The organism is Providencia sp. wls1922 (assembly GCF_009706505.1).
Taxonomy (GTDB): Bacteria; Pseudomonadota; Gammaproteobacteria; order Enterobacterales; family Enterobacteriaceae; genus Providencia; species Providencia lanzhouensis.
In genome coordinates this window covers 1-54,683 of sequence record NZ_WLUG01000115.1, presented here as the reverse complement: position 1 = coordinate 54,683, position 54,683 = coordinate 1, and the positions used below count along the sequence as shown (strand labels likewise).

General features: G+C 39.8%; 68 protein-coding genes, 1 tRNA gene, 1 other RNA gene and 4 pseudogenes (1 of these 74 running past the window's edge). 51 read left to right on the top strand and 23 right to left on the bottom strand.

All coding sequences use genetic code 11. From position 1 onward, the window contains the following. From GKR71_RS18005 to GKR71_RS17995, 4 genes are all read right to left on the bottom strand, one after another. A protein-coding gene (locus GKR71_RS18005) for a PD-(D/E)XK nuclease-like domain-containing protein (protein ID WP_154634656.1) crosses the window boundary here: on the bottom strand, positions 1–497 show its 5' portion. Its footprint begins 337 nt before the window's first position; the window shows 497 of its 834 coding nt (coding positions 1–497); it begins with the start codon at positions 495–497; the stop codon falls past the left edge of the window. Beyond that, complete coding sequence (locus tag GKR71_RS20455) at positions 494–661, bottom strand: hypothetical protein (RefSeq protein WP_195848987.1); 168 nt, start codon at positions 659–661, stop codon at positions 494–496. The genes GKR71_RS18005 and GKR71_RS20455 overlap by 4 nt, the downstream gene beginning before the upstream one ends. Positions 662–788: 127 nt before the next feature. Further along, the gene (locus GKR71_RS18000; protein WP_154600012.1) at positions 789–971 is read right to left on the bottom strand and encodes a hypothetical protein; all 183 of its coding nucleotides are present in this window, start codon (positions 969–971) and stop codon (positions 789–791) included. 106 nt (positions 972–1,077) lie between these two features. Further along, positions 1,078–1,302, bottom strand: a complete 225-nt coding sequence (locus GKR71_RS17995) for a hypothetical protein (RefSeq protein WP_154634655.1) — start codon at positions 1,300–1,302, stop codon at positions 1,078–1,080. Positions 1,303–1,441: 139 nt separating this feature from the next. Between GKR71_RS17995 and GKR71_RS17990 the strand changes: the two genes are divergently transcribed. Continuing rightward, complete coding sequence (locus GKR71_RS17990; protein WP_036951028.1) at positions 1,442–1,654, top strand: YccJ family protein; 213 nt, start codon at positions 1,442–1,444, stop codon at positions 1,652–1,654. Between the two features lie 71 nt (positions 1,655–1,725). Here GKR71_RS17990 and GKR71_RS17985 read toward each other — a convergent pair whose 3' ends face one another. The 4 genes from GKR71_RS17985 to GKR71_RS17970 form a co-directional block, all read right to left on the bottom strand. After that, on the bottom strand, positions 1,726–2,001 hold the full coding sequence (locus GKR71_RS17985; protein ID WP_036951026.1) for a hypothetical protein: 276 nt from the start codon (positions 1,999–2,001) through the stop codon (positions 1,726–1,728). Positions 2,002–2,381: 380 nt separating this feature from the next. Then, positions 2,382–2,615 carry a putative hemolysin gene (locus tag GKR71_RS17980; RefSeq protein WP_132494919.1) on the bottom strand — a complete coding sequence of 78 codons (234 nt, stop codon included), beginning with the start codon at positions 2,613–2,615 and terminating at the stop codon, positions 2,382–2,384. Between the two features lie 114 nt (positions 2,616–2,729). Continuing rightward, complete coding sequence (locus GKR71_RS17975; protein WP_006658129.1) at positions 2,730–3,071, bottom strand: DUF3024 domain-containing protein; 342 nt, start codon at positions 3,069–3,071, stop codon at positions 2,730–2,732. 9 nt (positions 3,072–3,080) lie between these two features. Next, positions 3,081–3,728 (bottom strand): LexA family protein, encoded by a 648-nt coding sequence (locus tag GKR71_RS17970; protein ID WP_112837176.1) that lies wholly within the window; start codon positions 3,726–3,728, stop codon positions 3,081–3,083. 119 nt (positions 3,729–3,847) lie between these two features. On the opposite strand from GKR71_RS17970, the gene GKR71_RS17965 reads away from it, so the two are divergent. The 5 genes from GKR71_RS17965 to GKR71_RS19950 all read left to right on the top strand — a co-directional run bounded on the left by GKR71_RS17965 (position 3,848) and on the right by GKR71_RS19950 (position 6,377). Continuing rightward, positions 3,848–4,057 carry a helix-turn-helix transcriptional regulator gene (locus tag GKR71_RS17965; protein WP_036951015.1) on the top strand — a complete coding sequence of 70 codons (210 nt, stop codon included), beginning with the start codon at positions 3,848–3,850 and terminating at the stop codon, positions 4,055–4,057. Between the two features lie 155 nt (positions 4,058–4,212). Next, the gene (locus GKR71_RS17960; protein WP_006658132.1) at positions 4,213–4,539 is read left to right on the top strand and encodes a hypothetical protein; all 327 of its coding nucleotides are present in this window, start codon (positions 4,213–4,215) and stop codon (positions 4,537–4,539) included. Between the two features lie 67 nt (positions 4,540–4,606). Further along, positions 4,607–5,506, top strand: a complete 900-nt coding sequence (locus GKR71_RS17955) for a replication protein (protein WP_154600009.1) — start codon at positions 4,607–4,609, stop codon at positions 5,504–5,506. Continuing rightward, positions 5,503–6,177, top strand: coding sequence for a replication protein P (locus GKR71_RS17950; protein WP_154634654.1), 675 nt, complete (start codon positions 5,503–5,505; stop codon positions 6,175–6,177). The genes GKR71_RS17955 and GKR71_RS17950 overlap by 4 nt, the downstream gene beginning before the upstream one ends. A gap of 26 nt (positions 6,178–6,203) precedes the next feature. Continuing rightward, complete coding sequence (locus tag GKR71_RS19950; RefSeq protein ID WP_187369821.1) at positions 6,204–6,377, top strand: hypothetical protein; 174 nt, start codon at positions 6,204–6,206, stop codon at positions 6,375–6,377. A gap of 269 nt (positions 6,378–6,646) precedes the next feature. Here the strand turns inward: GKR71_RS19950 and GKR71_RS17945 are convergent. Beyond that, a tRNA-Gly gene (locus GKR71_RS17945) sits at positions 6,647–6,721 on the bottom strand. 85 nt (positions 6,722–6,806) lie between these two features. Here GKR71_RS17945 and GKR71_RS17940 point away from each other — a divergent pair. The 12 genes and pseudogenes from GKR71_RS17940 (at position 6,807) to GKR71_RS17895 (ending at position 13,138) form a co-directional block, all read left to right on the top strand. After that, the gene (locus GKR71_RS17940; protein WP_036947874.1) at positions 6,807–7,256 is read left to right on the top strand and encodes a hypothetical protein; all 450 of its coding nucleotides are present in this window, start codon (positions 6,807–6,809) and stop codon (positions 7,254–7,256) included. Next, on the top strand, positions 7,253–7,468 hold the full coding sequence (locus tag GKR71_RS20530; RefSeq protein ID WP_036968324.1) for a DUF7740 domain-containing protein: 216 nt from the start codon (positions 7,253–7,255) through the stop codon (positions 7,466–7,468). Before GKR71_RS17940 ends, GKR71_RS20530 begins: the two co-directional genes overlap by 4 nt. Beyond that, the gene (locus tag GKR71_RS20450; protein WP_006661255.1) at positions 7,469–7,927 is read left to right on the top strand and encodes a hypothetical protein; all 459 of its coding nucleotides are present in this window, start codon (positions 7,469–7,471) and stop codon (positions 7,925–7,927) included. Continuing rightward, a complete protein-coding gene (locus GKR71_RS17925; protein WP_154634653.1) occupies positions 7,924–8,208 on the top strand; it encodes a hypothetical protein in 285 nt (94 codons plus the stop codon). Before GKR71_RS20450 ends, GKR71_RS17925 begins: the two co-directional genes overlap by 4 nt. Positions 8,209–8,211: 3 nt before the next feature. Continuing rightward, on the top strand, positions 8,212–8,592 hold the full coding sequence (locus tag GKR71_RS17920; RefSeq protein WP_036950157.1) for an antiterminator Q family protein: 381 nt from the start codon (positions 8,212–8,214) through the stop codon (positions 8,590–8,592). Positions 8,593–8,814: 222 nt separating this feature from the next. After that, on the top strand, positions 8,815–9,810 hold the full coding sequence (locus tag GKR71_RS17915; protein WP_132495154.1) for a YbgA family protein: 996 nt from the start codon (positions 8,815–8,817) through the stop codon (positions 9,808–9,810). Positions 9,811–10,327: 517 nt separating this feature from the next. Continuing rightward, entirely contained in the window at positions 10,328–10,540 is a 213-nt protein-coding gene (gene cspE / locus GKR71_RS17910; RefSeq protein WP_036952486.1) for a transcription antiterminator/RNA stability regulator CspE, read from the top strand. 12 nt (positions 10,541–10,552) lie between these two features. After that, positions 10,553–10,657, top strand: a pseudogene (gene ymcF, locus GKR71_RS20110) (cold shock small protein YmcF); the annotation flags it as partial. A gap of 899 nt (positions 10,658–11,556) precedes the next feature. Then, positions 11,557–11,715, top strand: a complete 159-nt coding sequence (locus GKR71_RS19945; RefSeq protein ID WP_036952480.1) for a hypothetical protein — start codon at positions 11,557–11,559, stop codon at positions 11,713–11,715. A gap of 137 nt (positions 11,716–11,852) precedes the next feature. Beyond that, entirely contained in the window at positions 11,853–12,053 is a 201-nt protein-coding gene (locus GKR71_RS17905; RefSeq protein ID WP_036952477.1) for a phage holin family protein, read from the top strand. Beyond that, the gene (locus GKR71_RS17900; RefSeq protein ID WP_196712413.1) at positions 12,034–12,606 is read left to right on the top strand and encodes a lysozyme; all 573 of its coding nucleotides are present in this window, start codon (positions 12,034–12,036) and stop codon (positions 12,604–12,606) included. The genes GKR71_RS17905 and GKR71_RS17900 overlap by 20 nt, the downstream gene beginning before the upstream one ends. A gap of 136 nt (positions 12,607–12,742) precedes the next feature. After that, positions 12,743–13,138, top strand: a complete 396-nt coding sequence (locus tag GKR71_RS17895) for a lysis protein (protein WP_413784996.1) — start codon at positions 12,743–12,745, stop codon at positions 13,136–13,138. Positions 13,139–14,037: 899 nt separating this feature from the next. On the opposite strand, the gene GKR71_RS17890 is transcribed toward GKR71_RS17895, so the two are convergent. Both GKR71_RS17890 and GKR71_RS17885 read right to left on the bottom strand, forming a co-directional pair. Continuing rightward, complete coding sequence (locus tag GKR71_RS17890) at positions 14,038–14,271, bottom strand: DUF1161 domain-containing protein (RefSeq protein WP_108479710.1); 234 nt, start codon at positions 14,269–14,271, stop codon at positions 14,038–14,040. A 185-nt stretch (positions 14,272–14,456) separates the two neighbouring features. After that, positions 14,457–14,588: an entericidin A/B family lipoprotein gene (locus GKR71_RS17885; RefSeq protein WP_036952467.1), complete on the bottom strand. Its 132-nt coding sequence runs from the start codon at positions 14,586–14,588 to the stop codon at positions 14,457–14,459. A 478-nt stretch (positions 14,589–15,066) separates the two neighbouring features. On the opposite strand from GKR71_RS17885, the gene GKR71_RS17880 reads away from it, so the two are divergent. Next, the gene (locus tag GKR71_RS17880) at positions 15,067–15,582 is read left to right on the top strand and encodes a lipocalin family protein (protein WP_036952464.1); all 516 of its coding nucleotides are present in this window, start codon (positions 15,067–15,069) and stop codon (positions 15,580–15,582) included. Between the two features lie 113 nt (positions 15,583–15,695). Here the strand turns inward: GKR71_RS17880 and GKR71_RS17875 are convergent, their stop codons facing one another. After that, on the bottom strand, positions 15,696–16,064 hold the full coding sequence (locus GKR71_RS17875) for a VOC family protein (RefSeq protein WP_108479711.1): 369 nt from the start codon (positions 16,062–16,064) through the stop codon (positions 15,696–15,698). A 406-nt stretch (positions 16,065–16,470) separates the two neighbouring features. On the opposite strand from GKR71_RS17875, the gene GKR71_RS17870 reads away from it, so the two are divergent. The 19 genes and pseudogenes from GKR71_RS17870 to GKR71_RS17785 all read left to right on the top strand — a co-directional run bounded on the left by GKR71_RS17870 (position 16,471) and on the right by GKR71_RS17785 (position 30,640). Beyond that, a complete protein-coding gene (locus tag GKR71_RS17870; RefSeq protein ID WP_006658160.1) occupies positions 16,471–17,073 on the top strand; it encodes a hypothetical protein in 603 nt (200 codons plus the stop codon). Positions 17,074–17,075: 2 nt separating this feature from the next. Continuing rightward, complete coding sequence (locus GKR71_RS17865; RefSeq protein ID WP_108479712.1) at positions 17,076–18,563, top strand: terminase; 1,488 nt, start codon at positions 17,076–17,078, stop codon at positions 18,561–18,563. Further along, complete coding sequence (locus tag GKR71_RS17860; RefSeq protein ID WP_154634652.1) at positions 18,563–19,933, top strand: DUF4055 domain-containing protein; 1,371 nt, start codon at positions 18,563–18,565, stop codon at positions 19,931–19,933. The genes GKR71_RS17865 and GKR71_RS17860 overlap by 1 nt, the downstream gene beginning before the upstream one ends. Further along, the gene (locus GKR71_RS17855) at positions 19,930–21,051 is read left to right on the top strand and encodes a hypothetical protein (protein ID WP_108479714.1); all 1,122 of its coding nucleotides are present in this window, start codon (positions 19,930–19,932) and stop codon (positions 21,049–21,051) included. The genes GKR71_RS17860 and GKR71_RS17855 overlap by 4 nt, the downstream gene beginning before the upstream one ends. 112 nt (positions 21,052–21,163) lie before the next feature. Next, positions 21,164–21,940, top strand: coding sequence for a hypothetical protein (locus GKR71_RS17850; RefSeq protein WP_036952450.1), 777 nt, complete (start codon positions 21,164–21,166; stop codon positions 21,938–21,940). A 13-nt stretch (positions 21,941–21,953) separates the two neighbouring features. Beyond that, positions 21,954–22,931, top strand: a complete 978-nt coding sequence (locus GKR71_RS17845) for a major capsid protein (RefSeq protein WP_108479715.1) — start codon at positions 21,954–21,956, stop codon at positions 22,929–22,931. Between the two features lie 71 nt (positions 22,932–23,002). Then, on the top strand, positions 23,003–23,485 hold the full coding sequence (locus tag GKR71_RS17840; protein ID WP_108479716.1) for a DnaT-like ssDNA-binding protein: 483 nt from the start codon (positions 23,003–23,005) through the stop codon (positions 23,483–23,485). Between the two features lie 2 nt (positions 23,486–23,487). Then, positions 23,488–23,838: a hypothetical protein gene (locus GKR71_RS17835; RefSeq protein WP_108479717.1), complete on the top strand. Its 351-nt coding sequence runs from the start codon at positions 23,488–23,490 to the stop codon at positions 23,836–23,838. Position 23,839: 1 nt separating this feature from the next. Next, the gene (locus GKR71_RS17830; RefSeq protein WP_036952441.1) at positions 23,840–24,418 is read left to right on the top strand and encodes a hypothetical protein; all 579 of its coding nucleotides are present in this window, start codon (positions 23,840–23,842) and stop codon (positions 24,416–24,418) included. Beyond that, positions 24,419–24,820, top strand: a complete 402-nt coding sequence (locus GKR71_RS17825) for a phage tail terminator-like protein (protein WP_036952438.1) — start codon at positions 24,419–24,421, stop codon at positions 24,818–24,820. A 48-nt stretch (positions 24,821–24,868) separates the two neighbouring features. Then, on the top strand, positions 24,869–25,522 hold the full coding sequence (locus GKR71_RS17820; RefSeq protein WP_036952436.1) for a phage tail tube protein: 654 nt from the start codon (positions 24,869–24,871) through the stop codon (positions 25,520–25,522). 34 nt (positions 25,523–25,556) lie between these two features. Beyond that, entirely contained in the window at positions 25,557–25,859 is a 303-nt protein-coding gene (locus GKR71_RS17815) for a phage tail assembly chaperone (RefSeq protein WP_036952433.1), read from the top strand. Between the two features lie 17 nt (positions 25,860–25,876). Then, a complete protein-coding gene (locus GKR71_RS17810; protein ID WP_117162450.1) occupies positions 25,877–26,158 on the top strand; it encodes a DUF1799 domain-containing protein in 282 nt (93 codons plus the stop codon). Between the two features lie 447 nt (positions 26,159–26,605). After that, positions 26,606–27,019 (top strand): translesion error-prone DNA polymerase V autoproteolytic subunit, encoded by a 414-nt coding sequence (gene umuD, locus GKR71_RS17805; protein ID WP_154600247.1) that lies wholly within the window; start codon positions 26,606–26,608, stop codon positions 27,017–27,019. Continuing rightward, positions 27,019–28,281 (top strand): annotated as a pseudogene (gene umuC / locus GKR71_RS17800) (translesion error-prone DNA polymerase V subunit UmuC). The gene umuD and the pseudogene umuC overlap by 1 nt, the downstream one beginning before the upstream one ends. 317 nt (positions 28,282–28,598) lie before the next feature. Continuing rightward, on the top strand, positions 28,599–29,123 hold the full coding sequence (locus tag GKR71_RS17795; protein ID WP_006659243.1) for a Dps family protein: 525 nt from the start codon (positions 28,599–28,601) through the stop codon (positions 29,121–29,123). A 79-nt stretch (positions 29,124–29,202) separates the two neighbouring features. Then, a pseudogene (locus GKR71_RS19940) lies at positions 29,203–29,385 on the top strand (hypothetical protein); the annotation flags it as partial. A gap of 127 nt (positions 29,386–29,512) precedes the next feature. After that, the gene (locus GKR71_RS17790; protein WP_154634651.1) at positions 29,513–29,974 is read left to right on the top strand and encodes a hypothetical protein; all 462 of its coding nucleotides are present in this window, start codon (positions 29,513–29,515) and stop codon (positions 29,972–29,974) included. 270 nt (positions 29,975–30,244) lie between these two features. Further along, positions 30,245–30,640, top strand: a complete 396-nt coding sequence (locus GKR71_RS17785) for a hypothetical protein (protein WP_051422677.1) — start codon at positions 30,245–30,247, stop codon at positions 30,638–30,640. Positions 30,641–30,736: 96 nt separating this feature from the next. On the opposite strand, the pseudogene ivy reads toward GKR71_RS17785, so the two are convergent. Beyond that, positions 30,737–31,183, bottom strand: a pseudogene (gene ivy / locus GKR71_RS17780) (Ivy family C-type lysozyme inhibitor). A 154-nt stretch (positions 31,184–31,337) separates the two neighbouring features. On the opposite strand from ivy, the gene GKR71_RS17775 reads away from it, so the two are divergent. The 7 genes from GKR71_RS17775 to gpJ all read left to right on the top strand — a co-directional run bounded on the left by GKR71_RS17775 (position 31,338) and on the right by gpJ (position 40,698). Continuing rightward, positions 31,338–34,274, top strand: a complete 2,937-nt coding sequence (locus GKR71_RS17775; RefSeq protein ID WP_154634650.1) for a phage tail tape measure protein — start codon at positions 31,338–31,340, stop codon at positions 34,272–34,274. 32 nt (positions 34,275–34,306) lie between these two features. Beyond that, positions 34,307–34,519 carry a hypothetical protein gene (locus GKR71_RS17770; protein WP_154634649.1) on the top strand — a complete coding sequence of 71 codons (213 nt, stop codon included), beginning with the start codon at positions 34,307–34,309 and terminating at the stop codon, positions 34,517–34,519. Positions 34,520–34,581: 62 nt separating this feature from the next. Continuing rightward, positions 34,582–34,926 (top strand): phage tail protein, encoded by a 345-nt coding sequence (locus GKR71_RS17765; protein WP_154634648.1) that lies wholly within the window; start codon positions 34,582–34,584, stop codon positions 34,924–34,926. Continuing rightward, a complete protein-coding gene (locus GKR71_RS17760) occupies positions 34,923–35,666 on the top strand; it encodes a phage minor tail protein L (protein ID WP_154601891.1) in 744 nt (247 codons plus the stop codon). The genes GKR71_RS17765 and GKR71_RS17760 overlap by 4 nt, the downstream gene beginning before the upstream one ends. Next, positions 35,663–36,373: a C40 family peptidase gene (locus GKR71_RS17755; protein WP_132494974.1), complete on the top strand. Its 711-nt coding sequence runs from the start codon at positions 35,663–35,665 to the stop codon at positions 36,371–36,373. Before GKR71_RS17760 ends, GKR71_RS17755 begins: the two co-directional genes overlap by 4 nt. Then, positions 36,370–36,975, top strand: coding sequence for a tail assembly protein (locus GKR71_RS17750; protein WP_154634647.1), 606 nt, complete (start codon positions 36,370–36,372; stop codon positions 36,973–36,975). Before GKR71_RS17755 ends, GKR71_RS17750 begins: the two co-directional genes overlap by 4 nt. 60 nt (positions 36,976–37,035) lie before the next feature. Beyond that, entirely contained in the window at positions 37,036–40,698 is a 3,663-nt protein-coding gene (gene gpJ, locus GKR71_RS17745; protein ID WP_154634646.1) for a TipJ family phage tail tip protein, read from the top strand. A 328-nt stretch (positions 40,699–41,026) separates the two neighbouring features. Here the strand turns inward: gpJ and GKR71_RS17740 are convergent, their stop codons facing one another. Further along, complete coding sequence (locus GKR71_RS17740; protein WP_006658701.1) at positions 41,027–41,326, bottom strand: HdeA/HdeB family chaperone; 300 nt, start codon at positions 41,324–41,326, stop codon at positions 41,027–41,029. A 233-nt stretch (positions 41,327–41,559) separates the two neighbouring features. Here GKR71_RS17740 and GKR71_RS17735 point away from each other — a divergent pair, with 233 nt between their 5' ends. Next, on the top strand, positions 41,560–41,799 hold the full coding sequence (locus GKR71_RS17735) for a helix-turn-helix domain-containing protein (protein WP_036952407.1): 240 nt from the start codon (positions 41,560–41,562) through the stop codon (positions 41,797–41,799). A gap of 66 nt (positions 41,800–41,865) precedes the next feature. On the opposite strand, the gene GKR71_RS17730 is transcribed toward GKR71_RS17735, so the two are convergent. From GKR71_RS17730 to smpB, 3 genes are all read right to left on the bottom strand, one after another. Continuing rightward, a complete protein-coding gene (locus tag GKR71_RS17730; protein WP_036952405.1) occupies positions 41,866–42,135 on the bottom strand; it encodes a hypothetical protein in 270 nt (89 codons plus the stop codon). A 573-nt stretch (positions 42,136–42,708) separates the two neighbouring features. Further along, positions 42,709–43,072: a transfer-messenger RNA gene (ssrA, locus tag GKR71_RS17725) on the bottom strand. Positions 43,073–43,119: 47 nt separating this feature from the next. Then, positions 43,120–43,602 carry an SsrA-binding protein SmpB gene (smpB, locus tag GKR71_RS17720; RefSeq protein ID WP_006814817.1) on the bottom strand — a complete coding sequence of 161 codons (483 nt, stop codon included), beginning with the start codon at positions 43,600–43,602 and terminating at the stop codon, positions 43,120–43,122. A gap of 153 nt (positions 43,603–43,755) precedes the next feature. On the opposite strand from smpB, the gene GKR71_RS17715 reads away from it, so the two are divergent. Further along, positions 43,756–44,190 (top strand): type II toxin-antitoxin system RatA family toxin, encoded by a 435-nt coding sequence (locus GKR71_RS17715; RefSeq protein WP_036949406.1) that lies wholly within the window; start codon positions 43,756–43,758, stop codon positions 44,188–44,190. Further along, positions 44,183–44,476 (top strand): RnfH family protein, encoded by a 294-nt coding sequence (locus tag GKR71_RS17710; RefSeq protein ID WP_108478517.1) that lies wholly within the window; start codon positions 44,183–44,185, stop codon positions 44,474–44,476. The genes GKR71_RS17715 and GKR71_RS17710 overlap by 8 nt, the downstream gene beginning before the upstream one ends. A gap of 266 nt (positions 44,477–44,742) precedes the next feature. On the opposite strand, the gene bamE is transcribed toward GKR71_RS17710, so the two are convergent. The 3 genes from bamE to nadK form a co-directional block, all read right to left on the bottom strand. Then, positions 44,743–45,135, bottom strand: coding sequence for an outer membrane protein assembly factor BamE (gene bamE / locus GKR71_RS17705; protein ID WP_036949409.1), 393 nt, complete (start codon positions 45,133–45,135; stop codon positions 44,743–44,745). Between the two features lie 112 nt (positions 45,136–45,247). Next, a complete protein-coding gene (gene recN, locus GKR71_RS17700) occupies positions 45,248–46,909 on the bottom strand; it encodes a DNA repair protein RecN (protein ID WP_154609899.1) in 1,662 nt (553 codons plus the stop codon). A gap of 85 nt (positions 46,910–46,994) precedes the next feature. After that, complete coding sequence (gene nadK / locus GKR71_RS17695) at positions 46,995–47,879, bottom strand: NAD(+) kinase (RefSeq protein ID WP_181478775.1); 885 nt, start codon at positions 47,877–47,879, stop codon at positions 46,995–46,997. 116 nt (positions 47,880–47,995) lie between these two features. On the opposite strand from nadK, the gene grpE reads away from it, so the two are divergent. Next, complete coding sequence (grpE, locus tag GKR71_RS17690) at positions 47,996–48,586, top strand: nucleotide exchange factor GrpE (protein WP_036949413.1); 591 nt, start codon at positions 47,996–47,998, stop codon at positions 48,584–48,586. Between the two features lie 119 nt (positions 48,587–48,705). On the opposite strand, the gene ung is transcribed toward grpE, so the two are convergent. Beyond that, entirely contained in the window at positions 48,706–49,386 is a 681-nt protein-coding gene (gene ung, locus GKR71_RS17685) for a uracil-DNA glycosylase (protein ID WP_036949415.1), read from the bottom strand. Positions 49,387–49,726: 340 nt separating this feature from the next. Between ung and grcA the strand changes: the two genes are divergently transcribed. Then, on the top strand, positions 49,727–50,110 hold the full coding sequence (gene grcA / locus GKR71_RS17680; RefSeq protein ID WP_108478520.1) for an autonomous glycyl radical cofactor GrcA: 384 nt from the start codon (positions 49,727–49,729) through the stop codon (positions 50,108–50,110). Between the two features lie 160 nt (positions 50,111–50,270). Beyond that, positions 50,271–51,725: an ankyrin repeat domain-containing protein gene (locus GKR71_RS17675; RefSeq protein ID WP_154634645.1), complete on the top strand. Its 1,455-nt coding sequence runs from the start codon at positions 50,271–50,273 to the stop codon at positions 51,723–51,725. 52 nt (positions 51,726–51,777) lie between these two features. Here GKR71_RS17675 and srmB read toward each other — a convergent pair whose 3' ends face one another. Together srmB and gltS are read right to left on the bottom strand one after the other, a co-directional pair. Further along, positions 51,778–53,133, bottom strand: coding sequence for an ATP-dependent RNA helicase SrmB (gene srmB / locus GKR71_RS17670; RefSeq protein WP_154609897.1), 1,356 nt, complete (start codon positions 53,131–53,133; stop codon positions 51,778–51,780). Positions 53,134–53,314: 181 nt separating this feature from the next. Beyond that, entirely contained in the window at positions 53,315–54,520 is a 1,206-nt protein-coding gene (gene gltS, locus GKR71_RS17665; RefSeq protein WP_036949418.1) for a sodium/glutamate symporter, read from the bottom strand. Positions 54,521–54,683 lie beyond the last annotated feature (163 nt).

Here is a 54,683-nt window from a genome sequence, read left to right as displayed (position 1 = left end):
ACATCAACTAGCCAGTGATGCTCTTCGATTAACTTGTCCGGTCTACAACGACAAAGAATGTCCGTATCCTTGTCTTTCCAATAGATGCTACTTTCAGCGACTCCTTTCGCCTCTAAGCACCATCGAGCTATTGGGTGAGCCATCGCACTATCTTTCATGAGTGATAGCTTCCTGCTATCTTCATGGGTAATTGGTGTGATATTTTCCTTTTCACACATTTCAAGAAATTCCTTTTCTTGTTCTTTTCCTGCATTGGTTCTACGATTTACTTCCGGTGCAACTCTAAATCTTTTTTGAAATTCATCAGGCTCTAGCAATAAGCAATGCAAAGCCGTACCAAAATCTAGAGCTTTTATTTTTTCGTTATCTACTGGCGCATCCCTATGCCATATAAAATCAGCCGGAGATTCATCTATCAGGTCAAGCTGTGACTTACTAATACCTAATCCATGGTGATAGTCTTCATTTGAAATGTCGTAATAAATACCTTCGTTCATTGAATAAGCCTCTCTTCCAATACATCCTGTATTTTCTTTAGAATCCTATCCTTGGTTGATTCCGATAGTTGCCGAAGTTCCTCTCCGTCAATCTCGTTATAAATATCAATAGCAATTTCTCCAATATCAAACTTAGGGTCAGGGCTATATATTTGAATTCTCATATCTCATCCTTACGTGAATGCGTATGACCCACGAGAGTTAACTTGCCGTAGGATTCGATTTGTCTTTTCGCATTGCTGTTTAAATTTCCAATCAGCAACTAATTCGTCTATTTGTTTATCAGTCATGTCAGACTCGCGCAGTAAGGCGAATATTTGCTGTTTTATGTATTTCTGCTTTGCATTCATGCTTGACTCCATATGCTGTTTTTAATGTTTCATTTGCTTCGATCCATCCGTTCTCATCCTTGAGATAGCGTGCAATTCCAGCTTGTGATTGAGCTAAACAAAGTTTGTATTTATCTATATTCATGCTTATCTCCGGATGTGCGAAATCCTCACTTATCTTGCGATAGCGATAGAAAGCCCCCTGATGTTGGTGATATTTATTCGATTAAATATGAAAGAGGTAAGTTTTTTTAATGAATAATGTCTCTGACTAGTGTTTTTAATGCGGCTGTTTTGAGAGCTGTTTTCACCGCTTCGTTACCGATTAGATTTTTCACAAATTCATCCAATAGCATTTGAATATTTGGCTCATTTTCAGATACAGATATTTCAGCCATACCTTTTACTTTTGGTTGCATTTCATCAGACAGAATGAGTTTCAAGTTAATATCTACTGATGCTTTAGCGTGTGGCATTTTGCCTCCTTATTAATCTTTTAGTGGGGTATTGTTGAGCGTGAACTTTTGTAATTGCAGTGCAGGTTAAGCTGCTTTTTTAAATTTCTGTATTCATGCTATTATTTCCCTTAGTACCAACTACTAAGGGATATAAAGCATGAAAGATCATCACATATCTGAGTGGGCGAAAGTCCGTGAAACTTCAATTGAGATTGCTCAAGCTATATTTGAGCTAGCTAAAAATGATGAAGTTTTAGCTGAGAAAATTTGGGAAGAAGGTTCTGATGAAGTGCTCCCTCTAGCTTTTTCTAAAACAACAGACGATAAGTTGTTTTGGGGTGAGCAGACAATCGAACGTAAAAACGTTTAGTCATTCAAAGCCCTTAATAGGGCTTTATCATATTTCTAATTCTTATCTATCACCCGCTCACCTAATGAGCTTTAAGCTCTCGCAGTCACTTCGCCACTTTGCGTAATTGGCTTGCGTAGCCGTGATTGCTTGTGTTGCACATCGGGTGTGTCTTTTATCCTGACAAGCAAGTTTGCCAGTACATCTGTTTCATCTACTGGTTTAAATATCGAGTCCCATATTTCTTCCACTGAGCGGCTTTTTTGTTTAGCTTTTAACTTGTTACGTTGCTTGTAGTACTCTCCGTTACGTTTATATCTGCGCATCTTTGAGTTTTCTTTTGCTGGTAAAAAAATAATAGCTGTCATATTTGCCTCCTAAGTGATCTTTGGTGATTGGGATAGTCACCTAATACCATATGTGCCGTAGTGCTTTTACTAATCCCAAAAACCACTCAGTGGTTGCTCTGAGAAGTTCCTCTGAGCGTTCCGCTATGCCGTACTGTATAAACCACACGTAATCGGCAAGATGTTAAAGAGCATTTATCTCAGGGTGTGTGCCTTCGATGTCCTTGAATGTATACTAATCGTAGATGCTTGTAAATACAAAATGTAGACCTTGTTTGTGTTTAATTGTCAACTATCTGTATTCTCAGGTAATTTATTTGAAAAATTATTTGTCTTGTAAGAGTGATTTAAAATAGGAGTGAAGTTGAGGATATAAAAAAAGCCCATTAGGGCTTTTATGCTTATTTGTGATCTCTTCTGTACAAAGACCACTCTTCAATTTTTTCACCAGAGGGGAGGGTGCAATATCCGACTTGTCCATCGTTGGTGTTAACTATGTCTAGTTTTCCACCTAATTTTGCACAATAAACAGAAGCAGGGTTAGCCATTCCTACTTGTGCAGGGGAGTTGTCATTTTTTCCTGAAGAGCAGGCAGTTAACGAAATTAGAGCTGATAAAATAATGATTTTTTTCATGTGGTTATCCGTTTGGGAGGCTGCGAATTTTACATACAAAAGCCCTCGTGGGGAGGACTGAGGTTATTTAAAGCTATTTACTGTTGTTTTGTCAGTAATACTCTGAATGTATCGTTAGCCAAAAAAGTAACCTTGTAAATCATCTTCTACAAGCTTAATAGCATCTGAAAAACTACCTAACATTTTTTCATCGTAATGATGCCAGTTACTGTCTTTATCCATCCATAGTAGTGACCAAGAGCCTGTGATTTTGTTATGTATTATTTTTGCTACAGGTTCTTCTACTCTTGAGTCACTCCATGTTAGCTGTCTAACCTCGAATATAACGACCGAGTCATCTTCAATACGATACTGTAAATCGAGCTCATCTCTGAGATGTTCTGCTGGGCGGCGTTTTTCTAAGAAAAATTCCATGCACTTTTCAATATTTGCTAGTTCAATATCATTGAATGCCATGCTTTCTCCTCAAAAGGTGTCATCAGACCATTGACACTTTATAACTTTACCTATGATTTCGCAGTTTTCATTTATTGGGATTAAATCAAATTTCGGGTTAAGAGGTTCAAGGAATGTTTGCCCTGATTCTCTAATTAATTTTTTAAATGTAAATTCGTTACCGTTTAGCCTAGCGATACAAAAATCACCAACATTCACAGGCTCTTTTGGGTCAATAAGTATCAACATTCCTTCAGGAAAGCTAGGTTTGCCTCCTTGTGCTGCTGTCATTGAGTGACCTTCAACCTCAAGCCAAAAAGCGCGATCACTTGCTTTCTTGGCTGTAGGTATCCATGCAATGGCATCTTTCTCTGTATAAGAGTTACTATTTTCGGTAAATGAACCTGCTTGTACTTTAGATAGTAAAGGGTATTCATAGATTGGCTCAGTTCTACTGATCGAATCTTCGTTAATGCTAATAGTACCATCTTGATTTATGGTTGGGTTATTGATGCCCACATATGCAAGTATTCTAGCTATTTCACTAAATGCTGGCTCTCTCTTTCCTGTCATCCAATGCCCAACGGCACCTTTCGATACCGAAAAATGCTCTGCCATATGATCGTATGTAATGCCCTTATCTTTCATAAGGGACTTGGCTAGTTCATACCATTTCATTTTCATAACCTAATAATACGATATGTATACATAAATGTAGACCGACAATGTGTATACTTTTTTGTTGAAATTACGGATACCTTACGTATACTTTTGTGATAAAGAATAAGGAGGTTTAGATGAATTACATAAGCCGATATAGAAAAAAACTTGGGCTTACTCAGACTGATTTAGCTAAAGAGCTTGGCTGCACAAAGGGAAACATTAGCCATTATGAAAATGGTCGGCGTAAAGCAGACCTTGAAGTATGCAGGCAGCTAGTAAGTTTTTTTAACAATAAGGGAATTAACGTCACTATCGATGACATTTTTCCTCCAAAAGCAGTATAGATTTACTCGTTCTTTAACATTTGAATATAGGTTTGTTTTCCCTAGTTAACTCTAGGGCGTCTATATTCTTTGGAATCGCTCAGAGGAACTTCTCAGAGCAGCACACCCACAGGATCGTGGGTAACGGATTAACTGTATATGAAGGAATATAAATTATGGAAAACGCAAATTCACGCAAATCGTTTAACCGATTTGTATCCAATCACTTGGTAGCAACCGCTTATCAAGTTATCAGAACAACATCTCAAACAGTCATCGCTAAATCATTAGGCGTTCATGACTCAACTATCACTCGTAGAACCGAAAAGATACCTGAGCTATGCGAGACATTAGCAGCGGCAGGGGTAATTGATTTTGTTTTGCCGGGTGAAAAGAAAATTAGTGAAGAGGAATACAGATTTTTGTGGAAGCAAATTGGCGAGCTTTCACGCTTGCTTACTCGAGAAAACGCCCCAGTTGTTGGAGCAACTGAGGCGCATTAATTATTTAATTTCACAAGGTAATTATAAATGAAAATGAGTTACATCACAAATCGATATGGAGGTCGCTATGAATACAGCGGAGGTATTTAAATTTCCCGTTAAGCCGGAGAAACCAAGAATGGCAGAGTTGGACAGTGGCTATACAAAGCTTGCCAACGAGTTACTTGAATCGCTGATGTGCTGCGACCTAACCGCAAGGCAATTTAGAGTCATGCTTGCGTTAATTCGTAAAACTTATGGTTTTGGAAAGAAAAGCGATCGAATATCTGACTCTCAATTAGCTGAGATGACCAAACTATCAAGGCAGAACGTTAATAAGGCAAAAAATGAATTACTTTCAATGAATTATATCATTCTTGATGGTAAAAAAATTGGTGTTAACAAAGAGGTTTCAGCATGGAAAAATCAATCTAGAGACAGTGTCTCTAACTTGAAGACAAAAAACGTCTCTAACTTAGAGACAAATGATGTCTCTAATCTGGAGACACACAAAAGAAATACTTTAAAGAAAAAAGAAATAAATAATATATCGTCAGAGAATTCTATCGAATCCCCTGACCAACCATCCGAAAAAATTTCAGTGGTTGATCCCAATGCTGTTGTTTGTTCCCCCAAAGGTAACAAGTGGGGAAATGCTGACGACTTGAAGGCCGCTCAATGGATTTACTCGCAAGTGTTGATAATCAGCCCTGCAACCAAAGAGCCAAACTGGTCATCATGGGCTAATGATATTCGCTTGATGCGCCAACTAGACGGGTATTCACACAAAGATATTTGCCGATTATTCCAATGGGCTAACCGCGATTCCTTCTGGTGTAGCGTCGTGTTATCTCCTGCAAAACTTCGCAAAAAATGGGCGACTTTAGTCATTCAAAGTCAGCAACCAAACCGAAACAAACGAGTTGTAGAGCAAGAGCCAACACAAAGCTGGAATACTCGTGAAGCATGGGAGAATGAATTTATATGAAACCTCATTTGGCAACTGCAATTGCTAATCGTGATGCAGGCGCACTGGCTAAAATTGCTCAAGACAGTACGCCGCAAAAAATAGTAAGCCCACAGGCTGAGCAACTTGTTGATGTGCTATTCCGAAACCTGAAACAAATCTTTCCTGCCGCAGTAAATACCATATTCAAAAATGAAAGCGACGAACTCGCAGCTAAACGCCAGTGGATTGCCGCTTTTGCTGAAAATGGAATTACTACCCGCGAGCAACTTCAAAACGGAATGAGACACGCGAGGGCTAGTGATTCGCCTTTTTTCCCCGCAGTCGGTCAATTCATCAAGTGGTGCAAACAGGAAGATTTTACTCAGCTCGGATTGCCCACGGAAACTGAACTATACGACGTGTTCAAAAAGTATTGCTCAGAGCGAGGTTGGCGTAGATTTAATTGGCAGTCGAACGCTTGTTACTGGATGGTCACTAAAATTTACTCAGAAATGCGAAGTCGAAACTTATCGGATTCAGAGGTTATAAAACTTTGCGCGTCTGAGCTTAAGACTATGGCTAATCGTATTAAATCTGGTGAGAAAATACCTGATCCAGTTTTGCAACTTGAAAGCGCAGTGATACCCACTAAGCGTGACAAAGCGTTATCAATCATTGCTGAGTGGAAAAGCAAATATGGATTCAAGTAACACATGGAATCATAAGGGGTTTTAAGATGAATGATGAAGCGGTATACAACATTACCGGTACATGGAATGGAAAGCCATTTGAAAAGCTAATGTTAGCGGAGTGTGCGTTGGATGCTGAGGCAACGATTGTCTTTTGGGCTGATTTAGGTAACGCTAGCCTTGATGACTTGAATGTTGAATATCACAGTGCTGTCGGCTAAGAGATTACAAAATGAGTATTTTATTTCATAAAGACCATAAGCTAGATGAAAAAAACAATTGTTATATCAATAGTAAGTTACTGTCATTAAAGAAAGGACATAAGCTCAATGGGATGAACTACTTAAATATTCAAAGTAAATTGAATCAAAAATTATTGAGATGCTTCCCTCGTGGAACAGCTTATATCAAAGTTTGGCAAAATGAGTTGATAGCTAAACTTAGCAATGGAGTTGAGAGTTAGTTGGGATAAAGTGGCTGATAAAACGATTGGAGCGGCCAGTGGGAATCGAACCCACATCATCAGCTTGGAAGGCTGAGGTAATAGCCATTATACGATGGCCGCTAGGTAAAAACTGATTAATTAACGAGTTAACGTTATTAGGCTACGCCTCAAAACTAATTTTCGCAAGGGTAAAATAGGAGGCTAATTGACAGATGATATCTGTCTCCACAAATCTAATCTCAAAGGCATTTTCAAAACTCTCTCAGAAGTAACAGAAACCGGTAAGCGATACCGAATCAGAATCACTGAATGGCGTGACCTCAGAACAATACCAATGAACAGAACATGGCGCATGTGGATAGAAACTACAGGCGATTGGCTGCGTGCGCGTGGTGTTGTCATTGATATTAAAAATGGAGCTGGTGAAGTAGTTCTATCAAAGCCAATCACTAATGAAGAAACGCATGAATATTTTGTCGGTCACTGGTTAGGTCGCGATGAAAATGGAGAGCGTGAGAAAACTAGCAAGATGGATAAAGCACGGATGCTCTACATGATGGAGAAACATGAGCAATGGTGTATTGAGAAAGGCATCCCAATCATCATCCCCAATAACTCGGAGTATATGAAACTTAAGGAGCAACAAGAGAGATGAGAAATGAGGCTGAAGTGTTTATGAGCGCACTTACTACCCTTAAATTATGCTGGGCTATTCATAAATCAAATGATGCGGTCAGGAAGTGTGCTGGAGTGTTAAAGCGCAAATTTATATTACCGCATGCCGTAGATGCTATGAGGACGATAGAGTTAAGCGAAAGCCCGATGGTTGTGATTGTAGTCGCTGAGTGGGGTATTCAGGAGAAATAAATGGCATTAAAACGCGACAAGCACGATATTGTGTTCTCGCAGTTGGTCCGGGAAAGAGCAAATTATGAATGCGACTACTGCGGAAGACAATTTAGACACGAACCTTCAAAACTCCACTGTTCACATTTCAAATCACGACGACACAAATCAACTCGATACCATCCCTTTAATGCTTTCGCTCACTGCGTAGGTTGCCATCGAAAACTCGGCGAAGACCCACATGAATTCAATGCTCACGCTGTTATCACTTACAGCGAAATGACGATTGACCGCGTAGCTCGTTTAGCAGGTACTTCAGTGAAGTTGAAACCGTGGCAAATGGATGAGTTGTATCAGCACATGAAGATTGAGCTTAAAAGAATTCAGGCGCTACGGGCTAGCGGTGTAATAGGTCGGATTGAGTTCACGTTACCTGATTGGTACCAGCAAGGGATCACTTATCAGATGGGGGATTTATGAAAGCTGAAATCACGACTATTCCAGAGTTGCTTATTAAGACATATGGAAACATGGCAGAGGTTTCTCGGTACCTAGGATGCTATCGCGCGACAGTAAAAAAATATTCTACCGATGTTAAGGCTGAAAATCATGCTGTGATAAATGGGCGATTAATGACTATGTACAAGACAAGAGAAAGAGGCACTTCAAATCTCGCCAAAGAATCAGATAGTGCCATTTCTATAGCTAAACGTCTTAACGCTGAATCCGACGGCAAAAGCTCGCAAATTAATACGAGGTAACGGATGCGTAATATTCAACAAGTACTAGAAATGTGGGGCGCATGGGCTGCGGATAACATCGAGTCAGTTCAATGGTATTCGACAGCGGCAGGATTTAGTCGCTTAATACCTAGTAAGGTGAAATCTCGACCTCAATGTTGTGAAGATGACGCCATGATTATCTCTAGCTGTATGGCTCAATTAAGTATAAAGAATAGAGAGATGCATGACCTGCTACTGGATTATTATTTATTTGGGAAAACATTCATGCAGCTAGCTAGAGAACATAAATGCTCAGATACCCATATAGGGAAAAAACTTCAAAAAGCGGAGGGGGTCATTGACGGAATGTTGATGATGTTAGACATAAAATTAGAATTAGATAGGTATGTAGAGAAGATTTAATAAAATACTTTACGATCGTAAAATAGCTGATATTGTGATAAGAATAACTACAACGTCAGCAGCTTATGAGCCTCACTTCAGTGGGGCTTTTTTGTTTGTTTTATTAGAGTGTGGAGTAGTGATTTATAAAGCTAGTAAATAAAGTGCAATGTTACTAATATGAATTCAATTATTACTATAAATCAATTTCGTATATAAGTGATTTCATATAAGGTGGCAATGATGGTTAATCTTCTTACCTCTAGTGATATGAGCAATACATCAGATAAAAAAATCACTGTAGGTATTAGCTCATGCTTATTGGGTGATAGCGTTAGATTTGATGGTGGTCATAAGCGCTTTCACTTTGCTGTAGATGAGTTATCAGATTATTTCGAATACCAACAAGCATGCCCGGAAATGGCGATTGGTTTACCAACACCTAGACCTGCATTGAGGCTAGTTAAATCTGACGAAAATAGCGTTAGACTCAAATTCAGCGATGGTCGTGAAGGCGATTTAACTGAAGAGATGCTTCAGTTTTCGACCACTTATTTGAGTGGGCTTTTAAATTTAAGTGGTTATATTGTATGTAAAAACTCACCTAGCTGTGGCTTGGAAAGGGTTCGAGTATATGATTCAGTTGGCAATGGTAATAAAAAGTCTGGAATTGGGCTTTTTACTGAACAATTACTCAAAGTAATGCCTTGGTTGCCTGTTGAGGAAGATGGCAGGTTAAGCGATCCTCATATTCGAGAAAATTTTATTATACGGGTATTTGCTCTTCATGAGCTAAATGAACTAAAGAAAAACTCCTTCAATCGGCACTCATTAATCGACTTTCATACTCGATATAAGCTCCTTTTATTGGCGCATTCACAGCCTCTTTATCGAGAACTTGGTCGTTTTGTTGCTAGTAACAATGAATGGGATTCAATCGATTCTTATTTTGATGAGTATCGAAATAAGTTTATGAATTTATTACAACACCAAGCGACTAGGCGCAATCACACTAATGTGCTTATGCATATCCAAGGTTACTTTAAACGCTATCTGACATCAAACCAAAGGCAAGCATTGAGTAAGTTAATCCTCGAATACCGCCAAGGAACACAGCCTTTATTGGCTCCATTAACATTAATTACGCACTATTTATCTGAGTATCCTGATAACTATTTGAATAATCAAAAATATTTCCATCCTTATCCTCAGTCATTAAGACTGCGATATGGGTTATGATATTAAAAATAATTCTCAGAATTTCAAAGTTATTCATATGATTGGTTCTTCCAGTCATATGAATATTGAACATAAAAGCTATGTTAGCGTATAACTGTCGGGATGAACGAAATCATTCATATTTACATAAGTCACCTAGCGAGGATTTTTCATATGTAACCTCAGTTAATCAAATCAATACTATTGCAAAAATAATTGGATTGATAATAAGTTGGCTATCAATATGATTTGTTTGGAAAAGTTATTGATGATGAATATGTGGTGTCTTAAGCAAAATCAACGCTTTTATGGTGAGAGTGAAAATTAAATTTGCTATCCCAGTGTTTGTATGGCTTAATCAAGTCATCGGTTTGGAAGTACAGGCCTATTTATGCTAGTCAGTTTAAAGTTGTTCACCATTTAGCGTTATCTAAGATATCCCTTCATTGCGAATTCCTTATAATTAATTCCCATAAGTAAAAATAAAAATCAAACCTCATCTATGCCTTATGGCAATCAAAAAATTAAAGGAAATTCTATGTCTAATACAATGACAGGTTTAGTAAAGTGGTTTAACGAATCTAAAGGTTTTGGTTTCATCTCTCCTGAAGATGGGAGCAAAGATGTATTTGTTCACTTCTCCGCGATTCAAAGCGATGATTTCAAAACATTATATGATGGACAAAAAGTCAGCTTTTCGGTAGAAAATGGCGCAAAAGGTCCAGCGGCTGCTAATGTGGTGGCACTTTAAGACAACATTAATATGAGATGCCCTTGTTGTAAGGGATCTCAATATAGACGCTATCACTTTGATGTATCAAAAAGCAATCCATATGGCGCTAAATGTATTTTTTGTAAATCTAATATGAAGCCAGCTTAAATAACATATAGATTATAAAACCCCGCAAAAGTGGGGTTTTTTGTTTTATATATCATTACAATCCCCTCAGTGAGAGAGTTCTGTGTTACAATAGCCATGTAATCATACCTCATTGCTATAAAAGCAAATCTTGCAGTTGCGAGTTTTTATTTTAAAAATAGATGCGGTATCCAAAGGATTTATTTCCTAAGGGATCACCTATGAACTTACCTACCTTTTATCAACGAATTTTATCACTAACGCAAAATGCTCTAACTATTTTAGGATTACTTTTAGCCTCGTTTGCATTGGTCTACTGGATGTAAAATCATTCCGCCATTAACTCAACTGGAAGAGTATTTAGTATTAGCAAAACTAAGAGTCGGGGTTCGATACCTCGATGGCGGCCCATAAGTTATAAATCTTTTGTACAATGTAAATACGGAGATGTATGAACTATTACATTCAGACGACGATGGGACCAAAAGGTAATTACAAAATACACAAAGTTGGCTGTAAACAAATGCCGATGACTTCAAATCGTTTCTACCTAGGTAACCTATTTAATGCTATACATGCAATAGCTGCGGCTAAAGCTTCAGGATATAGCCTTATTAAAATATGCGCATGTTGTACCAGTAAGAGTGCGAGGTAATACGTTGAAAATACCCTGTCTAGTGCGGTTTTTTGTTTGAGCTAGTCGTTCTAAGCCAAAGTTAATGAATCATAATTGCACTGTTTAGATTTAAGTCTGTTTTGGTGTACTAAATACGCGGCTACCTCGATATTTTAATGAACCTAAATCATTTGATGAATAGTTATTGTTCGCGGCGATCTCTATTCAAGATGTAAGCTAAATTAATCTTTATGTATAATAGCGTACTCGCATATACATGAATGAGGTATTTATGTTTTTTGGTATATTTATTGTCCTCGCGGGCATAATAACATTACTCGAAAATTATGGCGTCATCTCAGGAGATGTGAAGTGGGGATTACCTCTCGCCATTATTATTTATGGGTTAAGTGTTGTTTACGATGCTATAACAGGTAAGAAAAAAAATTAATTATCTAGAATTTACTAAGGTCACTTCGGTGACCTTTTTTATTGCCTAAATTTCAACTGACTTCATTAACACCTTCTAGTTTTTATAGCTGGTGGCTTTCTATTAACCAAATCTTGGACCACTCCGTTGGGGGTGATATGCGTATGAACGAAAAATACTCTAGCCCCTTTTCTTATGCTCTTGGAGTTATCACTACTACAGCTGGGGCGTTATCGCTAGACCAGTGGGCTGTGCTCATCGGGATTATCTGTACTGTCGCTACCTTCTTGGTGAATTGGTACTACAAACGGAAAGAATTCAAATTAAGAGAGGCTAACAGTGGCAAAGATACCAAATAAAATAAAAATAGCCGCTGTGACAGGTGGGCTGATGGCATTAACTGTTGTAATGGTGACTAATTTTGAGGGATATGAGCCCAAACCCTACCGTGATGTAGGTGGTGTTCTTACGGTGTGTTATGGGCATACAGGTTCTGACATTATTCCGACGAAAATCTATACAAAAGTCGAGTGTGACGAGTTACTGGAAAAAGACTTAGCAATCGTCGCTAAAGCAGTAAACCCCTTAATTAAAATCAATATTCCTGATTACACCAGGGCGGCACTTTATTCATTTACTTATAACGTGGGAATAGGTGCTTTCTCGCGCTCAACATTACTTAAAAAACTTAATGCTGGTGACCAAGCTGGCGCATGTAATGAACTAAAACGCTGGATATATGCAGGGGGGAAGGCGTGGAAAGGGCTAATGACGAGACGAGAGGTAGAAAAAACCGTGTGTCTTGGCGAGTTTGCTTATGCTTATCCTACTTTATTATCTGTCTACCCATCTACTTGGCAATTGGCGTATACACACTTCGAGACGACACTTGTGGTGGCACTGACAAGGTAAGTTTAGAGAAGCGTTGCCAAAAAGCTATCGAGCATTACAAAGGTCGGCAAGTTAATTTTTAAACGTCTTTATGGTAATCGCCATGAATAAAGTCAGCGTATTGTTATTTATTGTCGCATTGATAGCGATATGGGGAATGTGGAAACAACACGAGAGGATAGGTGAGTTAAATACCAAAAATGCCGGACTACTCGTTGAGTTGACAGAGCAGGTCAAAATTAATGAGGATTACCAAGAACGTGTCCAATCTCTCCATAAACTCGATACTAAACATATTCAGGAACTAGCCAATGCAAAAATTGAAATTGATGAGTTGCGTATTGCTGCTGAGCGTAATCCTGAGCGGGTGTACATCCGAGCCAGCTGCCAGAAAGTCGAAACCAATTCCACCTCCGGCGTGGATGATGGAACAACCGCCAGACCTACTGACTCCGCTATCGGAAATTATTGGCTACTCAGGCAGCGAATCGCAGAATCCAAGAATATGATACTTGGTTTGCAAGATTACATTAGAGCGGAGTGTTTACGTTAATACCAATCAGTAAATGCCCTTGCAAAAAAAATTAAATTTATGAAAGTCAGAGTGCTTAACAGGTAGATAGAGAATTTTAAAAAAAGTGTCGTTAAATTTGGTTGTTTTTTATCTTTAACAATAATCAATAGGATGCAGGCAAGAGTAGGGATAAATATTAGTAAGAGAGTAACGGGGTTATTATACATATATATATTGATACAGTTCTCTTATGTAATGAAAGTTTAATCCAATAGTATAAGTATATTTTCAATAGGAAAGCAATACGGAAAATTGAACAATAAAGAAATGCCCCAGATATCGAGGCTAAATGAGAATAACTACTTATGAATAAGCGTCACTATACGTTAATCGTGAATGGGGGCAACCTTAAAAAGGTAGTAATCTCAATAAGATATTACAAAACGGAGCCTCGAGAAATGGCGATTTTTTTGCAAAAAAGTAATCCGGAAAATTAAACAACAACAAACATAGAAATAAAGTAATTTTTAATTGAAAAGTGCCATGTTGATTCCGTAAATAAGTGAATAAGACTGTTCCTAAAAAATAAAAAACTCCCCTTCAGTTAAAGGGGAGTTTTTAAGATTAACTCATAATTATTGTAGGGCTAGTCATCCTTGACCAGCGAGAAAATAGTATCACTATTTATTTTCTAATCCAAATGGGATTATCACTCAACTTAGTAAGTTTGTATTAACATAGTAGAAAATTAAGCCATTATATGAATTTGTACACGAAGAAGAACAACAGCTTTATACAATTGAATTGACATTATTAGTGAAGGTGACGAAATTATATATGTAGGCTTGATCGCTCATTCAAGCTCTGAATAACATGGCGTTCTACAACTAGAATAAAAAGCGAGAGGGCTTCATTTAGAGCCCTCTGCATAGCATGAGTTATTTTTTTGTATAAATAATTTTCTGTGTTTCATTAGAGCAGTTACCTACAACAGTACCTTGTTGTGAGGCTGCTTCTTCATTTGAAACGACGGTAATGGTAAAGCTCTCTTCAGGCACGCCATTGTTAATAATTTTTTGCGTAATTTTTTCAACAACGCTTTCGCATGACGCACTCGCAATGGCTGGAATAAATAATGTCATTAATGTAGCAATAATTATTCTTCTTTTCATATGTAATATCTCTTATAAGTTAGAATCAGTTAATGAAAATTCACCCTAAAAATTATAATGATGAATCTGACGTCAAACATTCAATTTCATCAATTAATACGGGCTATGCTATTTTATTTCTTAAATATTATGGCTCAAGAGGATGTATTTATATCTAAGCTTTTAGGATTGGGCAAAGTTTAATTTTACTCAGCAGCTCTTTGTATGGCTTCTCCACTGGCTTCTATATCTTTACCTACACCTTTTGTCGTATTACAGGCAGTCAAGCTCGTAATAATAGCTAATGAGCATATGAGTAAACTGAATTTTTTAATCATACTTCCTTCCTTACATTGTGTGAGGTTACAGACTGCCAAAGTTCATTTTTCATTATAGCAGAATAATTTAATTGTTAATTGAATCGATATGGAACGTGAAAGCTGATTACTAGCAATAGCATTAGCTAAATACTTTAGTGAAACATGATATCTGACAAATTAAAAAGAGCTGCTATATTTTAGATGATACTATGCATTTTGATAATAAAATAACCTTAGCAGCAAGGAGTAAACTCTATGATATTCAAAGAGTTATTTATCCGTATGCTTCATGTATTTCAATACCTGTTAGTCGGTATTCTTTTAATATTATCATCAATCGGTTTACCACACTGGCTAGTGTAATCCAAGTTAGTGCGACAATGACTTTATCTAAATACGAGGGTTCTATAGTCACGAAATACTAAATCACTATAGTCGCTCTGTGCTCTTTTTTATGCGAAAGTATCTTCATAGATCAATTTTATGTGAGGTTGCAATGCAGATAAAGTCAGTTTTTATGTTTGTAAGTATGCTGTTACTTAATGGGTGTAGTGTGAAAGTGCCACATGACATAACACCAGTTAAACATTTTGAACTATCCCGTTATCTTGGCGAATGGTATGAAGTTGCTAGAATAGATAATCGATTTGAAAAGGGACTAAGTAAAGTTTCTGCAAACTATTCTCTACGCAATGATGGTGGTGTAAAGGTAGTCAACAGAGGATGGGATTCACAAGGGAAAAAATGGAAAGAGAGTATAGGAAAGGCTTATTTTGTTGAATCTTCGGATATAGGTGCCTTGAAAGTGTCGTTTTTCGGTCCTTTTTACGGCGGTTATAACATTATTAAGCTTGATGACGACTACCAGTATTCACTAGTTGTGGGCCCTAATAAAGATTACTTATGGGTGTTATCGCGTACACCAACTATGCCGCCAGAACTTTTAGATGAATACCTTAGCTTTGCTAGCGCTAATGGTTTTGATAGACAAAGAGTATTGATATTTCAATAGAATCAAAAGTGGATTATTTATAGCGACATTAATTTATTGAAAAGTAAAATGTAATTACTGCAAGAGACAACCCGCCTTGTGCGGGTTTTTTATTACCTAATTAACTATGATTTTTATATTTTGAAGTGCTCATATGTTGTTATTTCATACTTATTTTCGTATGGGTCGGTGAAATAGATGGATATAGACACATCATGGTCAACGATAGAAAATTGAATGTTGTTGATTCTCAGGTGTTCTATGAATTCCATCAGTGTAGTCTTATCTGTACCAAAAGCGATTGTGTTACCGATGCTTTGTGATGTCCTTTTAAATAAGGAAAGGTGGACATCATTATTGTTTATGACTAATGGACCACCCTGGTCAAACCAAAACTTGTATTTGGGTGTAACGGTAAAGAATAAAATATCTTTATACCATTTTACGGCTTCATTGAGGTCATCGACATATACATGCACATGGTCTATTGAAGTTAGTTTCATTTGACTCTCCTTTAAATATTTAAAATAACATACCTTCAATGTAAATATTTTCGCTAAAAATGGTTTTAATTTGTTATGAGAAACTCTTTAAGAAATGTTAATAGTTAAAGCATAAGTGTTTTCTTGCTGAAGGTTTTAGATTTTTGGTGAAACCAATCGACAGAAGAATTGCTGGCTAAGATGTAAAGATAAGAGTTTGTAGATAAAAAACCCCTTATTGCAATGAACACAATAAGGGGGATTGCAGCAATACTAAATATTGCATTTAGCAATGAAATTAACAATGAAAAACTAAAATACAACAATTTAATTGTTATTGTTCTGATTTAAATCAAATTAAAGATTTTTGTGAAAGATGCAGATCTTGTTTTTGTATTGGCTTTTTGATTTATCATGAGGGTGAATAATGTTCAAAAGACCAGATTGGGAGGCTATTGAGTCTGCTTACCGAGCTGGCGTAATGTCTATAAGAGAAATAGCCTCTCAATATGAGATAACCCATCAAGCGATAAGTAAACGCGCAAAGAAAGAAGGATGGGAACGAGATTTAAAAGCAAAGGTTAAGGCTAGAGCTGAAAACTTGGTTGCCAAAAGAGAGGTTGCCACTCTGGTTGCCGCTGAGAAGGCTATTTCTGAGCGGCAACTTATCGAAGCTAATGCTGAAGTCATTGCCAATGTTCGTATGGAACATAGGGGTGATATTCGTAGGGCTAGGGAGTTAACCAACAGTTTATTTGATGAGCTATCTGCTGAATGTACGGATGTACCTGCTTTAAGGAAGCTAGGTGAATTAATGTTTGAGCCTGATAGCAATGGGCGAGACAAACTCAATGAACTCTACAATTCAATCATCTCCCTCCCCGAACGTGTTAAATCTGCTAAAGCATTAAGCGAGACACTTAAAAACCTAATTGGACTTGAGCGCCAGGCATACGGGCTGGATGACGCGCAGCAGAATAAAGTATCCGACTCTATATCGTCACTGATGGACGACCTATCGAAGGAATAAGTATGAAGCCAGAATATCTTGCATTATTAAGAGATAAGCTCTGGCGATTGAATCACTTGTACTGGATCACCAACAAAGAAGGTAAGCCAGTTCGATTTAAAATGACGCCTGAGCAGCTTGAATACTTTGAAGGGATGCATACGCGAAACATTATCTTAAAGGCTCGTCAGCTGGGTTTCACGACTGAGGTTTGCATTATCCAATTAGATGCAGCGTTATTTGAGGCGGCTAAATGTGCATTGATTGCTCATACACTTAACGATGCTAAAAGGCTATTTAGAGAAAAGATAAAGTATGCCTATGAAAAGCTACCCGAAGAAATTAAAGCTGCAAATCCGGCGAGTAATGATGCGGCTGGTGAATTGGTTTTTAGCAAAGGCGGGTCACTTTATATCAGCACGTCATTTCGTGGTGGCACTCTTCGATACTTGCATGTATCTGAGTTCGGAAAGATATGTGCAAAGTACCCTGAAAAAGCTCGTGAGATAGTTACTGGTGCGTTTGAAGCTGTATCAAGTGACTGTTTTACGACAATTGAAAGCACTGCTGAGGGGCGAGCTGGCTATTTCTATGATTATTGTCAGTCGGCCGAGAAAGCGCAAATTCAGTGTAAAACGCTATCTAACTTAGATTGGAAATTCTTTTTCTTTTCATGGTGGAAGAATCCTGAGTATGCGATTGATCCTGTTGAGCAATTGCCACAGCGATTAATTGATTACTTTGATGAGATATCCCGCAAGCATGGCATTCACCTAGATGAGCATCAGAAAGCGTGGTACTACGCAAAAGAAAAAACACTTGGCGATGATATGAAGCGGGAATATCCGTCAATACCCTCAGAGGCATTCCAGCAATCCGTTGAAGGTGCTTATTACGCTAAGCAATTCCGCTTTCTGTACGAAAATAAGCGCATTGGTTCACTCCCTGATAATTCGCATTTACCCGTTCATACGTATTGGGATATCGGCGTTGGTGACTCAACCTCAATTTGGTTTATTCGTGAAATAGGCGATGAATTCCATGTGATAGACCATTACTCAAACAGTGGTGAAGGTCTAAGACATTATATGAAAGTGCTGAAAGATAAAGGCTACACATACGCGAGTCATAATGGACCACATGATATTGATAACCGTGAATTTGGTTCAGATGCGAAATCGCGTAGAGAACTAGCTCGTGAAGGGTATGAAATTGACGGGCAAATTTACTCGATTCAATTTGACGTAGTGCCAAAGCTTTCTATTGATGAAGGTATTGAGGCTGTACGTGAAATTCTTCCTCTGTGTGTCTTTGACGAACATAAATGTGGTGAAGGCATTGCTCATCTCGAAGCATACCGAAAAGAGTGGGATGACAAACGAGGTTGCTGGAAAGATAAACCACTTCATGATTACACATCACATGATGCTGATGGGTTTAGATATTTTGCTGTAAGTAGACGGAACGTTAAACGACCAGCATTCGAAATTAACTTAGGAACAACCTTCTGATGAGTATAAATAATGTTGATTTTACTCGACCGGAGTATAAAACGGCTGCTCCTCAGTGGGAGTTAGTTCGCGCTGTTTGTCGAGGTGGCGAGGAAGTAAAGAGTTATCTTCCTGAATTGGAAGAAAAGGAAAGTGAGCGTAAGAAAAAGCGCAATAAAGACTATCAAGACCGTGCGGTGTTTTACCCAATAACAGGTAACACTCGTAACGGTATGATAGGGATGGCATTCAAGAAAGATCCATTGATTGCTGTTGCTGAAAAGCTGTCTTGTTTAAAAGATGATGCAGATGGTGCAGGTTCAAGCATTTACCAATTAGCTCAATCCTCTCTTGAATCGGTATTGGAAGTGGGACGACATGGGCTATATGTTGATTACAACAGCGACTCTAAGCTCCCGTACATATTTCAATATCGTGCTGAAGATATTATTAACTGGCGGACTGATCGTATTAATGGCAGGACGATGCTAACGCTGGTGGTATTGCGAGAGACTGTTGAAGAGGCGGACGGTTTTGGATTTAAAGATGCCATTCAATACCGCGTGTTAGTGATAGAAGATGGCAAGTTTATCTGTAGAGTATATCGCAAGACAGCTGGCAGCAGTGTGTATCAAATCCACTCTGAATATATTCCAGAGCGTGCAGGTAGTGGTGCTTGGGATGAAATTCCATTTACGTTTATGGGTGCTCAAAACAATGACCATACGATAGATGAGGCGCCATTGTTAGGTTTGGCAAAAATTAATCTAGGGCATTATCGAAATTCTGCTGATTATGAAGATTCAGTGTTTTTCTGTGGGCAAGTTCAGCCATATCTAGGCGGGTTAGATATAGAGTGGCGAGATCACTTAGAAAAAACAGGCATCATGGTTGGGTCTCGTTCACCTTTAATGCTGCCAGTGAAAGGGTTCTTTGGTTACGAGCAAGCTCAGCCAAATATGTTGGCTAAAGAAGCTATGGACAGTAAGCGTGATTATATGGTGGCACTGGGCGCTCAATTGGTTTCCGCTGACAGTAAAGTCAAAACGGTTATTCAATCTGTGGGGGAGCAAAGTGCTCAAACCTCTATTCTCAGTATTTGTTGCTCAAATGTCTCAGATGCGTTTAGCAAAGCGTTAATGTGGTGCGCTGAATACTTAGGTTTAGATACTAAAGACACTTCTTTTGAAATCAACAAAGACCTCGTTAATCATATTGCTGATAGTGCCATGATCCGTGAAATTGTTGCTGCATGGCAATCTGGAGCAACACGTAAATCTGACTTGGTGAGAAGTTTACAGAAATATGATGTTATCGACCCCGCTGATGATATTGATATGGTGGTCGATGAGCTTAATAACCAAGAGCCGACAATGGTAGGTTGGGCATGAAATCAGTGAATGAGCGATTAAGGGATGAATTGATTGCTCACTCTTTGTTTTCTGGTCGTTATTCTACGGATGTTGCAAGGCGCATGATAAATGCACTCAATGAGTTTGACGCTGAATTAACAGCGTCGCTTATTGTTGCCTTAGATGGTGCCACTATTGACGTGAATAGCTTTACTGTCAGGCGATTAGAGTCATTGCTGTTGAGCGTGAAAGCCATTAATAAACGTGCGATTGACAGTGCGTTTATGTTGCTGACAGAAGAAATGAGGGAATATGCATTGCATGAAGCGGATTATTATTCCTCATTATTCGATGCTTTATTACCTGATGCTGTTCTACGCCAATATCCGCTTATGGGTATTACAGAGGAGATGTTGTTTTCCTCAGCAATGTCTCGTCCATTTCAAGGGAAATTACTGTCTGAGTGGGCTGCTGGATTAGAATCTGACCGCATGACACGCATAAACAATGCTGTTCGCTATGGTTATTTAAATGGCGATAGTGCGCTAGAGATTGGGCGTAAAATCAGAGGTCATGCAAATCAAGGCTATAAAGATGGTGCCTTACAACTTAGTAGAGCTAACGTAACAACGATAGCGAAGACGGCAATCAGTCACTTACAAGCGACAGCAAGAGAACAATTTGCTGAAGCTAATAAAGATATCCTTGACTGCAAACAGTGGCTATCCACTCTCGATAATAAAACCTCCCATGATTGCATTGTCCGGGATAGGCTGAAGTATACTCTGGAAGGTAAACCAATAGGACACAAAATCCCCTATCTACAAGGTCCCGGTAAAATCCATTTTAATTGCCGCTCAACGGAAACTTTCGTCACTAAGTCATGGCGTGAATTAGGTATTGATGCGAATGAGATGGACGCAGGAACGAGAGCATCAATGGATGGGCAAGTTCCAGCAGAGACCAATTTTCTTGATTGGGTGCAGCGACAACCAGACTGGCGACAACGGCAAGTATTCGGTGAAACACGATTTAGATTAATGAAAGAGGGCGGTATGCATCCTTCTGAATTTTATACAGATAAGGGAGAATTTATTTCGTTAGAACAACTCAAAAAGCTAGACGAAAAAGCATTTAAAGATGCAGGTTATAGCTAATCAATTAACGATTTAACTAAGGTCACTTCGGTGACCTTTTTTATTGTCTAAATTCAGCCAAGGGCTGGTTTACTTTAACGCGCTAGGCGCAATGAATCCCAAGGGGAACAACATGTTATTTATGAATATCGAACGCAAATATTACTCACAGGCTGATGATGGAGCTGGTGGTGGAAGCGGTGGAACTGCACCTGTAATCACACCGGAAATTCAAGCCATTATCGATAAAGCAGTCGGTGAGCAAGTAGCTGGGTTGAAGGCTAAACGTGATGAGTTATTGGGTAAGCTCAAAGAGCAAAACGATAATCTCAAGCGTTTTGATGGTATTGATCCCGATGCTGTACGTGGAATTCTCAAACGTTTTGAAAATGATGAAGAAGCCAAGTTAATCGCTGACGGCAAAATTGATGAAGTCATTAATAAACGTACTGAGCGCTTACGCAATGACGTTGATAAACAACTGAAAGAAGCCAATAGCCGAGTGGAAAGGGCTGAGGCTTTTGCTAATAAATTTCGCCAACGTGTATTGGGAGATGAAGTGCGCTCTGCTGCTGGTAAAGCCGGCGCATTAGCTAGCGCACAAGAAGACTTAATTTTACGTGCCAAAGGCATTTTCCAAATCAACGATGAAGGTCAGGCCGTAGCCGTTGATGATGATGGTAATCCAATTATGGGGAAAGATGGTCGAACACCGTTATCACCCGTTGAATGGGTCGAATCATTAAAAGAAAGCGCGCCTCATTTGTTCCCTGCTGCTTCAGGGACGGATGCAGGAAAACATAAACAAGGTGGTGCACACCTTAAACGTTCTCAAATGTCTGCGAGTGAGAAAGCTGATTATATTCGCAGATACGGACGTGACACATTTTTAAAACTACCTAAAGAATAAGGGAAGATAAGTAATGGCTACGACGACTAATAGCGATTTAGTAATTTACAACGACTTGGCGCAAACAGCGTTTTTAGAGCGTCGCCAAGATAATTTAGCCGTATTTAATCAGGCATCAAATGGTGCCATTGTGCTTGATAACATTTTTATTGAAGGAGATTTCCGTAAGCGTGCTTTCTATCAAATTGGTGGCTCGATTGAGCATCGTGATGTTGATTCAACAGGGACAGTAGAGAGTAAAAAAATTGGTGCGGGCGAATCTGTTGAAGTGAAAGCTCCGTGGAAATATGGTCCATATGCAACAACGGAAGAGGCATTTAAACGTCGAGGACGAGATGTCTCAGAGTTTTCTGAGCTAGTTGGTATTGATGCTGCGGATGCATCTCTAGAAGGTTACATTAAATACTCCTTAGCCGCATTAGGTGCTGCTATCGGTAGTAATACTGAGATGGTCGTGACAGCAGACATTGCGACAGATGGGAAAAAAACGCTCACCAAAGGATTGCGTCAATATGGTGACAAGTTTAACCGTGTAAATCTCTTCGTTATGCACTCTACTACGTATTTCGATATCGTTGATCAAGCAATTGATAACAAAGTCTACGAAGAGGCTGGTGTGGTTATCTATGGCGGGCAGCCGGGAACGTTAGGTAAGCCTGTTTTGGTAACAGACAGTGCGCCAGTTGATGCTATTTTTGGTCTTGTTCCGGGGGCGGTGACTATCACCGAGTCACAGGAGGCAACCTTCCGCTCATTTGAGATCAATGATAAGGAGAACTTAGAAATTGGGTATCGTGGTGAAGGCGTTGTTAATGTTGGGGTGCTTGGGTACAGCTGGGATGAATCAAAAGGTAAAAACCCAGATCTAACCAAGTTAGGTACTGCGGGGAACTGGAAAAAACATTTTACGAGCAACAAACTGACAGCAGGTGTGATGATTAAATTAACTGCTCAGGGCAAAAATGCAGTAAAGCAACAGAGCCAGAAGTAGCTAAAAGGAAAAAAACTACTGATGGCAAGTGAAGATAGGGGCGTAATGCCCCTTTTTATTTTGAGGTGGTCATGATTGATGCCGATAAAAACTCACCTACGTTTAATAGTTATGCTGGCATTGAAGATTTAAAAGCATATGCGAAAGTCAGGAATTTAACCCTATCAGACAGTAAATCACTCGAATCATTACTCATCGTTGCTATGGACTTCTTAGAATCCCAAAAATGGAAGGGTAAGCGTTCCGACAGTACGCAACCTTTATCTTTTCCTCGTACTGGATTGTTTCGTGATGGGGTTGAAATTGCTAGTGATGCGATTCCTCATCAGGTTATACAGGCTCAGTGTCGCCTTGCACTTGAAGCACAAGAGAATGAATTGCAGCCAACATTAGGTGCAGAAATAATTTCTGAACGTATTGAGGGAGCAATTGATTTGAAGTATGCAGAAGGCACCAATACTGGTGCACCTAATTTCGCTTGGCTGAAAGGTTTGCTATGCGGCTTGATGGATAGCTCAGAAGGCTTGGCGATTAACACATTTGCAGTGAGGTAGTGATGAATATTTATCAACGAGGTTGTCACACAGCATTGCGAATACTGAAAAAATATGGCGCTTCATATCAAGTGAAACGTGCTGGCAAGCACTGGGTTGATGATAATGGTGTTGAGCATCATGAGCCTGAGTCTCTATTTTCAATTATTGGTGTAAAGGTTTTGTACAAACCATATGAAATTGATGGAACTCTAATTCTCTCTACGGATATTAAAATGGTTCTTTCTCCAGAGATTGATATTCGAAAAGGGGATTCTGTTCTTGTTGATGGTATATGGCTACGTGTGCATGAGCCTAACCCGGTTAAACCTGCTGATGTTGTTATTTGCTACAAACCTCAATTGAGGGCTTGATATGACTGATTCATTCATGAAGTCCGTTAATCTATTTGTAGAAAAATCTCAATCAAATATGGAGGCGGTGGTAAAAAAAACAGGTGTTAGGATTTTGGCTCAACTTGTTCAAATGTCTCCGGTGGGTAATCCCGACTTATGGAAAGTTAACCAAACGGCTGTAGGTTATAACCAAGCGGTATTTGAGCACAATGAAGCATTGAGAAAAGACCCTAATAATTTGACACTGAAAAATCGTCAATTAAAAAAACGCGCTCGAGTTAATGACTCTATGGATATCAAAGCACCCCCAGGTTATACGGGGGGACGATTCCGTGGAAATTGGCAAGTCACTTTTGATGTACCTGCTGATGGTGAAACTGGGCGAGTTGATAAATCAGGCAATATGACTAAGGCGGTTGGTAACTATATGCTTGAGCAGTTCAAAGTGGGTATGAATGCTATCTATTTTACTAACAATGTTCCTTATGCCTACAGGTTGGAAATGGGGCATTCAAAACAAGCTCCTAATGGCATGATTGCAATTACCGCTGAAAACGTGAGTAAGTTCTTTAGAGACGCTATCGCAGAGATGAAGTAAATGAAACAATCTGAAATCAATCAGTCTATTCGTGCGCTGGTGGCAAAAATTGCCAAGCAGGAAGGGGTAAAGGTGGCTTGGTCAAATATTGAGTTTGATGATATTAGCACTCCATATTTGCAATTACATATAATGCCAGCCATAACCGAAAATCTAGGTCTAGCGTTAGACATGCCAGTTCAAAAAGGTGTTATTCAACTTAATGTTGTTGAAAAGATTGGTAATGGTGATTCGGCGGTTATTAGCTTGGTTGATGCCGTCAAAGAGCAGCTCGAAAATGGTCTAACACTCACGGAGTCACTGTATCTAGACGGTGAACCAAATCAGCTACCTCCACTTACCAGTGATATCAACTACATCATTCCAATACGTACATCCTATCGATGTCATCCAATCCGATAAACGACCGCCTAAATGGCGGTTTTTTTATGCATAAAAATGAGGTTAATAATGGCTTATAACATTCCTAATGGCTCGCGCGTTTATGTGGCGAGTAAATACGGAAAAGATGTTGAGTTTACGGCGGCAAGTAATGCCTCTGAAGCTGTACTTACTGTCACAGCGTCAAGTGGCATTAAAGCCGGAGATGTTGTTCTCGTTACATCTGGGTGGAAACAAATGTCCGGTGTCTTTCGTGTGAAATCAGCAGAAAACACAAGTATCACGCTTGACGGTGTTGATACGACAGATACCGAACGTTTTCCGATTGGCGGCGGCAAAGGAACACTAAAGTCAGTTCAAGAATGGGAGGTTATGCCCCAAGTCATGACCTTATCAACAGAAGGTGGTGAACAGCAAACGCAAGAAATTCAATTCTTAGAAGATGAGCAAGCAGAAACGGTTGATACCTATAAATCGGGTATCGTGCAGGTTTATACATTTGCTCATGATGCGAAATTACCTATTCGAGGGTTATTAATGTCTTTGGATGATACAAAGCAGTTAACAGCGATTCGTTTTTATAATAAACGGGCTGGTGAAGACCGTTACTACTCAGCCAGTGTGTCATTCCAGCGTGTTCCTAATACTGCAATTAACGAGGTTGAAAACGTATCTGCACGTTTCTCTCTTAAATCAGATATGCAAATTTACACTACCGCATAATAACAGCCCCTTTCGGGGCTTTTAAGGAAACCTAATGGCGAAATTCACTCTGAATCCCAATCCAATATTTAAGGCTGATGTAAAAATCCGTGTGGCTGGCAAAAGCGAGCCGGAGGTTGTGACATTTACGTTCAATCATTTACCAATGAGTAAATTGGAAGAGTTGAAAAATGAGTCAGTAAACAAATTCTTTACTCAAATTATTGCTGATTGGGCAATTGAAGAGCCTTATAACGAAGATAATTTGAAGTTGTTATTTGACAACTATCCATCAGCCGCAGGGGCTATTACAACAACGTATTACAATGAATTGTTAGGTAATCGTGAAAAAAACTAATATCGGTCGCTGAAGCAATGTATGGGGGAATGACAAAGCAAGAGGCTAAAAATTTTGAGCGAGCTTTTGGCTTTCCTCCTGATCTTGATGATGTTGAAGTTGTTCCTGATGTATGGGAGTCATATCTGGTATTTTCTGCGATGAGTACACAGTGGAGAGTTGGTATGAATGGTGCTACGGGACTTGACTATAGCGTGATTCCCAATGTTTTAGATCTACTTAACATCAAAAGCAAAGCGACCATATTTGATGACTTAAGGGTTATGGAGCTAAAGGCTCTTGAGTTGATAAACAAGTAGTCAGGGGCTGTAATGCCTCCAGTATTAACTTTAAATTAATAGAGCCGGTTAAAGTCATTGTCGTCTCTATCGAGAAAGCAATCAGTACGTTTAGATTGATTTTCTATACGATTGCATTTTCTAGATATTTTGGCACTTTTATCATGAGCAGCTCTGACTTCAGCTTTTTCTGCTGGAGTTAATTCTGAATAACTTCTCCCTTGACATCCAACCATTAGAATTGATGTTAGTAACAATAATGTATATTTCATATTTTCGGCAATGCAGTTAATAGTTATAAGCCATAAGTTTACTTTATAAAAAGTAAATGAAGGAAGAATAACGACACTGTAGGTCTGATTTTCTAGGAGGGGATTGCATATTTCTAGTCTTTTGATACTTGAAAATGATCTTTACAACTAAAATGCTTACAATATACTGTATGTAAATACAGTAATTTGGTGCATTATGAAGCTAGAGCCTATCGATTCCGAATCAATTCTCAATATTCCATTATTCTTAGATAGAGTGGCTGCGGGGTTTCCATCTCCTGCGGCTGACTACATGGAGGAAAGAATAAACCTTAACAGCACATTGATTAAGCACCCAGATAGTACGTATATGTTGCGTGTAGAAGGTAATTCTATGATTGACGCTAACATTAACGATGGTGATGTTGTGATTGTCGATAGCGCATTGGTAGCAAAAGATGGGGATATTGTTATCGCCAGTGTTGATGGTGAGTTTACTGTTAAGAAATTAAAGTCTTATCCACCGATGTTGATGCCAATGAATCCTGATTTTCAACCAATACATATTGGTGATGCGCAGGATTTACAGATATTTGGCGTTGTCACATTCATTATTCATAAGGCTCAGTAATGTTTGCCTTAGTTGATGTAAATTCGTTTTATGCGAGCTGTGAGAAAGTATTCAGGCCTGACTTAGCAGGAAAGCCAGTAATTGTTCTGAGTAATAATGATGGCTGTGTAATTGCTCGTTCCGCCGAAGCAAAAAAGCTCGGTGTAAAAATGGGAGAGCTTTACTATGAGAGAAGAAACTATTACCTGCAAAATCATATTAACATTTTTAGCTCGAACTATGCGTTATACGCTGACATGAGCAACAGAGTGATGTCTCTACTATCAATGTATGCTCCGCGTTTGGAAGTGTATTCAATAGATGAGGCATTTCTTGATTTCACTGGCTTGGTTCATACCTTTAATTTAGAAGATTATGGGCGAGAAATTCAATCAACGATATTGCAGCGAACTCACTTGCCAGTAAGTGTTGGCATCGGTCCGACTAAAACGCTGGCTAAAATTGCGAATCATGCCGCTAAAACGTGGAAGAAGACTGGTGGTGTGGTTGAGCTATCTGATAGAAGTCGGCAAAGAAAATTACTGTCATTTATTCCGATTGAAGACGTGTGGGGAATAGGACGAAGGATTTCAGTCAAGTTAAGAGCGATGGGTGTTTATACCGCTTTAGACTTGGCAAATGCACCAGTGTCTACAATACGTAAAACGTTTGGTGTGACGCTAGAAAGAACTCTCCGAGAGCTTAATGGCGAATCGTGCATTGAGCTTGAAGAAGTCAGGAAGGTTAAGCAGCAAATACTATACTCTCGCTCGTTCGGTAAGAAAGTTTTAGATATCGAAACCATGCGCAAGGCTATTTGTGACTATGCAGAACGAGCAGCAGAGAAGCTACGCGAAGAAAAGCAGTGATGTCGAATTATTAGCCTGTTTATTCAAACCAGCAGCCATGCATCAGGTGAAGATTATGCTAACAGTGCCAGCATTAAGCTTGAATACCCTAGCAGCGATACGCGAGACATCATTAATGCTGTTATGCGTGGTTTAGATTCTATATGGCGAGATGGTTACCGCTACTATAAAGCCGGGATAATGTTATCTGACTTCACAGATTCAGATGTTACTCAGTTTGATATGTTTTCTACTCAAAAACCATTTAAGAATGGCGATGAACTTATGAAAACATTAGACACAATAAATAATAGTGGCTTAGGTAAAGTCTGGTTTGCCGTGAAAGGGGGGGATAGTGGATATCAGATGAAGCGCGAAATGTTATCACCGGCGTACACGACAAATTTTAATGAACTGCCTGTAGCTAAAATCTAGCATATCAAGGATTGCAAGACTTTAAATTCAGTAAGCTAGCTTTAAAGTCTGAAGGTCGAATTTAATTAGGTAGGTACATAAAGATTAATATTTAATTTTGTTTTTTTAGTTAATTTATTTAATGTGTTGAATTTTGATGTAGATCAATGAATGATGTCATTAAGCACATAATTAAAATAATCAGCACATATTGAAAAGCAATGTTGGCTAAATAGTTTCATAACCAGTTAAGAGATATATAGAAAGAACATTAGTGTAATAATTTGTTTCAACATCTTTAATATCAAAACAGATGTGACTATCTTTAGGAGTTAATTATGAGTAAAGCTAAAGAACTACAAATTCGCCCACTTAAAACGCCAACAGATTTATCTCCAAAAGCAACAAAAGATATCAGTGGAGCAATGAATGCAATCTTGGCTGATATTTTTGCTATTTATTTAAAAACTAAAAACTTCCATTGGCACATGAGTGGCCCACATTTCCGCGATTATCATTTATTACTTGATGAACAAAGTGAGCAACTATACTCCATGACAGACCCTATAGCTGAAAGAGTTCGTAAAATAGGTGGTGTGACTATACGTTCTATAGGGCAAATATCAAAAATGCAAAGGATTAGCGATAACAATGCGGAATACGTAGAACCTTTAGATATGCTTGCTGAGCTTTGTGAAGATAATAAAATGTTGGCTTCAGAATTTCGAAAAGCACATGAAGTATGTGCAGAGCATGGAGATTATTCCACTACAAGCCTAATAGAAAACTGGATTGATGAAACAGAACGCCGTGTCTGGTTTTTATTCGAGGCTTGTCGAGAAGCTAAAACGTCCGGTCATTAATGTAAAATTTATGTAGTTAAGCGAGTTTAATACTAGAGGGCTTCTAAATCGGAAGCCCTCTTTGTGATTAAGAATATGGTTAGAAGTGTCAGCAAATAAAATTGGTCGTATTGCAAACAAGAACGGATTGAAAACTGACGAATTCGGTAAGTTCTTTTTGGACAAGTCAGCTCACTCATCAAAGCAGGTTGAAGCGTTCCGTTATAATGAGAACGGTATTAGCGCGTTACGCCATATTATTCACGGGAAGGAAGTTGCCTAACCTACACATAACCCAAGGATGGGCTTGCATTCTAGATCACATAATTATTTTTAACTAAAGAGTTCGATTATGTGTAGTAAAGCTATTCAGGTATATTCAGGGGGCTAATTTATTAATGAGGTTAAAGATGATTAAGTATATTTGCGCCCTGTTTATTTTATTTTCTGGATATACCCTGTCTGCTAATAACGAGAATGATATGGGGTTATATCGAGATAATAACTATAATATTTTGGCTTTGGCGGGAAAGTATAACTGTGGAGTTTATTCCATACCTGATGACCTTAGTGATAGCAATAGATATAACGGAGTGCAAATCGGGACTGTTAAGTTGGAAGTAACTCCGCATGCAGATTATAACAATGCAATGATAAATATAACCTTTGATACAGGGGTAGTTATAACATCACCAAAGCTTGAGTTGCTTTCAACTGATGCTAAAGCTACTGTGTATTTTAGTGAAAATTCAGGGGTTACATTTGCTTATATGATATACGACAGAATGGGTGTTAAAGTTATTTTGCACAATAGCAACAAAGGTCAAGAAATTAGTGTCGGTCTAGCTGATTGCAAGTACGAAAACAGTTGACTCCTCTATAGATAATAGCTTTATTTAAAAAAAACCATGAATAGATGAGAGTGACATCAAAAATTTGAAGGAATGGAACCCAATGAATACCAGAGATCTCTAGAGTCTCTAGAAGTCACACAAGAAGAGATTGCTAATATTCGTAATTTTTAATGTACATGTGCTCAATTATAAATAGTGTTAATAACCCACTCCGGTGGGTTTTTTATTGCCTGAACTCTGCATTGAGGGTACATTTCAATCATTTGATTTAACGAGTGGTAATTTGGCGTGCATGCTAAAATTTTGCGAGTTCTGTGTATTTTGCTGTTGATATTATTAGCTTTTGTTGTAGGGATCTCAGTTGGCATAAGTAAAAAACCGACAATTATTGACGGAGCTAAGCAAATTGTGATTGATTTTATGCACCAGCCACAAGCTGCTGATATGAGAAATGTTAATTTTTACCCTGCAGGTGTAAGTATGAGTCGCAAGGTTGTTGGTGACGTTTGCGGAGAAGTATTTACATTTAAAGATGAATTACCTTATAAGTATAAGAGATTTATTGTTGTAGTCTCCTCTAGCAATGATGGTGAGCGCATGTTTTCAAACCCATTATTTGATTTTGAAGGTGAATCTATATCTGAAGAAGATTTCCAGAAGATATGGTATGAGAAATGTAAATAATTGATGAAATCTGCTCCGGCAGGTTTTTTATTGGTTGAAGTTTGTGTAATTGAACTGGCATCCTTAACCGATACCAGTTCATTATGTTAGATTTAATTACTTATAATTGAAATCATTAGGGTGATTATCGAGGCTGCCCGTAAGTGCTGCAAATAAAACCGTTTTCCCATCGATTGATAAATCATCGGTGATATTAAACCAGAGTAAATCCTCAGTATTGTTCTTTTCATTATTTGAAGAGAATACACCTGCCATAACATTCTTTTCTTTAGAGTACATAATCGCAATTCGCTCTGCTGGGCAATTGTGAGGTTTGCACGCTGTTGCTACTTGGTATTCGTTACCGTTTAAAGTCACAGTATTTGATGGGGATTCAGTACCACCAGTTAAGACTCATGATGGGAGGTCGTTATTTTTTACAACTTGAAGGAATGCTGTTTTAGTATTTGCATCACTAGCTAATTTACTGATAGTTAAATCGTTGCCAGCATGAGCATTGGCTGCGATGAAAAGGGTTGCGATGAGTGTCAATTTTCTAAGCATGTTAATAATCCTTTGTGTGTTTAAAGGTTATCTGGTTAGTGACGAATGTTGGAAAACGAAATTCTAGAATAATATGGCATTAATTTAAATAAAAGTTACATAGAAGCTAATCTAACCACCGATGGGTGGTTTTTTTATATCTGGAGAAAGGTAAATGGCAGATATAGCAACCATCTCGCTTAAAGCTGATACGTCTGATTTAGAGCGTGGGACTCAAAAATTAAAGGAGTTTGGCAGCACAGCGGAAAAGGTAAATGGCTCAGCCCAAGACCTGAATGAGCAATTTAAACGCGGTGTAGATAATCAGAAAAAAGCAGCTCAAGCAGCTGAAAAACAGCGCAAAGAGCTTCATGAGTTACTTAATCAGCTGAACCCTACAAATAAAGCTTTTGAACGATTAGATGACTGGCAGACAAAGCTAGTAGCAGCAAGCAAAAAAGGGTTACTTCCCAAAGATCAATTCAAAGATTATACCAGCATATTAGACCAAACTAGAGACAAGCTGCAAAGAATGCATATGTCTCTGACTGCGGAAGGGCAAGCATTATTAGCTCAGGAAGCTGCAACGAATAAAGCAAAGCAAGCCGCAGATGAATTCTTACAATCTCTTAAAAATCAGACGGATTTTATAGGAAAAACCAAAACTGAAATTTTAGAATTGAAAGCAGCGCAAATGGGTATTTCTCAGCAGGCTGCGCCTATGATTTCCAAGCTGAAAGAGCAAGAGAAAGCATTTTTAAACGGTTCAATCACGATTGGTCAATATCGAAATGCTATGCGGCAATTACCCGCTCAAATGACGGATATTGTCACATCATTAGCATCAGGAATGCCTGTATGGATGGTGATGATACAGCAAGGTGGTCAGATAAAAGATTCCTTCGGTGGTCTAGGGAACTCATTGAAGGCGTTAGCATCACTAATTACCCCAGCAAGAGTTGCTATGTTTGGATTTGTTGGTGCCGCTTCTGCTGTCGCTCTTGCTGCATATCAAGGCTCTAAAGAGTTTAGTGAATATAACAAACAACTTATTCTTACTGGAGGGTATGCAGGAAAAACTGCGGCACAATTAGATGCTCTTGCTAGGAAAATCTCAGGAAATGGTATTACTCAGCATGGTATGGCTGGTGCTATATCAAAAGTCGTTGGCTCGGGAGAGTTTTCTGGTGATGTTGTTGAGATGGTTTCTCAAACAGCTGCGGCAATGGAAAAAGCTGTTGGTCAGTCAGTTGATAAAACAATTAAGCAATTTCAGCGTTTACAAGAGGAGCCGGTTAAAGCTGTTACTGAACTAGATAAATCCCTTCACTTTTTAACAGCTACTCAGTTAGAACAAATAATGACACTGCAAGAGCAGGGGAAGGAGCATGAGGCTGCAAAGATAGCGATGGAGTCTTATGCCAATGCAATGCAGGAGCGTAGTCAGCAAATTGAAAACAACTTAGGTTTTTTAGAGTCAGCTTGGAAAGGCGTTAAGGATATGGCAAGCGATGCATGGGATGCAATGCTTAATATAGGGCGAGAAAGAACGCTAGACCAAAAGATTAAAGAATATGAAGAGAAACTTCTTGAGTTTCAGTTAAATCCTGCAGCTAAAGGACTACATCATTATAAAACAGGCCAGACACCTGAAGATTTAAGGCGAGAACTGGATTTACTAAACGAAGAGAAATATCAGAGGGATATTGAGAATGCGAGAAATGAGGCGGCAAGAAAACAGGAAGAGGCTAAAAAGTTTCAGCTTTTAGCTGATGAAGCATTAAGGCGAGAATATGAGACAGCGGAGGAGAAACACCAACGAAAATTAAGTGAAATAAAAAATAAAGAGCATGCATCTCAGGCTATCAAGGATGAAGCAATTCGTCGTGAAAAAGAACGGTATGAGAAAGAAAAACTGAGAGGGCAAAAGAAACCTAAAGCATATCGACCTGACTATGGCACTCGTGCGGATGAGTCAGCCAATGAAGCTCTCGTTTCTCTACAGGCTCAACTTAAAGTATTAAAAGAGCATAAAACTATTGCTGATGTGATTAGCTCAGAGCGTAAAAAGCTTTGGGATATGGAAGCCAAAATAGCTGTATTAGAAGAAGCAAAAGCGACACGTAAGCTTACCAATGATGAGCAATCGTTATTGGCTAAAAAAGAATATGTATTAGCTTCTCAACGCGCATTAGCAGTAGTTGGCGATGAAGTAGAGCGTCAAAAACAACATAATAGAGAGCTAGATAGGCAACTAAAACGAGTTGAAGAAATAAAAGCTAAGAGTCGAGCGCTGGATATGGGCATCGGTAAATCTGACCGTATGTACCAACGTGACATCGCACTTGAGCAAGCTAAATCACCAGCAGAGAAGCAGGCATTAGAGGATTATTACAGTAAAGAAGATTCGTTACGTACCAATTGGGAGGCGGGAGTTAAAAGGGGATTTGCAGAATTTCAAGACCAAGCCTCCAATGTTTATGGTAACGTATCTCAAATTAGCCAATCAGTATTTCAAGGTATGAGTAATAGCGTTGCCGATTTTGTTTTAAAAAGCAGAGCTAGCTTTAGTGACTTTACTCGCTCATTTTTAGAAATGACGACTAAAATGCTTATGCAAATGGCGATGCTGAATGCTATGAAAGCAGCTTTTGGTGGAACAGCCATAGGTGGCTTTCTTGGTTTTTCTGGCGGCGGATACACTGGGGATGGTGGCAAATATGAGCCTGCTGGGGTTGTTCACAAGGGGGAGTTTGTATTTGACAAAGAGAGTACGGCTAAATTAGGTAAAGATAATCTATATCGGTTAATGGATGCAGGAAAGAGAGGTTATGCATCTGGTGGATATGTAGGTGGTTCTCAGCCAATGTCAGTGAGTCAGCCTCGAGTGCAAGTCTACGGCACTCATCCTGCTGGTGGGATTAACGTCAATCTTAATTTTGGTGGCATCAGCGTTGTAAGTGGTGCTCAACAGCAAGGTTCTATGCAGAATGTTGATATCCGAGCTGCGGAGCAATCCTTAAATAATAAGCTTAAGCGCTTCATGGCAATAGAGGGGCGTGAAGGTGGTGATTTGTACAAAATAATCAAAGCTGTTTCTGTTGGAAGATAAGAACAGTATTAAAAAATTAATGAGAGGTAGTAATGGAATTAAAACTTGGAACTGTAATCATTAACCCAGAAGATGAGCAAATCAGCATTCTTATCGATGTTTATAAAGGTGATGAGTATAGTGTTGATTTCGTATTGGCAAATATAGTCTACCAAACAAACTTGAACTCTAGTAAACCGCTAGCCGAATACTTTGACGAAGCTAAAGATCACGCACGGAAAACTATCAAATTATTAAATCAGTAAAGATTATCTAGATTGATCCTCACATAGCCACCTTCGGGTGGCTTTTTTATTTAGGGGTAATAATGATTGAAGAGTTTAAGTGGCGAACTCAAATCCAAGGCTCGCCAACTGGCGAATTTAAGCATCGAATAAAAGAGGTTGAGTTTGGTGATGGCTATAAGCAAGTCGCCGGCGATGGCATTAACACGGAATCTCAATCATGGTCATTTGTTTATACAGGTCATAAATCTGAGGTAATGCCTATTTTTTCCTTTATCCGGTCGCACACAGCAAAATCATTTATCTGGGTTCCACCATTTGGTGATAAAGGTCTGTATCGGGTGAAGGCTGATTCCATCACATTAAAGCCAATTGGCGGTAGCTTTATCACTATAACTGCAACCTTTGAACAGGCGTTTAGTGTATGAATATAACATCTGACATTCAAAAATTAGAGCCGGGGAGTAAGGTTCAATTAATTGAAGTGGACGGTAGTGAGTTTGATGGACCAACTCTTCGATTCCATGCCTACAATTTGCCGCATACACCCGAAGAAATTGATGCTGCAGAGGGGGGCATAAAACCAAAATCTATTTGGTGGCAAGGAAATGAATATGGTGCATGGGCTTATGAAATCGAGGGCATGGCAAAAAATAGTGATGGTAGTCCAGCCAGACCCTTATTAAGAGTGGCTAATATTGATGGTTTGATATCCTCGTTGTGCTTGCAATTCGATGATATGGCACTGGCGAAAGTGACTATTTATGAAACCTTCGCTCACTATCTAGATGCTAAGAATTTTCCAGAGGGAAATCCTACCGCTAACCCTGAAGAATTTTTCAAACAGGTTTATTTCATCGACAGAAAAATGAGCGAAGTCGCGGGAGAAGCAGTTGAATTTGAGTTGTCGAGTCCGTTCGACTTGCAAGGGGTTATGATCCCCGGTCGCCAAATCCACAACCTCTGTTTCTGGTGTATGAAAGGCGATTATCGAAGCGGGCGAGGTTGCAATTATACGGGCAATAAATATTTCGATGAGCGTGGTGAACCGGTTGATGATCCGGCACTAGATAAGTGCGGTGGACTCATTAGCGATTGTAAAAAACGATTTGGCGAAAATGAACCTTTGGATTTTGGAGGATTCCCTGCCGCGGGGTTAGTACGATGATCACGAAGAAATTAACAGAGGTAATATTTCAGCATGTCAAAGCGGAATACCCTAAAGAAGCGTGTGGCGTGATTTGCCAAAAAAGTCGAGTCAAAAAATATTTTCCCTGCCGAAATCTTTCCGATAATCCAACTGATCATTTCGAACTTTCCCCAGAAGACTATGCCGCAGCCGAAGATTGGGGCAATCCAATAGCGATTGTTCATAGCCATTGCGGGGATGGAGTGACGTCTCAACCGAGCGAAATAGACAAATTGCAATGTGATGCTTCGGGACTACCGTGGGTGATAGCTTCCTATCCGGAAGGTGATATCCGCATAATCCAGCCTAGAATTGAGCGTGAGTTAGAAGGTCGTCCGTTTGTGCTTGGTCACGCAGATTGTTGGTCGCTCATTATGGATTATTACCGACAGATGCACGGGATTGAGCTGCATAATTACAGCGTTGAGAGACACTGGTGGGAAGAGGGTGAAAACTTGTATATGGATAACTGGCAGCAAGCGGGCTTTGTCGAGTTTGCCGGTGACTTAAAGGAGGGCGATATGGTCATTATGCAAGTGCAAGCTCATGTTCCGAACCATGCAGGGGTGATAGTGAATGGTATGCTGCTTCACCACTTATACGGTCAGCTCAGCCGCATCGTTCCATACAGTGATTATTGGCGTGATAGGACAGTGAAAATCGTCAGACGTAAGGAGTTGACATGAGTTTAAAAACAATACGACTCTATGGTGTTTTGGGTACCCAATTTGGTCGCGAACATCAACTTGCTATCGATTCTCCGCGTGAAGCGATTAAAGCGTTATCGGTGCTCTATGATGGATTCGAGCAGTTCCTTGCCAATGCGCATCTGAAAGGGCTGGAATTTGCGGTATTTAAAGGTCAGCGCAATATTGCTGAAGACGAATTGCATCTTGATACCAGTGAAGAAATTCGCATTGCTCCGGTAATTAAAGGGAGTAAGCGGGGTGGTTTCTTCCAAACTATTTTAGGGGTTGCACTAATTGGTGCTGCCGCATTTTTATCGGGAGGTCTCTCTGTCGCATTTACCGCTGCAGGGATATGGGGAGGGGCATTGGCGTTGAGTGGTGCTGCTATGGCAATCGGTGGTTTGGTGCAAATGCTTTCACCTCAGCCTCAAGGCTTATCCATGCGACAAGATGCGGATAATAAGCCATCCTATGCATTTGGTGGTGCTGTAAATACCACGGCGCAGGGCAATCCTGTGCCGCTGTTATATGGACTAGACCGCCGTGACGTCGGAGGTGCGATTATCTCCGCGGGTATCTATACCGAAGACCAAAAATAACAAAATTAATCTTTATCATATACGGAAACGGCTTGAGTGCCGTTTTTTTATGGGTGAAATATGGAAACGATATACGGCGCTAAAGGTGGCGGCGGGGGCGGTCATACGCCCGTAGAAGCCAAAGATAATTTGCTTTCAGAATCGACTGCAAAAATTCTGTTAGCCATTTCTGAGGGGGAAATTGCGGGGGGCTTGGATGATACGCGTATTTTTTTAGATGAGACGCCAATTGGTAATGCGGATGGAACGAAAAACTTCGAAGGGGTAACATGGGAGTTTCGCCCCGGCAGCGAGCAACAAGAGTATATCAAAGGGATACCGTCGGTTGATAATGACATCGCCGTGGGGGTAGAGCTGCGAGACGATCAGCCGTATATCCGAATGATTAATAATACGCAGTTATCCGCTATTCGCCTTCGCTTTTCAGTGCCTCAGTTAATGCGTCAACACGATAATGGTGATACAACGGGATATCGCATTGTCTATGCGATTGATTTATCTACAGATGGTGCTGGGTATCAAGAACTCGTTAAGTCTGCATTTGATGGTAAAACGACCAGTGAATATCAGCGCACCCATCGTATCGATTTACCCTCAGCCACGACAGGTTGGCAATTGCGCGTTCGGCGACTCACCAAAAATCAGAATACCGCTCGTATTGCCGATAAAGTCTCGATTGCTGCGGTCACCGAGGTGATTGACGCCAAGTTACGTTACCCCAATACGGCGCTTCTCTTTGTGACATTTAATGCCCGTCAATTTAACAACCGTATCCCTAAAATTAGTGTTCGCCCGAAAGGGGGATTGTTAGTTAAAGTGCCGACAAATTATGATCCTGTGAATCGAACGTACGCGGGTGTTTGGGATGGAACGTTTAAGCTGGCGGCAACCAATAACCCCGCCTGGGTGTTTTATGATTTAGTCCTGAACAATCGTTATGGCAGTGGTGACAGAATCAAAGCCCATCAGATTGAAAAGTGGGATTTGTACAAAATCGCACAGTATTGTGATGAATGGGTGCCTGATGGACGAGGAGGAGAGGGAAAAGAGCCTCGTTTTTTATGTGATGTGTATATTCAATCACAAGAGGCAGCGTATTCCGTATTACGGGATATTGCGGCTATTTTTCGAGGAATGACCTTCTGGGCGGACAATAAAGTCAATGCGGTTGCCGATATGCCAGCCAGTATTTTTCGTACATTTACCAATGCCAATATCGTTGGGGGAAAACCGTCTTACTCGGGGGGCAGTATCCAAAATCGCTACACCCAAGCCTTGGTTTCATTTACGGATACTGATAACCATAGCAAAGATGATATCGAGGCGGTCGCAGATTTAAAACTTCAGCATCGTTATGGCGTGCGTAGAGTAGAACTCTCTGCAATTGGGTGTACCCGTCGAAGTGAAGCGAATCGACGTGGTCGCTGGGCATTACTGACTAACGCAAATGACCGCATGATCACATTTGCCACGGGGTTAGAAGGGGCAATTCCCTCACCGGGTCATATTATCGCGGTAGCTGATTCAAATTTAGCTGGGCGTGATAACGGTGGGCGTATCTCTTCCGCGAAAGGAAGGAGTATTACTCTTGATAGAGAGACATCAATTAAAGCGGGTGATCGCCTGATCATCAACTTACCAGACGGAAAATCAGAAGGGAGAACCGTTACTTCAGTAAATAAAAAAGTGGTTACAGTTTCTGTTGAATATTCCCAAATACCACAGAAAGAGACCGTGTGGGTGGTGGATTCTGATGACTTAGCGGTCCAGCTATATCGAGTGATTAATATCAGCGATAACGGCGATAACACTTACACCATTAGCGGTGCTATCCATAATCCTGACCATTATGACCATATCGATTCAGGTGCTCGCATTGACGAACGTCCCGTAACGGTTATTCCGCCTCGCGTTCAGCCTGCACCGAAAAACGTCAAAATCTCATCTTATTCTAGAGTGGAGCAGGGCATTGCTTTTTCTACGCTGAGTGTCAGTTGGGAAGCGCCAGAAAGTGCGATTGCGTATGAAGCGCAGTGGCGCCGCGATAACGGTAACTGGATCAACGTGCCTCGAACGTCCTCGCTAGGGTTTGAGGTTGATGGAATTTATTCTGGTCGATATCAAGTGCGAGTCCGAGCGGTTAATGCGTCTGAAATCTCCAGTATTTGGGCGAATGCCCCTGAAACTAGCCTGACAGGAAAAGTGGGTAATCCACCGAAGCCTGTCAATTTTAAAGCCTCGCCAAGGGTGTTTGGCATTAAGTTGGATTGGGGGTTTGATGAAAATACCAGTGACACATTGAAAACGGAAATTCAGTACAGTAAGACCCCTAATGGTGAAGATTTGATGCTGTTATCTGATGTCCCTTATCCGTCAAGAAACTATGAGATGGCAGGTTTAGCCGCTGGCGTCGTATTTTACTTCAGAGCAAGACTTGTTGATAAATCGGGTAATGAATCCGAGTGGACTCAATGGGTACGAGGAGAGTCAGAGTTTGATGTGAATACCATCTTGCCGGATTTGAACGAGCATTTCATGTCGACAGAAGCTGGGAAACAGCTCTCTCAAGAACTTAATTGGTTAAATGAGTCAATATTAGTCAATAGTGCGGCAATTAAAGAAGTGAAGAAAGAGGTTACGGTAAACCATGAACAGTCGCAATCTCAACATAAAACGTTAGAGCGAGCGTTTGCTGACGAACGAAAATCATGGGCAGAAAAATACGCTCAAGTGACAGCATCAATAAATGGGGTAAACGCAGGAGTTGTTAGGCTTGATAAAGCGGTGACGAATTTAGACAGGTCTTTCAGTGAGTCACAGAAGCAAGTTCAGGTGAAACTGGATAATCAAGGTGCGTTGATTAACTCCAAGATGCAGGCGGAATTTAAACAAAATGCCGGGTACGCGATGCACAGTACAAACATCACAATCATGGTGGATGGGAAAAAATATAATGCAGCCAGCATGGTTATTAGTGCTGAAGTGAAAGCGGGAAAAATTGAATCGTTCATTGGGTTTAATGCAAATAATTTTGCTTTTTTAAACCCAACACGAGGAAAGATGGAACCCTTGATGTTCATGAAAAATGGGCAGATATACATGCGTGAGTCATTCATCGCGGATGCATCGATTAGTAACGCTAAGATAGGAAATGTTATTCAGTCGAATAACTTCGTTTCGGGTAAATCAGGATGGCAAATTAATAAAAATGGTACTCCTGAATTTAATGACGGGGTATTTAGAGGAAAGATTTATGCTAGAGATGGTGAATTTAGAGGAACTGTTTATGTAGATAAACTTGTTGGTGATAATGCAACTGCGACAATTTATAAGGAAGTATCTAAGGGCGAGATTCATGGTAAGCGTTATGACCAAATTATAGAAACATCGGTAATTTATAAGGGCGGAATGCCTTATGATGTTGACTTATTGATGCCAATGATGCAATTCACCTCGGAGGGATCTGTGCCGGGAGCTATTCACTCTACCCGCGTAGAAATTTTCATCAATGGCATTAAATACTCGCCTCAAACTACGGTAATAGCGACAGAAAAAGATCGAAGACTGATTTGTTCTTTGTATGCCACACTTAAAGCGGCGGTTAAAGATGTGAAGGTGACAATTAGATATATCACGTACCATAAAAATGGTTGCAAGACTACAATTCATCCCGCGATGATTATCGCTTGTAAACATAATTCTTCTTCATTTATTTCCATATAGCTTATTAATGAGCAGTGACATTCCTATTTGAACCACAGGATTTGGAGGAAGGCTATTTGTATCTTTGCGTGCATATGCAGTCGTTGTATCGAGTACTACAAATATAAAGCGAACTGAAATATTCAACGAAGAGGCGGGCGTGCATTAAAGCAATAAATAGATCAATCTCAGTTAATATTGAGTGATTCTATTTAACTCATTGAAGCCGTGAAGTTTATAAAACGGTCACTGTATTGGTATGAAGGATGGGGGGAGAGCAAATAGAATTGCTGTGAGTAATCTAAATAGCCGCAGAGATTAAACTGCGGCTATTACCAGTTAAAAAATTTTATTTTTTGCTAGCAAGGTAATCTTTTAAAGTTCCTTCAGGTTTTTTCTTGCAAAACTCAAGGATTAAAGGAGCTTCCGCAACGCTCTGTTCAGATAATGCCACCCAGTCTCCACTTTTAAACTGAGTATCTTGTGATGTTACCCATAAGGCAACTGGAGCCCAGCTTTTAGGGTTTAAGTCCACATACTCTTTACATGTCATATTTTCGGGAGTTGAGGTCATTTTGTCTGCGGCTAATGCATTAAAGGACAGAGCACTTGATGCAATCATACAAGCAGAAATTAGAAACTTATTCATAAATATTCCTCTTCATCTTTTAGTGGTAATGCCTATTGAAATAAGTCTATTACCTATAAATAATAAGAAACATTAGCAAAGTCAATATTATTAGAAGATTAATTTAAATTTATCAAGTCAAAATTATCTTTCGTTGATTATCTATAAATGAGATAAGAATGTGGATAGTTAGTAATCCATAAATTGGAGAGCCCGATAGATTGTGTCTAATTATAGGAATGGAGTATCGAAGCATGAATTCTGATGGCTTAGTAACAACATTGATTGGAAATAAGATTAAAGGTCTGAGACGTGACGCTGGATATACAGCTGTTGAATTTGCTCAACTGATAGGGTGTAAAAGCGCACAGCAGTTATATCGTTATGAACGAGGAATAAATAAAATAGATATAGATACTTTGGTTTCAGCTCTTAAGATTTTACGTGTTGATATTAAAGAATTTTTTAATGAGGTGATGTGGGAAGTTCAGTAGCGTTAACTATTAAGTGAATTAGTTAGGCATTCCTCATTATTAAGAGTAGTTTTGGAGTGCCTACTATTAGGTAGGCATACTTTTTATCACTGTCAGTTTGTTTGCTGATAGATGTAAATGTTTTTTAATAAGTTTGATAGCAAACGCTTTGTTTTGTTTTGATGAATCACAGTAAACGGATAGCTCAACGAATTTGTCCATAAATTCATCTATAGAAATCAATCCAGCAATGTTTGTTCTATAGAATACATAAATTATTGATTGCTCAGTATGTGATGGTTCCCGATGCTCATTGATACAATTTAAAGCTAATAGAAATAATTGAGTGATATTCATGAAGTCTCCAATATTTTGAAGTGAAATTTTAAGTGAAATGACTTTTATAGAATATCAAATTTAGTCAGTGATTTTTTAGGATTACATCGTGAAATTAACGACCACAACTAATATTACAATTTTTTATGTTAAGAATTTGAATATATAAGTACCAGTTTGCTTTATTCAGTACTTAAATGAATAGGCTTGAGAGTGTAAGCAAAATGTTCTTTTAGAAGGAGTAGCTAGAAATGGAACAGTTTTGTCATATATGAAATCAAGTGTATAAGATAATGTATAAGAATTGTGTTTAAATAATGACCTTATTTAAGGTAACTTGGTGTTTTTAAATCATTAAATTTATTTCATCGATATTGCATTGTTGAATGTAATTCAATACAAGCCTTTCTCATTAGATTTATCTCTTAGTACAATAGAGAATAAAAAAGCCCACCGAAGTGAGCTTTTCTATTTTTCTAGTGCGCGTGCATTTCACGTGCATTTCGAAGTCCATTCTGGGTAATGTTACTGTCTGCTCAACTTTACTAACTTGCTGTTTTTAAAGTTGTTGTCACATCACTGACAGTTAAAATTTGGTGGAGCTGGCGGGAGTTGAACCCGCGTCCGAAATTTCTACATCCTCGGTACTACATGCTTAGTCTAGTCTTTAATTTCATTTGCCAGCTGCGGACAGACACGCCACCAACAAACTATCCTGATTAAGTTTAACGCTTCAACCCCAGGCAAGGTATCCACGCGATCTCTTTTGGGTTTGACTTCTCTTGATCCCCGTCCTAAGAGCGGAGGCTAGGGAGAGAAGGCTCTAAGCAGGTTATTAAGCTGCTAGTGCGTAGTTTTCGTCGTTTGCGACTATTTTTTTGCGGCTTTTTACGAGGCCAACCGCCCCTCGGCATGCACCTTGGGTTTCGCAAATCCCGTCGAATCCAGAATCAGCCCCAAGTTGTGAGTGCAGTATAACAGAAAATAACTCTATAAAGCTAGGACTTAGCGATTAGAATGTTTCATTATACGTGCTTTATCTAATTGCCACTCTCTATCTTTGATATCAGAACGCTTGTCGTGGGCTTTTTTACCTTTGGCGACGCCAATTTTTACTTTGCACCACGCGTTTTTCCAATATAAGGAAAGAGCGATGACAGTATAGCCTTCGCGGTTAACTTTACCGTAAAGGGTATCTAATTCACGTTGATTAAGAAGTAGTTTTCTACTGCGGGTTGGGTCGCAGACAACATGGGATGATGCGACTGTCAGTGGTGTAAAGTTGGCACCAAACAGATAGGCTTCACCATCGCGCAGTAAAACGTAGCTATCGCCAATGTTGGCTTTGCCCGCACGTAATGATTTAACTTCCCAACCCTGTAGGGATAAACCCGCCTCGAACTCCTCTTCGATAGAATATTCGTGGCGAGCACGTTTGTTCATAGCAATTGTTGCTGAACCGGGTTTATATGGTTTTTTCTTTGTCATAGTTCATTCATTATACGTTAAGATGCGTTGAATGAAATCGTTCAACACTGATATTTTTGCGATTGTGCATTTCTTGCCCTGCACGGGTTTTGTTTTTTGAGTAACCCATCAATGGTGCTATTATATGCGCAGTTTTTGGGGATAGGAATTGATATGCCACAGATTAGTCGCTCTGCGTTAGTCCCTTTTAGCGCAGAACAAATGTATAAACTTGTGAATGATGTGATTTCATATCCAAGTTTTTTACCAGGATGCGTTGGAAGCCGAATCATTAGCCAAAATTCAGAAGAAATGACGGCATCAGTTGAGGTTTCAAAGGCGGGAATTAGCAAAACCTTCATTACTAAAAATGCGCTGGAAGATAATAAACGTATCCAAATGCAGTTAGTTGAAGGTCCTTTTAGAACTCTATCTGGGGGATGGCAGTTTATTCCTTTGAGTGCTGACGCCTGTAAAATTGAGTTTCATCTTGATTTTGAATTTACGAATAAGCTGATTGAGTTGGCATTCGGTAAAATATTCAAAGAGCTGGCCAACAATATGGTTCAAGCATTTACATCTCGTGCTAAGGTCGTTTACCGTGTCTGACATCAATATTGAAGTGACTTACGCATTACCTGAAAAGCAATTTTTGCTTCCTGTAAAAGTTGCAGAAGGAACCACGATTGAAGATGCAATTATTGCATCGGGTATTTTAACGTTGCGTTCAGATATCGATTTAAAGAAAAATAAAGTGGGCATTTATAGTCGGCCTGCGAAATTGGGTGATGTCGTTCAAGAAGGGGATAGAATCGAAATTTATCGCCCATTGATTGCCGACCCGAAAGAGTTACGCCGCAAGCGAGCTGAAAAATCGAAAGAGAATAATAAATAAGATATTGCGTAGTGAACGCATCTATATGATATGAAGCCGAGTGAAAGCTCGGTTTTTTTGTTTCAAATATATAGGTTTTTTCTTTGCGGGTGCGATGGATGCGTCGATTGATAGGCTAGAACGTAGAGGAGTATTGGCGAGAAGCTATAAAGGGATAAATAAAAGCACTAAAGTAACTACCTGTTTGTTATCCCATCATATAATTGGGCAGGTAGTTACTTATATACTCAAGTTATACACGCTCAAGCATTACGCTATATAGGGTGTTATTCCGCTGCTTTTGGTTCTGATGCTTTAACTTCACCAGCTTCCATGGCTTGTTGTGCTTCAAGGTTTTTTTCGTTTTTGATATCTGTCAGGATACCGTTGCGATCAAACGTCAGCGTCAATGTTTCTTGCTTCACTGGGTCATGCCCCAGCTCTTGGCGGAAAACATAAAACCAAGTCTGAGAACCAAACGGGTCAGTCATCATTGGCGTGCCTAAAGCATAAGCAACCTGTTGCTGTGTCATTCCTTTTTTAATCTTCGCAACATCTTTCGCCGTTAGGTAGTTACCTTGGTTAATATCCGGATGATAGACAAGACGTTCCATCATTGAACAGCCCGTGGACATTAATGCGAATGATAGTGCTGCAGCAGTTAACAATTTATAACGCATGGATATCTCATTCCTTTTGGAGTCAGAACATCAATGATAATCGACATTGATACAATTTAAAACCTTCCAGATCGACTCTAAGACAACAGGAGATAAAAAAAGTTGTCGAAATTTAAGCTGCGAGCAACTCTTTTGCATTAGCCAATGTATTTTTTGTTACCTCTGAACCAGCGAGTAACCGTGCAAGTTCTTGTAATCTAGATTTTTTATCCAGTAATTGCATATGAGTCTCGGTTTCCACACCGTTCGTTTCTTTACTAACATAAAAATGGTGATGACCGCAGCCTGCAACTTGAGGCAAGTGAGTTACACACATAACTTGGGTGGACTCACCAAGTTCACGGAGTAATTTCCCGACGATAGCGGCGGTTGGACCACTGATCCCCACGTCCACTTCATCAAAAATTAAAGCTGGAGTATCCATTTTTTTCGCGGTGATCACTTGAATGGCTAAAGCGATGCGAGATAACTCACCACCTGATGCGACTTTCGCTAATGCTTGATGTGGCTGTCCTGGGTTAGTGGTGACATTGAATTCGACTTTGCAGGCACCATCAATTTGTAAATGTTCAGGAACAAATTTTACATCAATCGTGAAGAGGCCATGAGGCATTGAAAGTTGGTGCATACTGCTGGTAATTAGCTGGCTGAGCTCTTGTGCATAATGCAGACGTACATGATGTAAACGTTCTGCACATTCTAACGCTTTTTGGTGGTCAGCAATGACCTGCGCATTTAAAGCTTCACAATCTTCATTTTGGTTAGCTATCTGATTTTGTTCTTCAACTAATTGTTGAAAAAGTTCAGGTAGGGCTTCAGGTGTGACGTGATGCTTACGTGCCAAACTAATTTGTTTGGAAATTCGCTGCTCTAATTCGAATAAACGATTTGGGTCTAATTCATATTGATCGCAGTAATGTTTAATTTCGTCACTGACTTCACTAACTTGGATGGCCGCTTCTTCCAGCATATCCAATAACCCTGAAAATTTAGGATTCAGAGCAACTAAATCAGAAAGCTCATTTTTTGCCATATTGAGAAGGCTGATAACGTTCGCATCGTCACTTTCTGTCAGAATTTGTGTTGTTGTTTGCCCAATAGTTAAAAATTGCCCGTGATTAGCAAGTTGTTTATATTCTTGATCAATTTCCTCAAACTCCCCTTGAACGGGTAGGAACTCATTTAACTCTTTTAAATGATAATCCAGCAATTGCTGGCGAGATTCACGCTCTTGCATTTGTTTTTGAAAAACAGCTAATTGCTGACAGGACTCATGCCACTTTTGCCACGTTTGCTTCATTTGAGCGAGTAATTCTTGCTGATTAGCATAGGCATCAAGTAGGGATTGTTGATGATCATTATCCAATAATAGCTGGTGAGCATGTTGACCATGAATTTGGATCAGTAATGCGCCAAGTTCACGTAATTGTGATAGGGGAACGGAGACACCGTTAATAAAGCCTCGAGAGCGCCCATCGGTTGCGATGGTGCGGCGCAGTAAGCATTCATTTTGATTATCAAGTTGATGCTCAATGAGCCAATTTGCTGCCATTTGAGCATCAGACAGTGAAAAGCGAGCACATAAGTCGGCACGTTGAGCACCAGGGCGAACCATGTTGGCTTCACCTCGGTTACCTAAACATAAACCAAGAGCATCGATAGCAATGGATTTACCCGCACCGGTTTCACCTGTAATTGTCGTCATACCGCTACGAAAATCGATTTCTAACTCACGAACGATAGCAAAATTATTGATGGTTAGTTGGGTTAGCATCTGCGCTCTCCTGTTTAAATACACACCTGTGTTTTCGTACAGTTTAACCTGTTTTTTTATACAGTAAAGAGGCAGTGCAAAAAATTTAAAAAGTTTTTTTAGACCAACCGAGTTTTGAACTTAATGTATTGAAATAATTGTAATCTTTTGGGTGAACTAAATTCAGACTCTTCGAGCTGCGCTTTATAATCACCTCTTCGCCATCCTGTATAGGTAGCATAATTTGACTGTCACAACTGACTTCATAATCAATATTGGTTCGTAAAAATTTTAAGCGGATACTGCTGTCGCTGCTGATAACTAATGGGCGAGACGATAGGGTGTGTGGGAACATCGGCACGAGTACAATAGCGTCTAGATTTGGTGTAAGGATAGGTCCCCCAGCGGATAAAGAGTAGGCTGTTGAGCCTGTCGGGGTCGCAATAATTAAGCCGTCTGAGCGTTGTGAAAACGCAAATTTTTCATCAATGTAAACTTCAAACTCAATCATATGAGCGACTTTACCTGGGTGCAGAACCACTTCGTTGATGGCGCTACTTTTACGGGCTTTTTGATTTGCCTTGATTACTTGAGCTTCTAATAAAAAGCGCTGTTCTTCATGATATTCCCCATCAAGAACACAGGACAGTTGTTGAAGGGCATTGTCGGGGTCTAGGTCGGTTAAAAAACCCAAGTTACCGCGGTTTACGCCAATAACTTTATTGTTATAGCGGGATAAAATTCGCGCGGCCCCAAGCATGTTGCCATCGCCGCCAACCACAACGACTAAATCGGCTTGTTGACCGATTTCTGTTAAAGTTCCTGTATTGGCATCTTTTAATTTCAAATCCTTAGCCACTTGTTTATCAATTATTGCGTGGTAATTTTTTGAAATCAGCCAATGATAGATAAGTTCATGGGTCGCCAGTGCTTCAGGGTGCCTTGGGTGTCCGACAATACCGATAGTTTTAAATTGTGAAGATGGTGTCATCTTAGCCTTTTGCATACTTTTTTAACTCCTCGTTGTATGACTTCCCTTGAATCCCTGTATTAGATCCCCATAATACTCCCATAGATAGAATTATTGCTAAATACGCGGAGATATTCATGAGTAGTAAAGAACAAAACATGCATGATGAGCAAGCTTCTGAGCAAAATGAAACACAAAAAGTTCAAGCAGAGCAAGAAGTTGATACTCAACAAGCTGATTTACAAGCCGAAGAACAAGCGTTAGCAGCGCGTATTGCTGAGCTTGAACAGCAACTTGAAGCTTCCCGTAAAACTGAACGCGAAGCGATGTTACGTGCTCACGCTGAAATCGAAAACATTCGTCGTCGTACAGAACAAGATATTGAAAAAGCCCACAAGTTTGCGCTTGAGAAGTTTTCCAATGAATTGTTGCCTGTTATTGATAACTTAGAGCGTGCAATTGAGGCAGCTGATCGTGACAACGAAGAGTCCAAAGCGATGCTAGAAGGCCTAGATCTTACGTTGAAAACGTTCTTAGATGCCGTTTCTAAGTTTGGTATTGAGCCTGTTGATGCGGCAAATGTGCCATTCAACCCGGAAGTTCACCAAGCAATGACCATGATTGAATCCCCAGATCATAGTGCAGGTCAAGTGATTAACGTGATGCAAAAGGGTTATACCTTGAATAACCGTCTGTTGCGCCCTGCAATGGTCATTGTTTCTAAATAAGTTTAGAGCATAAATAATTTTAGGGTATATAACGAGAATGGGATGCTGAGCATCCCATTTTTCTATTGCGAACTTCTACGAACTTTATCACCAATGCATTTTATCGCTATAGAATGCATCTATTCAGGAATAACCGGATACCAATCAATAGGTGCGCGGTCTTGCTGTTCAAGCAATTGATTAGCTTTCGAGAAATGACCACATCCTAAGAAGCCTCGATGCGCAGAAAGTGGTGATGGGTGAGGTGCTTTAAGCACATGGTGGCGTTTAGTATCGATAATGCGACCTTTCTTCTGTGCATGAGAGCCCCATAAAAGAAAAATCACGCCCTCAGTATGGTCATTAATCGCCTGAATCACTTTATCTGTAAACGTTTCCCAGCCTAGATGTGCATGTGAGTGCGCATTGCCTTGTTCTACAGTTAATACTGTATTGAGGAGTAAAACCCCTTGTTGCGCCCAGCTAAGCAAGTACCCATGTCCCGGGCGGACGAACCCAGGAATATCTTTTTCAAGCTCTTTATACATATTGACGAGTGAAGGCGGTGCTTTAATTCCCGGACGTACAGAAAAGGATAATCCGTGTGCTTGTCCTGGTCCATGATAAGGGTCTTGCCCCAAGATCACGACTTTGATGTCCGCTAATTCGGTATAGCGAAACGCATTGAAAACATCTTCTTGTGGTGGGTAGATTACTTTTCCACTTTCTCTTTCTTTTGCGACAAACGCGAGAGTCTCTTTGAAATAGGTTTGTGATTTTTCCGCACCAATTACGTCGTGCCAAGTCATCGTATTTGACATGAATGATCCCATAGTGATGTATTTTATAGTTCGTAGCTTACTGGTTCATGACGCATAGATAAAGTGTTGTTCCGCGCTAACTCCCTAAAAGCAATTCAAATTAATTTGAAAATTTACAAAAAATAATTAAAAAGTCTAAATATGAATATTGATTTAAATCATAAAGATGCACCGCTCTGGTTAATTACCATACAAAACATTTGATAAATATCAAAGAATCCGGGGGTTCTAGCTGGTATATATTAGATAAACAGGTTGGTTAGACCAATTATCCAATCAACAGCGATTAAAAACAGTTAGCAAAGATTGATCAAAATCTGATTCGAACGTGGAGGTCGAGATGATTACTGGTATTCAAATTACTAAAAGTGACAATGCAGCACTGCTGAACTCTTTCTGGTTAATCGATAGCGAGACAAATGAAGCTCGTTGCGTGTGTGCGAAAGCAGATTATAGCGAAGGTCAGGTTGTTCCTAAAGATGAATTGGGAGCTTTTGAGAGCCGCGAAGTTCCTTTGGAAATGAAACCAACTGTTCGCGTAGAAGGTGGCCAGCACTTAAATGTTAACGTATTAAGCCGTGAAACATTAGAAGATGCAGTTAAAAACCCAGAGAAATATCCGCAATTAACTATCCGTGTTTCTGGTTATGCAGTGCGTTTTAATTCATTAACACCTGAACAACAGCGTGACGTTATTACTCGTACTTTCACTGAAAGCCTGTAATAAACATTAAGGGGTCAATAGATCTCTTATCTTAATAAATTCTAAAAGCCATTGTTCTCAATGGCTTTTTTATTTGCCCCTAACAAAGTTGATTATTTCCCCCCTTGGTTATTTATATTTCAATATTCTTCCAGCATACAGCATTTGTTAGGGAGAATTTATGCCATTCAGTACAGCAATACAGCAGACAGTAAGTAAGGACGAACTTTCTTTTGTTGAAGAAGGTTTAAATTTATATCAACAAAATACATTTTCGGATTCATTATGTAGCCCTCGTGATAAATGGTCTAAAAATGTTACGAGAGAGGAGTTTCTAGGAAGAGATGCGCAGAATAAAGATTATCTTTTAGCGTTACTATCACAAGGTGCTTATCATAGTAATTGGCGTGATATTCAAGGAGTAGAAAAACTCAGCACGTCAAAAATTAATGAATTAGGCATAGATGCAGAACTTTTAAATAATGAATTTACAGGTTTTCAATCGAATATTTGTTGTTTTAATGGTCTGTATATTATTTGCTTTGCGGGAACGAATGATATTGTCGATTTTTATGCCAATATTCGGCAAGGGCTAGGATATTACGAACCTCAATTCTTTCAGGCGGTAGGGTTAACTAATATTCTATATCGAGCCGTGAAAGGTAATATTATCTGTACAGGGCACTCTCTAGGGGGCGGTCTTGCATCAATAGCCGCATTGGCGAGTCAATCACCTTGTATTTCATTTAGTCCTTCAGGGCTTGCACAAAATACAGTACATAAAATTGGAATGGATTATAACATTGCTAAGCAACAAGCAGATGAAGGTTTGATACGCTTTTATACTGTTCAATATGATTGGCTTGATGCACTTCAAAACACGTTACCAATCCCTTCTGCGTTGGGAAACCGTATCAAAATGGCTTACAGCGAACATAATTCTTGGAAAGACTGGTTACCACACCGTTTGTTGACCAGGAGCTTTATTGCACATTCAATGGTTAAGATTATTAGGATGATGTGCAAACATAAACCATGGAATAATTGGAATGCGATTACAGGTGAATTTGATAAAACAGCGGATTCTATGTTGAATGAATTTCCTAACGTAGAGCAAAACCAAAGTTTTAATTGGCAAGAAAGTTGTAAAAATTCAATTAAGAAAGAAAATATTAGTGAATTTAAAGTGCTACTTTCAATGAAAAATAAGCACTGTGATATTGATAAACTGGCAATGCAATCTGTTCGTGCAGGTAATAGCCAATTTATAAAAGTATTATTGGAATCTCCATACGGGCAGGGAATTAAAAAAATGCAGTTAGCTCAGCAAAAAACAGTTTTACATTTAGCGGCTCAAAGCGGGAGAGTGGCTCAATCAGAAATTTTGCTGAGTAATGGTTTAATGGTCAACGTGAGAGATAATTTGGGAAATACCCCGTTGCATGACGCTTTAAATAGCCACTCTTTAGATGTTGCTGAATTATTATTATCAAATGGCGCAGATTGGCGAATGGAAAATAATCAAGGTTATAACTGCCGAGATATTTTAGATAATCATATGATAAAAGCAGAAGCGTTAACCAATGAAAGTCGGGTTATGAGAGAGAAGGTCTATAAGTTAATGAACTTAAGTTAATAAATGAAAAACGGGCCGAAGCCCGCTTTTGTCAGTATCACTCGATTGAGTTTTACTTGGTTTTATTGCTATCTGCAGTTGCAGATGGCGTAGTTGTAGATGATATAGCTGGAGTGCGACGTTTACCGATATTTTTCTTATCGCGATGGCGTACTTTTTCTTTTTTCTTGCTTTGCTCTTCTTTTTTCTTCTCTTTACGCTTAGCCAGCACTTTCTTAGAGGGTTTTGGCTTATTCAGCATTGCTTCAGAAGGCGCTTTGGTTGTTGGGCGTAATGAATCTACCACTCGCATCTTAATTGGGTCTTCGATGTAGCGAGTGATTTTACCCAGTAGAGGGAAATCGTGTGCTTCAACTAAAGACAGAGCAGTTCCTTTGCGTCCAGCACGACCGGTACGACCGATACGGTGCAAATAGACATCCGCGGTGCGCGGTAAGTCAAAGTTAAAAACATGGCTGACGTTTTCAATGTCTAATCCACGAGAAGCCACGTCTGTTGCAACGAGGACTTTAACTTGTCCAGTCACTAAGCGGCGAACAGCTTCGTTACGCTTCGCTTGCACCATTTCACCTTCGATATAGCAAGGTTCAATCCCTGCCTCACGCAGCCATTGGACAACTTCACGCACGCGTTCACGCTTACGCACAAAGACTATCGATTTGGTGACGTCTTCTTGCTTGATAAGGTGACACAGCAGCGCAGTTTTATGCTCTAACGTGTCAGCGCGATAGTAAAATTGTTGGATTTTCTTGCGTTCACGGCGTGAAGGATCTGCTTCAATTTCGATAGGATCTTCGAGTAGACGCTCAGCAAAATCACGAATTGCTTCACCTTCAAGAGTGGCAGAGAACAACATGGTTTGCTTGCGCCAGCGGGTTTCGCCTGCGATAGTTTCTATATCGTGCGCAAAGCCCATATCCAGCATACGGTCAGCTTCATCGAGGATCAAAATTTCTACGGCGCGGCAATCGAAGTTTTCTTCTTTAATGTATTGCAGCAAACGTCCGGTGGTTGCGACGACGATATCTTGGTTTTCGCTGAAAACCTCAGCGTGGTTCATATACGCAACGCCGCCTGTAATGGTGGCAACGTCTAAATGATTATGTGCACACAACTCTTTAGCTTGATCAGCGACTTGCATAGCGAGTTCGCGAGTTGGTGTTAAAATCAGAACACGAGGCGGACCTGATTTTTTTCTTGGGAAATCAAGTAAATGTTGAATGGCTGGCAATAAGAACGCCGCAGTTTTACCTGTTCCGGTTGGGGCTGAACCTAAAACGTCGCGTCCATCCATTGCAGGAGGGATAGCCGCTTCTTGGATGGCCGTCGGGCGCTCGTAACCTTTATTGGTCAGCGCGGTGATCAGGCTCTCATCAAGCTCAAGTTCAGAAAAAGTGGATGCAGTCATGATATACCTCTATTTGGGGCGCTGATTATAAACAGGTTAGCAAAATTGTTCACCACAAAAATCAGCTTTGTGCGGAGTTTACCTGTTTTTGTCGGCGGGGGGTATACAAGGAAGTGGCTTACTGATAATGCTCCCTCTTACCAAACTCTGTCGTATGGTTGGTAAGAGGGATAAAGTGGAATTAGCTGAGCATGTTAATTAACCAAGTGTGGTAAGGAATTCCCACGAGGTCGATAAGTACAGCACCGCTTAATGGCACAATCATAAACGCTTTCATAGAAACTTGTTTGTAGCGCTCACAGACTGATGACATGTTTGCCATTGCGTTCGGTGTCGCCCCTAAACCATGTCCCATCATGCCTGAACACATTACTGCAGCATCGTAGTTTTTGCCTAACAGCCTGAAGACGACGAAAACAACGAACAGGATGATGGCAATAGTTTGCGCCAGTAAGATGATGAATAATGGCAGGGCGATGACTTTCAATTCCCAAATCTTAAGCGACATCATCGCCATGGTTAAGAATAAGCCCAGTGAAACATCTGAAATTAGGTTGATGGATTTTTGGTTAATACGAACAATTTCAACTTGGTCGTTAATGTTACGCACAATAATCGCGATAATCATTGCACCGACATAGCTTGGTAAAGAGAATCCCGTGGCTTTAGTAAATTGCGCAGAAGCAAATTGACCGACAACCATTACACCTAAAATAAGCGCTAACATTTTTAAGAATGCATGGGCATCGATAGAATCGATTTTGCCAGCCAATTTCTCTTCAACTTTCACGCTTTCAATGTGTTCTTCGGTTTGAATAGTGACTTTGTGTTTTTTAATTAAATAGCTCGCGATAGGGCCACCTAATAAGCTTCCTGAAATCAGACCAAACGTTGCTGCTGCAATAGCCGCAACAGTTGCAGACTGTACGCCAAGACCTTCAGCCATACCACCAAAGGCAGCCGCACCACCGTGTCCACCTGTTAAGGAAACACCGCCAGCCATGATCCCGATAACCGGGTCGATACCTAATAAATGCGCCAGACCAGCACCAAAGGTGTCTTGGAAAATAACCAATGTCCAGCAAATTAATAGGTAAGTAATGAGTAAGCGTCCACCGCTTTTTAATACGCGGAAGCTGCCATCAATACCAACAGTTGTAAAGAATGCCACCATTAAGAATGACTGTAAGCTGGTATCGAAAGTAATTTCAGCTAAATCGAAAGACTTTAATCCCCAAATAAGCAAGCTGACTAAAAAACCACCAATGACCGGTGAAGGAATACAGAAACGTTGCAGCCATTCAATGCGTTTTTTGAGGTGAACACCCATCAGTAGGCAAACTACAGTCAGGAAGAGGGTGGTGAGTGTGTCGATTTGGAATGTCATATTTTTCCCTTTATTTATACCTTGTCTTTTTTATACTTTGTCTTTCGTGCTACAGCGTTGTTGGCCGCGTTCGGCTACCCTAGTCACATACTTATGTATGCTCCTCGGGATATCCTCTCTAGCCGCCTAGCTGTAACTCGAAATCCAAGGGTATAAATGTCTT

Excerpts from the sequence above, each read along its gene's own strand:
- GKR71_RS20455 (WP_195848987.1), bottom strand. The coding sequence starts at position 661 with ATGAGAATTCAAATATATAGCCCTGACCCTAAGTTTGATATTGGAGAA.
- GKR71_RS18000 (WP_154600012.1), bottom strand. The coding sequence starts at position 971 with ATGAATATAGATAAATACAAACTTTGTTTAGCTCAATCACAAGCTGGA.
- GKR71_RS17995 (WP_154634655.1), bottom strand. The coding sequence starts at position 1,302 with ATGCCACACGCTAAAGCATCAGTAGATATTAACTTGAAACTCATTCTG.
- GKR71_RS17990 (WP_036951028.1), top strand. The coding sequence starts at position 1,442 with ATGAAAGATCATCACATATCTGAGTGGGCGAAAGTCCGTGAAACTTCA.
- GKR71_RS17985 (WP_036951026.1), bottom strand. The coding sequence starts at position 2,001 with ATGACAGCTATTATTTTTTTACCAGCAAAAGAAAACTCAAAGATGCGC.
- GKR71_RS17980 (WP_132494919.1), bottom strand. The coding sequence starts at position 2,615 with ATGAAAAAAATCATTATTTTATCAGCTCTAATTTCGTTAACTGCCTGC.
- GKR71_RS17975 (WP_006658129.1), bottom strand. The coding sequence starts at position 3,071 with ATGGCATTCAATGATATTGAACTAGCAAATATTGAAAAGTGCATGGAA.
- GKR71_RS17970 (WP_112837176.1), bottom strand. The coding sequence starts at position 3,728 with ATGAAATGGTATGAACTAGCCAAGTCCCTTATGAAAGATAAGGGCATT.
- GKR71_RS17965 (WP_036951015.1), top strand. The coding sequence starts at position 3,848 with ATGAATTACATAAGCCGATATAGAAAAAAACTTGGGCTTACTCAGACT.
- GKR71_RS17960 (WP_006658132.1), top strand. The coding sequence starts at position 4,213 with ATGGAAAACGCAAATTCACGCAAATCGTTTAACCGATTTGTATCCAAT.
- GKR71_RS17955 (WP_154600009.1), top strand. The coding sequence starts at position 4,607 with ATGAATACAGCGGAGGTATTTAAATTTCCCGTTAAGCCGGAGAAACCA.
- GKR71_RS17950 (WP_154634654.1), top strand. The coding sequence starts at position 5,503 with ATGAAACCTCATTTGGCAACTGCAATTGCTAATCGTGATGCAGGCGCA.
- GKR71_RS19950 (WP_187369821.1), top strand. The coding sequence starts at position 6,204 with ATGAATGATGAAGCGGTATACAACATTACCGGTACATGGAATGGAAAG.
- GKR71_RS20530 (WP_036968324.1), top strand. The coding sequence starts at position 7,253 with ATGAGAAATGAGGCTGAAGTGTTTATGAGCGCACTTACTACCCTTAAA.
- GKR71_RS20450 (WP_006661255.1), top strand. The coding sequence starts at position 7,469 with ATGGCATTAAAACGCGACAAGCACGATATTGTGTTCTCGCAGTTGGTC.
- GKR71_RS17925 (WP_154634653.1), top strand. The coding sequence starts at position 7,924 with ATGAAAGCTGAAATCACGACTATTCCAGAGTTGCTTATTAAGACATAT.
- GKR71_RS17920 (WP_036950157.1), top strand. The coding sequence starts at position 8,212 with ATGCGTAATATTCAACAAGTACTAGAAATGTGGGGCGCATGGGCTGCG.
- GKR71_RS17915 (WP_132495154.1), top strand. The coding sequence starts at position 8,815 with ATGGTTAATCTTCTTACCTCTAGTGATATGAGCAATACATCAGATAAA.
- cspE (WP_036952486.1), top strand. The coding sequence starts at position 10,328 with ATGTCTAATACAATGACAGGTTTAGTAAAGTGGTTTAACGAATCTAAA.
- GKR71_RS19945 (WP_036952480.1), top strand. The coding sequence starts at position 11,557 with ATGTTTTTTGGTATATTTATTGTCCTCGCGGGCATAATAACATTACTC.
- GKR71_RS17905 (WP_036952477.1), top strand. The coding sequence starts at position 11,853 with ATGCGTATGAACGAAAAATACTCTAGCCCCTTTTCTTATGCTCTTGGA.
- GKR71_RS17895 (WP_413784996.1), top strand. The coding sequence starts at position 12,743 with ATGTGGAAACAACACGAGAGGATAGGTGAGTTAAATACCAAAAATGCC.
- GKR71_RS17890 (WP_108479710.1), bottom strand. The coding sequence starts at position 14,271 with ATGAAAAGAAGAATAATTATTGCTACATTAATGACATTATTTATTCCA.
- GKR71_RS17885 (WP_036952467.1), bottom strand. The coding sequence starts at position 14,588 with ATGATTAAAAAATTCAGTTTACTCATATGCTCATTAGCTATTATTACG.
- GKR71_RS17880 (WP_036952464.1), top strand. The coding sequence starts at position 15,067 with ATGCAGATAAAGTCAGTTTTTATGTTTGTAAGTATGCTGTTACTTAAT.
- GKR71_RS17875 (WP_108479711.1), bottom strand. The coding sequence starts at position 16,064 with ATGAAACTAACTTCAATAGACCATGTGCATGTATATGTCGATGACCTC.
- GKR71_RS17870 (WP_006658160.1), top strand. The coding sequence starts at position 16,471 with ATGTTCAAAAGACCAGATTGGGAGGCTATTGAGTCTGCTTACCGAGCT.
- GKR71_RS17865 (WP_108479712.1), top strand. The coding sequence starts at position 17,076 with ATGAAGCCAGAATATCTTGCATTATTAAGAGATAAGCTCTGGCGATTG.
- GKR71_RS17860 (WP_154634652.1), top strand. The coding sequence starts at position 18,563 with ATGAGTATAAATAATGTTGATTTTACTCGACCGGAGTATAAAACGGCT.
- GKR71_RS17855 (WP_108479714.1), top strand. The coding sequence starts at position 19,930 with ATGAAATCAGTGAATGAGCGATTAAGGGATGAATTGATTGCTCACTCT.
- GKR71_RS17850 (WP_036952450.1), top strand. The coding sequence starts at position 21,164 with ATGTTATTTATGAATATCGAACGCAAATATTACTCACAGGCTGATGAT.
- GKR71_RS17845 (WP_108479715.1), top strand. The coding sequence starts at position 21,954 with ATGGCTACGACGACTAATAGCGATTTAGTAATTTACAACGACTTGGCG.
- GKR71_RS17840 (WP_108479716.1), top strand. The coding sequence starts at position 23,003 with ATGATTGATGCCGATAAAAACTCACCTACGTTTAATAGTTATGCTGGC.
- GKR71_RS17835 (WP_108479717.1), top strand. The coding sequence starts at position 23,488 with ATGAATATTTATCAACGAGGTTGTCACACAGCATTGCGAATACTGAAA.
- GKR71_RS17830 (WP_036952441.1), top strand. The coding sequence starts at position 23,840 with ATGACTGATTCATTCATGAAGTCCGTTAATCTATTTGTAGAAAAATCT.
- GKR71_RS17825 (WP_036952438.1), top strand. The coding sequence starts at position 24,419 with ATGAAACAATCTGAAATCAATCAGTCTATTCGTGCGCTGGTGGCAAAA.
- GKR71_RS17820 (WP_036952436.1), top strand. The coding sequence starts at position 24,869 with ATGGCTTATAACATTCCTAATGGCTCGCGCGTTTATGTGGCGAGTAAA.
- GKR71_RS17815 (WP_036952433.1), top strand. The coding sequence starts at position 25,557 with ATGGCGAAATTCACTCTGAATCCCAATCCAATATTTAAGGCTGATGTA.
- GKR71_RS17810 (WP_117162450.1), top strand. The coding sequence starts at position 25,877 with ATGTATGGGGGAATGACAAAGCAAGAGGCTAAAAATTTTGAGCGAGCT.
- umuD (WP_154600247.1), top strand. The coding sequence starts at position 26,606 with ATGAAGCTAGAGCCTATCGATTCCGAATCAATTCTCAATATTCCATTA.
- GKR71_RS17795 (WP_006659243.1), top strand. The coding sequence starts at position 28,599 with ATGAGTAAAGCTAAAGAACTACAAATTCGCCCACTTAAAACGCCAACA.
- GKR71_RS17790 (WP_154634651.1), top strand. The coding sequence starts at position 29,513 with ATGATTAAGTATATTTGCGCCCTGTTTATTTTATTTTCTGGATATACC.
- GKR71_RS17775 (WP_154634650.1), top strand. The coding sequence starts at position 31,338 with ATGGCAGATATAGCAACCATCTCGCTTAAAGCTGATACGTCTGATTTA.
- GKR71_RS17770 (WP_154634649.1), top strand. The coding sequence starts at position 34,307 with ATGGAATTAAAACTTGGAACTGTAATCATTAACCCAGAAGATGAGCAA.
- GKR71_RS17765 (WP_154634648.1), top strand. The coding sequence starts at position 34,582 with ATGATTGAAGAGTTTAAGTGGCGAACTCAAATCCAAGGCTCGCCAACT.
- GKR71_RS17760 (WP_154601891.1), top strand. The coding sequence starts at position 34,923 with ATGAATATAACATCTGACATTCAAAAATTAGAGCCGGGGAGTAAGGTT.
- GKR71_RS17755 (WP_132494974.1), top strand. The coding sequence starts at position 35,663 with ATGATCACGAAGAAATTAACAGAGGTAATATTTCAGCATGTCAAAGCG.
- GKR71_RS17750 (WP_154634647.1), top strand. The coding sequence starts at position 36,370 with ATGAGTTTAAAAACAATACGACTCTATGGTGTTTTGGGTACCCAATTT.
- gpJ (WP_154634646.1), top strand. The coding sequence starts at position 37,036 with ATGGAAACGATATACGGCGCTAAAGGTGGCGGCGGGGGCGGTCATACG.
- GKR71_RS17740 (WP_006658701.1), bottom strand. The coding sequence starts at position 41,326 with ATGAATAAGTTTCTAATTTCTGCTTGTATGATTGCATCAAGTGCTCTG.
- GKR71_RS17735 (WP_036952407.1), top strand. The coding sequence starts at position 41,560 with ATGAATTCTGATGGCTTAGTAACAACATTGATTGGAAATAAGATTAAA.
- GKR71_RS17730 (WP_036952405.1), bottom strand. The coding sequence starts at position 42,135 with ATGAATATCACTCAATTATTTCTATTAGCTTTAAATTGTATCAATGAG.
- smpB (WP_006814817.1), bottom strand. The coding sequence starts at position 43,602 with ATGACAAAGAAAAAACCATATAAACCCGGTTCAGCAACAATTGCTATG.
- GKR71_RS17715 (WP_036949406.1), top strand. The coding sequence starts at position 43,756 with ATGCCACAGATTAGTCGCTCTGCGTTAGTCCCTTTTAGCGCAGAACAA.
- bamE (WP_036949409.1), bottom strand. The coding sequence starts at position 45,135 with ATGCGTTATAAATTGTTAACTGCTGCAGCACTATCATTCGCATTAATG.
- recN (WP_154609899.1), bottom strand. The coding sequence starts at position 46,909 with ATGCTAACCCAACTAACCATCAATAATTTTGCTATCGTTCGTGAGTTA.
- nadK (WP_181478775.1), bottom strand. The coding sequence starts at position 47,879 with ATGACACCATCTTCACAATTTAAAACTATCGGTATTGTCGGACACCCA.
- grpE (WP_036949413.1), top strand. The coding sequence starts at position 47,996 with ATGAGTAGTAAAGAACAAAACATGCATGATGAGCAAGCTTCTGAGCAA.
- ung (WP_036949415.1), bottom strand. The coding sequence starts at position 49,386 with ATGTCAAATACGATGACTTGGCACGACGTAATTGGTGCGGAAAAATCA.
- grcA (WP_108478520.1), top strand. The coding sequence starts at position 49,727 with ATGATTACTGGTATTCAAATTACTAAAAGTGACAATGCAGCACTGCTG.
- GKR71_RS17675 (WP_154634645.1), top strand. The coding sequence starts at position 50,271 with ATGCCATTCAGTACAGCAATACAGCAGACAGTAAGTAAGGACGAACTT.
- srmB (WP_154609897.1), bottom strand. The coding sequence starts at position 53,133 with ATGACTGCATCCACTTTTTCTGAACTTGAGCTTGATGAGAGCCTGATC.
- gltS (WP_036949418.1), bottom strand. The coding sequence starts at position 54,520 with ATGACATTCCAAATCGACACACTCACCACCCTCTTCCTGACTGTAGTT.